General features: G+C 71.3%; 53 protein-coding genes and 1 pseudogene (2 of these 54 only partly in view). 32 read left to right on the top strand and 22 right to left on the bottom strand.

Annotated elements, in window-relative coordinates; translation table 11 throughout:
- Both BKE41_RS17710 and BKE41_RS17705 read right to left on the bottom strand, forming a co-directional pair.
- Positions 1-870, bottom strand: the beginning of a protein-coding gene (locus BKE41_RS17710) for a pyridoxamine 5'-phosphate oxidase family protein (protein ID WP_024829374.1). The gene continues 1,194 nt to the left of window position 1, outside the view; only the first 870 of its 2,064 coding nucleotides appear in the window; the start codon lies at positions 868-870; the stop codon falls past the left edge of the window.
- Between the two features lie 56 nt (positions 871-926).
- On the bottom strand, positions 927-1,544 hold the full coding sequence (locus BKE41_RS17705; RefSeq protein ID WP_024829375.1) for a glutathione S-transferase: 618 nt from the start codon (positions 1,542-1,544) through the stop codon (positions 927-929).
- A 435-nt stretch (positions 1,545-1,979) separates the two neighbouring features.
- Here BKE41_RS17705 and BKE41_RS17700 point away from each other — a divergent pair, with 435 nt between their 5' ends.
- The 12 genes from BKE41_RS17700 (at position 1,980) to eutC (ending at position 13,588) form a co-directional block, all read left to right on the top strand.
- Entirely contained in the window at positions 1,980-3,134 is a 1,155-nt protein-coding gene (locus tag BKE41_RS17700) for a transporter substrate-binding domain-containing protein (protein ID WP_070999926.1), read from the top strand.
- The gene (locus BKE41_RS17695; RefSeq protein WP_012320265.1) at positions 3,131-3,772 is read left to right on the top strand and encodes an ANTAR domain-containing protein; all 642 of its coding nucleotides are present in this window, start codon (positions 3,131-3,133) and stop codon (positions 3,770-3,772) included. The genes BKE41_RS17700 and BKE41_RS17695 overlap by 4 nt, the downstream gene beginning before the upstream one ends.
- Positions 3,773-3,807: 35 nt before the next feature.
- The gene (locus BKE41_RS17690; protein WP_012320264.1) at positions 3,808-5,055 is read left to right on the top strand and encodes an urea ABC transporter substrate-binding protein; all 1,248 of its coding nucleotides are present in this window, start codon (positions 3,808-3,810) and stop codon (positions 5,053-5,055) included.
- A gap of 103 nt (positions 5,056-5,158) precedes the next feature.
- The gene (locus BKE41_RS17685; protein WP_012320263.1) at positions 5,159-6,031 is read left to right on the top strand and encodes a branched-chain amino acid ABC transporter permease; all 873 of its coding nucleotides are present in this window, start codon (positions 5,159-5,161) and stop codon (positions 6,029-6,031) included.
- 10 nt (positions 6,032-6,041) lie between these two features.
- The gene (locus tag BKE41_RS17680; protein WP_012320262.1) at positions 6,042-7,088 is read left to right on the top strand and encodes a branched-chain amino acid ABC transporter permease; all 1,047 of its coding nucleotides are present in this window, start codon (positions 6,042-6,044) and stop codon (positions 7,086-7,088) included.
- Positions 7,085-7,831: an ABC transporter ATP-binding protein gene (locus BKE41_RS17675; protein WP_043074114.1), complete on the top strand. Its 747-nt coding sequence runs from the start codon at positions 7,085-7,087 to the stop codon at positions 7,829-7,831. Before BKE41_RS17680 ends, BKE41_RS17675 begins: the two co-directional genes overlap by 4 nt.
- The gene (locus BKE41_RS17670) at positions 7,824-8,534 is read left to right on the top strand and encodes an ABC transporter ATP-binding protein (protein ID WP_012320260.1); all 711 of its coding nucleotides are present in this window, start codon (positions 7,824-7,826) and stop codon (positions 8,532-8,534) included. The genes BKE41_RS17675 and BKE41_RS17670 overlap by 8 nt, the downstream gene beginning before the upstream one ends.
- A 33-nt stretch (positions 8,535-8,567) precedes the next feature.
- On the top strand, positions 8,568-9,560 hold the full coding sequence (locus BKE41_RS17665) for an acetamidase/formamidase family protein (protein WP_070999925.1): 993 nt from the start codon (positions 8,568-8,570) through the stop codon (positions 9,558-9,560).
- Positions 9,561-9,581: 21 nt separating this feature from the next.
- Entirely contained in the window at positions 9,582-10,343 is a 762-nt protein-coding gene (locus BKE41_RS17660) for an SDR family NAD(P)-dependent oxidoreductase (protein WP_043074112.1), read from the top strand.
- Positions 10,344-10,600: 257 nt separating this feature from the next.
- Positions 10,601-11,305 (top strand): L,D-transpeptidase, encoded by a 705-nt coding sequence (locus tag BKE41_RS17655; RefSeq protein WP_012320257.1) that lies wholly within the window; start codon positions 10,601-10,603, stop codon positions 11,303-11,305.
- A 97-nt stretch (positions 11,306-11,402) separates the two neighbouring features.
- On the top strand, positions 11,403-12,806 hold the full coding sequence (locus tag BKE41_RS17650; RefSeq protein ID WP_070999924.1) for an ethanolamine ammonia-lyase subunit EutB: 1,404 nt from the start codon (positions 11,403-11,405) through the stop codon (positions 12,804-12,806).
- A complete protein-coding gene (eutC, locus tag BKE41_RS17645; RefSeq protein WP_012320255.1) occupies positions 12,803-13,588 on the top strand; it encodes an ethanolamine ammonia-lyase subunit EutC in 786 nt (261 codons plus the stop codon). Before BKE41_RS17650 ends, eutC begins: the two co-directional genes overlap by 4 nt.
- 25 nt (positions 13,589-13,613) lie before the next feature.
- On the opposite strand, the gene BKE41_RS17640 is transcribed toward eutC, so the two are convergent.
- Entirely contained in the window at positions 13,614-14,570 is a 957-nt protein-coding gene (locus tag BKE41_RS17640) for a GlxA family transcriptional regulator (RefSeq protein ID WP_012320254.1), read from the bottom strand.
- A gap of 203 nt (positions 14,571-14,773) precedes the next feature.
- Here BKE41_RS17640 and solA point away from each other — a divergent pair, with 203 nt between their 5' ends.
- The 5 genes from solA (at position 14,774) to BKE41_RS17615 (ending at position 19,270) form a co-directional block, all read left to right on the top strand.
- On the top strand, positions 14,774-15,937 hold the full coding sequence (gene solA / locus BKE41_RS17635) for an N-methyl-L-tryptophan oxidase (RefSeq protein ID WP_043074128.1): 1,164 nt from the start codon (positions 14,774-14,776) through the stop codon (positions 15,935-15,937).
- Between the two features lie 71 nt (positions 15,938-16,008).
- Positions 16,009-16,851, top strand: a complete 843-nt coding sequence (locus BKE41_RS17630; protein ID WP_012320252.1) for a transporter substrate-binding domain-containing protein — start codon at positions 16,009-16,011, stop codon at positions 16,849-16,851.
- A gap of 37 nt (positions 16,852-16,888) precedes the next feature.
- Positions 16,889-17,638, top strand: coding sequence for an amino acid ABC transporter permease (locus BKE41_RS17625; RefSeq protein WP_012320251.1), 750 nt, complete (start codon positions 16,889-16,891; stop codon positions 17,636-17,638).
- Positions 17,635-18,486: an amino acid ABC transporter permease gene (locus tag BKE41_RS17620; RefSeq protein ID WP_070999923.1), complete on the top strand. Its 852-nt coding sequence runs from the start codon at positions 17,635-17,637 to the stop codon at positions 18,484-18,486. The genes BKE41_RS17625 and BKE41_RS17620 overlap by 4 nt, the downstream gene beginning before the upstream one ends.
- 4 nt (positions 18,487-18,490) lie before the next feature.
- Positions 18,491-19,270: an amino acid ABC transporter ATP-binding protein gene (locus BKE41_RS17615; protein ID WP_012320249.1), complete on the top strand. Its 780-nt coding sequence runs from the start codon at positions 18,491-18,493 to the stop codon at positions 19,268-19,270.
- Between the two features lie 33 nt (positions 19,271-19,303).
- On the opposite strand, the gene BKE41_RS17610 is transcribed toward BKE41_RS17615, so the two are convergent.
- The 4 genes from BKE41_RS17610 to BKE41_RS17595 are packed head-to-tail and all read right to left on the bottom strand — an operon-like array spanning position 19,304 to position 24,738.
- Positions 19,304-20,194 carry a polysaccharide deacetylase family protein gene (locus BKE41_RS17610; RefSeq protein WP_070999922.1) on the bottom strand — a complete coding sequence of 297 codons (891 nt, stop codon included), beginning with the start codon at positions 20,192-20,194 and terminating at the stop codon, positions 19,304-19,306.
- Between the two features lie 11 nt (positions 20,195-20,205).
- On the bottom strand, positions 20,206-22,674 hold the full coding sequence (locus tag BKE41_RS17605) for an ATP-binding cassette domain-containing protein (RefSeq protein WP_070999921.1): 2,469 nt from the start codon (positions 22,672-22,674) through the stop codon (positions 20,206-20,208).
- 4 nt (positions 22,675-22,678) lie between these two features.
- A complete protein-coding gene (locus tag BKE41_RS17600) occupies positions 22,679-23,548 on the bottom strand; it encodes a branched-chain amino acid ABC transporter permease (RefSeq protein WP_070999920.1) in 870 nt (289 codons plus the stop codon).
- A gap of 8 nt (positions 23,549-23,556) precedes the next feature.
- Positions 23,557-24,738: an ABC transporter substrate-binding protein gene (locus BKE41_RS17595; protein WP_043074107.1), complete on the bottom strand. Its 1,182-nt coding sequence runs from the start codon at positions 24,736-24,738 to the stop codon at positions 23,557-23,559.
- 197 nt (positions 24,739-24,935) lie between these two features.
- Between BKE41_RS17595 and BKE41_RS17590 the strand changes: the two genes are divergently transcribed.
- On the top strand, positions 24,936-25,352 hold the full coding sequence (locus BKE41_RS17590; protein WP_012320244.1) for a nuclear transport factor 2 family protein: 417 nt from the start codon (positions 24,936-24,938) through the stop codon (positions 25,350-25,352).
- Between the two features lie 9 nt (positions 25,353-25,361).
- Here the strand turns inward: BKE41_RS17590 and BKE41_RS17585 are convergent, their stop codons facing one another.
- Positions 25,362-26,069, bottom strand: a complete 708-nt coding sequence (locus BKE41_RS17585) for a GntR family transcriptional regulator (protein WP_070999919.1) — start codon at positions 26,067-26,069, stop codon at positions 25,362-25,364.
- 536 nt (positions 26,070-26,605) lie between these two features.
- On the opposite strand from BKE41_RS17585, the gene BKE41_RS17580 reads away from it, so the two are divergent.
- Both BKE41_RS17580 and BKE41_RS17575 read left to right on the top strand, forming a co-directional pair.
- Positions 26,606-26,986, top strand: a complete 381-nt coding sequence (locus BKE41_RS17580; protein WP_012320242.1) for a hypothetical protein — start codon at positions 26,606-26,608, stop codon at positions 26,984-26,986.
- Between the two features lie 213 nt (positions 26,987-27,199).
- Positions 27,200-28,063, top strand: coding sequence for a porin family protein (locus BKE41_RS17575; RefSeq protein WP_012320241.1), 864 nt, complete (start codon positions 27,200-27,202; stop codon positions 28,061-28,063).
- 462 nt (positions 28,064-28,525) lie between these two features.
- Here the strand turns inward: BKE41_RS17575 and BKE41_RS32180 are convergent.
- Positions 28,526-28,672 (bottom strand): annotated as a pseudogene (locus BKE41_RS32180) (flagellar protein); the annotation flags it as partial.
- An 877-nt stretch (positions 28,673-29,549) separates the two neighbouring features.
- Here BKE41_RS32180 and BKE41_RS17570 point away from each other — a divergent pair.
- A complete protein-coding gene (locus BKE41_RS17570; RefSeq protein ID WP_070999918.1) occupies positions 29,550-31,331 on the top strand; it encodes an EAL domain-containing protein in 1,782 nt (593 codons plus the stop codon).
- A gap of 407 nt (positions 31,332-31,738) precedes the next feature.
- Here the strand turns inward: BKE41_RS17570 and BKE41_RS31680 are convergent, their stop codons facing one another.
- The 3 genes from BKE41_RS31680 to BKE41_RS17555 form a co-directional block, all read right to left on the bottom strand.
- Positions 31,739-32,026, bottom strand: a complete 288-nt coding sequence (locus BKE41_RS31680; RefSeq protein WP_024829391.1) for a hypothetical protein — start codon at positions 32,024-32,026, stop codon at positions 31,739-31,741.
- 202 nt (positions 32,027-32,228) lie between these two features.
- On the bottom strand, positions 32,229-32,492 hold the full coding sequence (locus tag BKE41_RS17560; RefSeq protein WP_012320238.1) for a hypothetical protein: 264 nt from the start codon (positions 32,490-32,492) through the stop codon (positions 32,229-32,231).
- 1 nt (position 32,493) lies between these two features.
- Entirely contained in the window at positions 32,494-34,134 is a 1,641-nt protein-coding gene (locus BKE41_RS17555) for a methyl-accepting chemotaxis protein (RefSeq protein WP_070999917.1), read from the bottom strand.
- A gap of 605 nt (positions 34,135-34,739) precedes the next feature.
- Here BKE41_RS17555 and BKE41_RS17550 point away from each other — a divergent pair.
- Positions 34,740-35,165, top strand: coding sequence for a MucR family transcriptional regulator (locus BKE41_RS17550; RefSeq protein WP_012320236.1), 426 nt, complete (start codon positions 34,740-34,742; stop codon positions 35,163-35,165).
- 258 nt (positions 35,166-35,423) lie between these two features.
- Here BKE41_RS17550 and BKE41_RS17545 read toward each other — a convergent pair whose 3' ends face one another.
- Together BKE41_RS17545 and BKE41_RS17540 are read right to left on the bottom strand one after the other, a co-directional pair.
- Entirely contained in the window at positions 35,424-35,606 is a 183-nt protein-coding gene (locus tag BKE41_RS17545) for a hypothetical protein (RefSeq protein WP_024829393.1), read from the bottom strand.
- Positions 35,607-35,806: 200 nt separating this feature from the next.
- A complete protein-coding gene (locus tag BKE41_RS17540; protein ID WP_024829394.1) occupies positions 35,807-36,211 on the bottom strand; it encodes a DUF983 domain-containing protein in 405 nt (134 codons plus the stop codon).
- Between the two features lie 199 nt (positions 36,212-36,410).
- Here BKE41_RS17540 and BKE41_RS17535 point away from each other — a divergent pair, with 199 nt between their 5' ends.
- Complete coding sequence (locus BKE41_RS17535) at positions 36,411-37,802, top strand: PLP-dependent aminotransferase family protein (RefSeq protein ID WP_043074097.1); 1,392 nt, start codon at positions 36,411-36,413, stop codon at positions 37,800-37,802.
- Between the two features lie 160 nt (positions 37,803-37,962).
- Positions 37,963-38,472, top strand: coding sequence for a c-type cytochrome (locus tag BKE41_RS17530; RefSeq protein WP_083374379.1), 510 nt, complete (start codon positions 37,963-37,965; stop codon positions 38,470-38,472).
- Between the two features lie 61 nt (positions 38,473-38,533).
- Here the strand turns inward: BKE41_RS17530 and BKE41_RS32450 are convergent, their stop codons facing one another.
- Both BKE41_RS32450 and BKE41_RS17525 read right to left on the bottom strand, forming a co-directional pair.
- Entirely contained in the window at positions 38,534-38,665 is a 132-nt protein-coding gene (locus BKE41_RS32450; RefSeq protein ID WP_012320231.1) for a hypothetical protein, read from the bottom strand.
- Between the two features lie 224 nt (positions 38,666-38,889).
- The gene (locus tag BKE41_RS17525; RefSeq protein ID WP_070999916.1) at positions 38,890-40,644 is read right to left on the bottom strand and encodes a DUF3369 domain-containing protein; all 1,755 of its coding nucleotides are present in this window, start codon (positions 40,642-40,644) and stop codon (positions 38,890-38,892) included.
- Between the two features lie 134 nt (positions 40,645-40,778).
- Between BKE41_RS17525 and BKE41_RS17520 the strand changes: the two genes are divergently transcribed.
- From BKE41_RS17520 to BKE41_RS17500, 5 genes are all read left to right on the top strand, one after another.
- Positions 40,779-41,540: a response regulator gene (locus BKE41_RS17520; RefSeq protein ID WP_070999915.1), complete on the top strand. Its 762-nt coding sequence runs from the start codon at positions 40,779-40,781 to the stop codon at positions 41,538-41,540.
- 140 nt (positions 41,541-41,680) lie between these two features.
- Positions 41,681-41,938: a hypothetical protein gene (locus BKE41_RS17515; protein WP_043074095.1), complete on the top strand. Its 258-nt coding sequence runs from the start codon at positions 41,681-41,683 to the stop codon at positions 41,936-41,938.
- A gap of 15 nt (positions 41,939-41,953) precedes the next feature.
- Complete coding sequence (locus BKE41_RS17510) at positions 41,954-42,187, top strand: hypothetical protein (protein ID WP_070999914.1); 234 nt, start codon at positions 41,954-41,956, stop codon at positions 42,185-42,187.
- A 262-nt stretch (positions 42,188-42,449) separates the two neighbouring features.
- Positions 42,450-44,825: a HAMP domain-containing sensor histidine kinase gene (locus BKE41_RS17505; protein WP_071000711.1), complete on the top strand. Its 2,376-nt coding sequence runs from the start codon at positions 42,450-42,452 to the stop codon at positions 44,823-44,825.
- Positions 44,822-46,459 carry an ABC transporter substrate-binding protein gene (locus tag BKE41_RS17500; protein WP_070999913.1) on the top strand — a complete coding sequence of 546 codons (1,638 nt, stop codon included), beginning with the start codon at positions 44,822-44,824 and terminating at the stop codon, positions 46,457-46,459. The genes BKE41_RS17505 and BKE41_RS17500 overlap by 4 nt, the downstream gene beginning before the upstream one ends.
- A gap of 33 nt (positions 46,460-46,492) precedes the next feature.
- Here BKE41_RS17500 and ugpB read toward each other — a convergent pair whose 3' ends face one another.
- On the bottom strand, positions 46,493-47,800 hold the full coding sequence (ugpB, locus tag BKE41_RS17495) for a sn-glycerol-3-phosphate ABC transporter substrate-binding protein UgpB (RefSeq protein WP_107645346.1): 1,308 nt from the start codon (positions 47,798-47,800) through the stop codon (positions 46,493-46,495).
- A 50-nt stretch (positions 47,801-47,850) separates the two neighbouring features.
- Positions 47,851-50,196, bottom strand: a complete 2,346-nt coding sequence (locus BKE41_RS17490) for a HAMP domain-containing sensor histidine kinase (protein ID WP_012320224.1) — start codon at positions 50,194-50,196, stop codon at positions 47,851-47,853.
- Positions 50,197-50,405: 209 nt separating this feature from the next.
- Here BKE41_RS17490 and BKE41_RS17485 point away from each other — a divergent pair, with 209 nt between their 5' ends.
- The 3 genes from BKE41_RS17485 (at position 50,406) to efeB (ending at position 53,041) form a co-directional block, all read left to right on the top strand.
- Positions 50,406-50,591 (top strand): hypothetical protein, encoded by a 186-nt coding sequence (locus BKE41_RS17485; protein WP_012320223.1) that lies wholly within the window; start codon positions 50,406-50,408, stop codon positions 50,589-50,591.
- A gap of 241 nt (positions 50,592-50,832) precedes the next feature.
- Positions 50,833-51,720, top strand: a complete 888-nt coding sequence (gene efeO, locus BKE41_RS17480; RefSeq protein WP_024829404.1) for an iron uptake system protein EfeO — start codon at positions 50,833-50,835, stop codon at positions 51,718-51,720.
- A gap of 79 nt (positions 51,721-51,799) precedes the next feature.
- Complete coding sequence (gene efeB / locus BKE41_RS17475; protein WP_012320221.1) at positions 51,800-53,041, top strand: iron uptake transporter deferrochelatase/peroxidase subunit; 1,242 nt, start codon at positions 51,800-51,802, stop codon at positions 53,039-53,041.
- Positions 53,042-53,349: 308 nt separating this feature from the next.
- Here the strand turns inward: efeB and BKE41_RS17470 are convergent, their stop codons facing one another.
- From BKE41_RS17470 to BKE41_RS17455, 4 genes are all read right to left on the bottom strand, one after another.
- Positions 53,350-54,030: a helix-turn-helix domain-containing protein gene (locus BKE41_RS17470; protein WP_012320220.1), complete on the bottom strand. Its 681-nt coding sequence runs from the start codon at positions 54,028-54,030 to the stop codon at positions 53,350-53,352.
- A gap of 72 nt (positions 54,031-54,102) precedes the next feature.
- Positions 54,103-54,510, bottom strand: coding sequence for a response regulator (locus BKE41_RS17465; protein WP_024829406.1), 408 nt, complete (start codon positions 54,508-54,510; stop codon positions 54,103-54,105).
- Between the two features lie 191 nt (positions 54,511-54,701).
- The gene (gene fixJ, locus BKE41_RS17460; protein ID WP_012320218.1) at positions 54,702-55,319 is read right to left on the bottom strand and encodes a response regulator FixJ; all 618 of its coding nucleotides are present in this window, start codon (positions 55,317-55,319) and stop codon (positions 54,702-54,704) included.
- Positions 55,309-55,701 carry the final stretch of a PAS domain S-box protein gene (locus tag BKE41_RS17455; RefSeq protein ID WP_024829407.1) on the bottom strand. Its footprint extends 1,161 nt past the window's final position, so only the last 393 of its 1,554 coding nucleotides appear in the window; the start codon falls outside the window, past its right edge; it ends in the stop codon at positions 55,309-55,311. Before BKE41_RS17455 ends, fixJ begins: the two co-directional genes overlap by 11 nt.

Here is a 55,701-nt window from a genome sequence, read left to right as displayed (position 1 = left end):
GCGCGGCCGGAAGGTCCAGAGCCGCTCGGCGCCCTGGAACGCGGCGATCTCGGGCGAGTCCAGGATCACCGCGGCGTCGCCGGTCAGCTGCAGGAGATCGCCCGTCTCGAAATCGGTGAAGACCAGGCCGGCCCTGCCGTTCAGGAGGATGTTCCCGAGGGTGGCGAAGAACAGGTTGCCGGCGAAGTCAGGGATGGTCAGCGTGCCGTCCGCGGCGACGCGGACGAACCCCGCCCTGCCGCCGCGATGCGAGACGTCGACCTGGCGCCGGCCCTCGCGGTCGGCGTAGGAGGCCACGAAGAACGTGTCGGCCGCCGCGATCAGGGCGCGCGCCGACGCGTCGAGCTCCGCGCTCTCCTCGGCGGTGACCGGGACGGGGACGCCCGGCTCGCCCACGAAGGTCATGTCGCGCAGCTGGATGTATTGCGGGCAGTTCCCGAAGCTCTGATCGACGTCGAAGTGCAGGACCCCGCCGTCCGTGGAGCGGACGAGGCCGTTGACGCGGTTGCGGCGGCGGCTGCTCAGCTCGATCCCCAGGAGACCGATGGCGTCGCCGGCGCGCGTGCCCTCGGACGCGGGGTCGGCCGGGTCCGGTCGCGCGGCGATGTCGAGGGTCGTGGCCGAGGGCGAGGTGATGAAGCCGGGCCTGCCGGCCAGGAGCGTGGCCCAGGCGTCGCCCTGCCGGTCGACGCTGCCCAGCACGATGAACGGGATCTGCGCGTAGAAGGCGCGGTGCTGATCGGGCATGAAATCCCGCACCACCCTCTGGCCGATCACCGCCATCCGGTCGGCGGCGCCGACCGACTCCTGGATGGACGTCTCGCCGGCATGCCAGGTCGGCAGCGTCGCAAAGGTTTGACCGTCAGCCATCTCCGCCTCCTCCACGCGTTCCCCCCCGGGCGCGGGTGCGCCCGGGGCTCTTCTGGTCACGCCGCCGCCGTGAGGCCCGCGGGAGTCTCGGCGAAGGGGACGAAGCCCGGCAGGCCCTCGACCCGGCGCAGGAAGGCCTCGACCCGCGGGTAGCCCGACAGGTCCACGTTCCCCTCCGGGGCGCGGGCGAGGTAGCTGTAGACCGCCACGTCCGCGATGGTCGGCCGCTCGGCCGCGAGCCAGTCCCGCCCGTCGAGATGTGCCTCGATCCGTCCCAGGAGCGTGTGCGCCCGGCCGATCACCTCCTCCGGTGAGAACTTGGCGCCGAAGACCGTGATCAGCCGCGCGGCCGCCGGGCCGTAGGCGAGCTCGCCCGCCGCGACCGAGAGCCAGCGCTGGACCGCCGCCGCGGCGCGCGGATCCTCGGGCAGCCAGTCGGACCGGCCGAGCCGCTTCGCCACGTAGACGAGGATGGCGTTGGAATCGGAGACGATCACGCCGTCGTCGTCGAGCACCGGCACCTGACCGAACGGGTTCATGGCGAGGAAGGCCGGCGTCTTGTGCGCGCCCGCCTTCAAGTCGACCTCGATCAGCTCGTGCGGGGCGTCGACCAGGGACAGGAACAGGCGCGCCCGGTGCGCGTGGCCCGAGAGGGGATGGTGGTAGAGCTTCATGGTGGATCTCCGTCGGGAGCCGGGATCGTCCCGGGCCGTATGAGGAGAATGCCGTCGCTTCCGGGCGAGCAGAATGCGCGTTCTGCGCAGTTCATCATTCCTGAGATTGGAATAATCGCGCCCGCCGATGGTGCCGACCTCGATCCTGCTCCCGCGTCGGCCGGCCTCCGCCTCACCTCCGCAGCAGCACCGCGGATCTCGGCGCCGGTGAGGGGCGGTCGCGCGGACGCCGGCCAGCGAGCCGGGAAGCAACCACCCAGACTCCGGTTCTGAAAAGACTGCGCGGCACTTGACACAAGGGCCATAACCGAGGAGCCTAGTTTTCAGGCGCGGGGCAAAGCTGCCCAGTTTCGCGCCAATACGTCACCATCTTTCTCGGCGATGCCGCCCGCAGTGCTCACGCACTGGCGGGCTTTTTGCGTTCTGAAGGACTGCATGGGCCTCAGCCATCACCGCGTCGGCATCCTCTTCTCCGCGGACGGACCTTACGGTCTCGTCGGGCGGGCGATGCTGAACGGCGCATTGCTGGCCGTCGCGGAGGTGAACGCGCGCGGCGAATGCGTCCTCGAGCCGGTGATCTGCGATCCGCACGGCGCCCTCGCGGGCTACGTCGCCGGGGCCGAGCGGCTCCTCGGCGGGGGGATCCGCCACGTCGTCGGCTGCTACACCTCGTCGAGCCGCAAGGAGATCATCCCGATCTTCGAGAAGCGGGACGCCCTGCTCTGGTATCCGTCGCATTACGAGGGCTTCGAGACCTCGGCGAACGTGGTCTACACCGGCGCTGCGCCGAATCAGCACATCGTCCCGCTGGTCCGGCACCTGCTGGCCCGGGGCGGCCGCACGGCCTTCTGCGTCGGCTCCAACTACATCTGGGCGTGGGAGAACAACCGGATCCTGCGCGAGACGCTGGCGATCGCCGGCGGCGCGGTCGCGGGCGAGCGCTACCTGGCGGTGGGCGAGACCGCCTTCGATCAGGTGATCGCGGCGATCCTGGCCGCGAGGCCGGACTTCGTGTTCAACACGCTGATCGGCATCTCGGCGTACCGGTTCTTCCGCGACTTCCGGAGCGCCTGCGCGGCGCACGGCATCGACCAGGCGCGGACCATACCGGTGGCGAGCTGCAGCCTCGCCGAGCCGGAACTGGAGGCGATCGGGCCGGAGGCGGTCGACGGCCACCTGTCCTCCAGCGTCTACTTCACGTCGATCGACACGTCCCGCAACCGCGCCTTCCTGGCGGCCTACGCGACGCGCTTCCCCGACGGGCCGACCCCCTCGGCGGATGCCGAGGCCTCGTACATCGCGGTGCATCTCCTGGCGCGGGCGCTGGTGCGGGCCGGGACCGAGGACGCCGCGTCGGTGCGCCGGGCGGCCTGCGCGGAGGGGTTCGACGCGCCCCAGGGGCCGGTGTGCCTCGACGAGACGACGCTCCACGCCTGCCTGACGCCCCGGATCGGGCTCTCGACGGCGGCGGCCCGCTTCACCATCGTGGCGGAGGCCGCGGAGCCGGTCGCGCCGGACCCCTACCTCGTGCGCAGCGATCCGCGCGTCGTGCCGGTGAGCCGGCGCCCGCGCCTGCGGGCGGTGCCATGACGACGCCCCGGCTGATTCAGAACTTCAGCGGCGCGCAGGCCCTGCTGATCGCGCCGCCGAGCACCGCCACGGACGTCCTGGCGAGCACCCTGATGAAGCTCGGGCTCACCGTGGCCTCGGTCGTGCCGGCCGGCGAGGCGCCGTGGCTCGATCTCGAGAGCCTCGATCCCGAGCACCACATCGTCGTCGTCGACGGCGACCTGCCGCTGCCGGGCCTCGCGGCGAGCGCCGTCCCGGACCTGCCGCCGGTCCCGGTGGTCGGGCTCGTGGGCGTCGAGGCGCCGAGCCGCCTCAAGGGGCTGCTCCAGCTCGGCGCCACCGGCCTGCTGCGCAAGCCGATCCACGGCGCCTCTGTCTACGCGGCCCTGTTCCTCGCGGTGAACGAACACAACCGGCGCCGCCTGCTCGAGGAGCGCATAGCGCGCCACGAGGAGCGGCGGCGCGGCCGGCGCCACGTCGTCAAGGCGATCCTGCGGCTGATGCAGGAGCACGGCCTCGACGACGACGCGGCCTACGAGGCCCTGCGCCGCGACGCCATGCGCGCCCGTCAGCCCCTCGAAGCCTACTGCGAGGCGCTGGTGCGCGCCCGTCCGTCGGTCACGGCGCCTGCCGCCGCGCCGCGGCTCGCCCGATCCTGAGTTTCCGTCGCCACCCCGAAGACGAGGACGCCCTGATGCCGAGAACGCCCCGCGGATCCCGACTGCCCGCCCTCGCGGCCGCCCTGCTCGCGGGCGCTTCCCTGGCCGCCCCCGCGGCCCGCGCCGCGGACCCGATCAAGCTCGGCGTCCTCGAGGACCAGTCCGGCGATTTCGCGGTCGCCACCATCGGCAAGGTCCACGGCATCCAGCTCGCCGCGGACGAGATCAACGCCGCGGGCGGCATCGCCGGGCGCAAGCTGGAGCTCGTCATCTACGACACGCAGTCCGACAACACGCGCTACCAGGAATTCATGCGCCGCGTGCTCCAGCGCGACAAGGTCAACGCCGTCTTCGCGGGCTTCTCCAGCGCGTCCCGCGAGGCCTACCGGCCGATCGTCGACCAGCTGGACGGCTTCGCCTTCTACAACAATCAGTACGAGGGCGGCGTCTGCGACGGCCACATGGTCGTCACGGGCGCGGTGCCGGAGCAGCAATTCTCGACGCTGATCCCGTGGATGATGGAGAAGTTCGGCAAGCGGGTCTACACGATCGCGGCCGACTACAACTTCGGTCAGATCTCGGCCGAGTGGGTGCGCAACATCGTCAAGGAGAACGGCGGCGAGATGGTCGGGGAGGAGTTCATCCCCCTCGGCGTGTCGCAGTTCTCGCAGACGATCCAGAACATCCAGAAGGCCAAGCCCGACATCCTGATGACGCTGCTCGTCGGCACCGCGCAGGCCTCCTACTACGAGCAGGCGGCGGCCGCGAACCTGAAGGTGCCGATGGGCTCCTCGGTCAATATCGGCCAGGGCTACGAGCACAAGCGCTTCCAGCCTCCGAGCCTCGCCAACATGTACGTGACCACCAACTACATCGAGGAGGTCGACAGCCCGTCGAGCAAGGCCTTCCTCGCCAAGTGGAAGGCGAAGTTCCCGAACGAGCCGTACGTGAACCAGGAGGCCGAGAACTCCTACCTCGCGGTCTACCTCTACAAGCAGATGGTCGAGCGGGCGAACGGATCGACCAAGCGGGCTGACCTGCGCAAGGTCATCGCGGCGGGCGACGTCTGCGTGGACGCGCCGGAGGGCAAGGTCTGCATCGACCCGAAGAGCCAGCACGCGTCGCACACGATCTACCTCGCGAAGGTCGACGAGAAGCACGCGATCTCCTTCCCGAAGACCTGGGACAACATCCAGCCCTACTGGCTCGGGAAGGCCGGCTGCGACCTGACGCAGAAGGATCCGATGGCGCAGTACACGCCGAGCAACCCGCCGAAGCCCTGACCTGCCGGGACGGAAATCCGCGCGCCACGGCCCCGGGCCGGAGACGACGCGACGTTGCCGGGGCCGAGGCCCCGGCCCACAGCCATCACGATCGGGCCTCCGGATGGATCTGCTGACCCACGCCTTCACGTTCCTCTACCAGATCGGCGACGCGTTCTCGTTCCTGGTCCTCTCCGCCTGCGGCCTCGCGGTGGTGTTCGGCATGATGGGCGTGATCAACCTCGCGCACGGCGAGCTGATCATGTGCGGCGCCTACGTCACGGCGGCGACCACGCGGGCCGGGCTGCCGCTGCCGCTGGGCATCCTGGCGGGCGCGCTCGCGGCCGGGGCCGTCGGCATGGTGATGGAGCGCCTCGTCATCCGCCACCTCTACGGGCGGCCCCTCGACACGATCGTGGCGACCTGGGGCATCAGCCTCGCGGCGACGCAGGGCACGCTGATCCTGCTCGGCTCGAGCATGCCGGGGATCGGCACGCCGCTCGGCAGCTTCACGGTCGGCGGCTACTCCTACTCGACCTACCGCGTGGTGCTGATGGTCGCCGCCGTCGCGGTGCTGGCCGGGCTCTACATCGCCTTCAACGCCACCCGCTTCGGGACGCTCGCCCGCGCCACCATCCAGGTGCCGCACATGGCCGAGGCCCTCGGGGTCGACACCCGGACGGTCTACGCCCTGACCTTCGGCCTCGGCGCGGCGCTGGCGGGCCTCGCGGGCGGGCTCTACGCGCCGACCATGACGATCGTGCCGACCATGGGGACGACCTTCATCATGGAGGCGTTCGTCACCGTGGTGGTCGGGGGCGCCGACATCTTCCTCGGGACGGCACCGGCGGCCCTGGTGCTCGGCACGGTGCGGGCGCTGCTCACCACCTGGCAGGGCCAGCTGTTCGGGCAGATCGGGCTCCTCGTCGCGGTCATCCTGGTGATCCGGGTGCTGCCGCGGGGCATCTCGGGCCTGATCCTGCGCGAGCGGGCGTGAGGCCATGGCGATGACGCTGCTCCGCCGCCTCGAAGGCCCGCAGACCCTGGGACGCGGGCCCGCCTTCTGGACCGTCTTCGCGGTCGCGGTCGCGGCGGCCGTCGCCTACCCGTGGTTCGCCGACGGCTACACGGTCGGCAACACCGCCTACTTCTTCTGCTGGGTATTCATGGCCCTCGGCCTGTGCCTGATCTGGGGCTACGGCGGCGCGCTCAGCTTCGGCCAGACCGCCTTCTTCGGCCTCTCCGGCTACGCCTACGGCGTGCTCACGCTGAACGTCGGCGCCGCCTACGGCTTCACCCTGGCGGCGCTGGTTCTGGCGGTGGCGCTCTCGGCCGTGATGGCGGCGCTCCTCGGCTACTTCCTGTTCTTCGGCCGGATCGGCGGGGTCTTCCTCGGCATCATCACCCTGTCGGTGACGCTCGCCCTGGAGCGCTTCATGGCGCAGACCGCCGGCCCGGAATGGAAGATCGGGGCGGCACGCCTCAACGGCTACAACGGCATGAGCGGCATGCCGCCCCTCACCGTGCCGTGGTTCGACGGCGACCTCGTGCTGTTCCCCGACGTGGCGCTCTACTACGGGCTGCTGGCTCTCCTGATCGTCGTCTACCTCGCGCTGCGCATCCTGGTGAACGCGCGGTTCGGCAACGTGCTGGTGGCGATCCGCGAGAACCCGGAACGGGCCGAGATGCTGGGCTACGACGTGCGGCGCTACCAGCTCGCCGCCTTCGTGATCGGCTCGGGCCTCGCGGGGCTGAGCGGCACGCTCTACACTGCCTGGGGCCAGTACATCACGCCCTCCAGCATGGGTCTCACCGCCGCCGCGCTGCCGGTGATCTGGGTCGCGGTCGGCGGCCGCGGCGACCTGACGGCGACGCTCATCGGCACGCTCCTGGTGCTCGGCGGCTTCCAGGCGCTCACGATCTACGGCAGCCAGTATGCCCTCGTGGTGATGGGCCTGCTCCTCGTCGCGGTGGTGCTGGCGGCGCCCGACGGCCTCGTCGTGGCGGCCCTGCGCGGCCTCGGCCGCCTGCGTCGCCGGGAGGCGGGCCGATGACGCCGCTCCTCGAGACCCGCAACCTCAGCAAGCATTTCGGCGGGCTGCACGTCACCAACGACGTGAATTTCGCCCTCGGGGCGGGGGAGATCCACTGCCTGATCGGACCGAACGGCGCCGGCAAGAGCACCTTCTTCCGCCTGCTGCTGGGCGAGTACACGCCGGAGCGGGGACAGATCCTCTACGCCGGCGAGGACATCACCGCGCTCAAGCCCTTCGCGCGGATCCGGCGGGGCATGAGCGTCAAGTTTCAGGTGCCGGGCATCTTCCCGAGCCTGTCGGTCGCACACAACCTGGAGATCGCCCTGCAGCACCACCTGGAGGGCGCCTCGCTCGGGGCGGAGATCCGGCGGCTGCTCGCCTTCCTCAACCTCACCGCGGCGGCCTCCGACCGGGCCGGCGCCCTCAGCCACGGGCAGAAGCAGTGGCTGGAGATCGGCATGGCGATCAGCCTCAAGCCGCGCCTGCTCCTCCTCGACGAGCCCACAGCCGGGATGTCGCCGGACGAGACCTTCGCCACCGGCGAGATGGTGCAGGCGCTCAACCGCGACGGCGTCGCTGTGCTGGCCATCGAGCACGACATGGCCTTCGTCCGGCAGATCGCCCAGCGGGTGACCGTGCTCCATGTCGGGCGAATCTTCGCCCAGGGCACCACCGAGGCGATCATCGCGGACGAGCGGGTCGCCGCGATCTACCTCGGGGAGGCGGACGCGCCGCCGCTGCGGAGCGTCGCCGATGCCTGAGCCGCTCCTCACGACGACCGGCCTCCGCGCCGGCTACGGCGGCAAGCCCGTGCTGCAGGGCGTCGACCTCGCGGTCCAGCCCGGCGAGATCGTGGCGGTGATCGGCCGCAACGGCGTCGGCAAGTCGACGCTGATGCGCAGCCTCGTCGGGCTGCTGCCCGCCTCCGCGGGCGGCATCGCGTTCCGGGGCGCGGCCGTGGAGGGGCTCGCCGCCCACCGCCGCGCCCGCCTCGGCATCGGTTACGTGCCCCAGGGCCGCGACGTGTTCCCGCGCATGAGCGTCGCCGACAACCTGACGGTCGGCGCCTCCCTGCTGCCGAAGGGCGAGCGGCCGGATTACGAGCGCGCCTTCGGGCCGTTCCCGATCCTGCGGGAGCGGCGCGGGCAGCGCGCCGGGACGCTCTCGGGCGGCCAGCAGCAGCAGCTCGCCATCGGCCGCGTCCTCGTCGGCGGGCCCGCGCTGATCCTGCTCGACGAGCCCTCCGAGGGCATCCAGCCCTCGGTGGTGCAGCAGATCGGCCGCACCCTGGTCGATCTCAACCGCCGCACCGGGGTGACGATCGTGTTCGTGGAGCAGAACCTCGACCTGATCCGCGCCATGGCCCAGCGCAGCTACGTCCTGGACAAGGGCCGGATTGTCGCGGAGCTGACGGCCCGGGATCTCGACGACCGCGACCTCGTGCGGCGCCACCTCGCCGTCTGACACCAAAGTCCGACAACCAAGGGAGAGACGACCATGCAGTGGCTCGACCAGTCCATCATGGCCCACAAGGGCGTCGCGGGCGGCAAGCCCGGCCAGGAGCACACGATCACCGAGGCCGAGCAGGGCCGCTACCACTACGTCTACGGGCCCTTCGCCGAGCCGGTGCTGACCGTCGATCCCGGCGCCGTCGTCACGGTCGAGACCCACGACGCGTTCGAGGGCAAGATCCGCCACGAGACCGACAGCCCGACGCAGATTCTGAACTTTCCCTACCTCAACCCGCAGAACGGGCCGATCTACGTGAACGGCGCGGAGAAGGGCGACTGCCTCGCGGTGGCGATCCGCTCGATCCGGCCGCGCGGCCCGCAGCCCTGCGGCACGACGCTGATCATGCCGGAATTCGGCGGCCTCGTCGCCACCGGCGACACAGCGCTCCTCAACCCGTCCCTCCCCGAGCGGGTGCGCAAGCTCGAGGTCACGGCCGAGACCGGCGTGCGCTGGAGCGACCGGATCACGCTGCCCTACCAGCCGTTCATCGGCACGATCGGCACCTCGCCGGAGATCGAGGCGATCTCGTCGCTGCAGCCGGACTATTACGGCGGCAACATGGACCTGCCGGACGTGGGCGTCGGCGCGGTGATCTACCTGCCGGTGAATACCGCGGGCGCGCTCCTCTATCTCGGCGACTGCCACGCCGCGCAGGGCGACGGCGAGCTCTGCGGCGTCGCGGTGGAGCACCCCACCCACACGACGGTGCAGATCGACCTGATCAAGGGCTGGACCTTCCGCTGGCCGCGGCTCGAGACCGCCGACTTCTACATGACGATCGGCTCGGCCCGGCCGATGGAGGACGCCGCGCGCATCGCCTACCGGGAGCTGGTTCGCTGGCTCGCGGCCGATTTCGGGTTCGACGAGATCGACGCCTACATGCTGCTCACCCAGTGCGGGCGCGTCCGGCTCGGCAACATGGTCGATCCGAAATACACGCTCGGCGCCTCGATCACGAAGGCGATCGCCCACGCCTGATCGGCGCCGGAGGAGGACGGCATGGATCTCGGGCTGAGAGGCCGCCGCGCGCTGGTGACCGGCGGCACCAAGGGGATCGGCGCGGCGATCGTCGACCTGCTGGCCGACGAGGGGGCCGCGGTCGCCCTCTGCGCCCGCAACGCCGCGGAGGTCGCCGCCAAGGTGGCGGCCCTGCGTGCCAGGGGCGTGGCGGCAACCGGGCGCGCCGTCGACGTCGCCGATTCCGCGGCCCTGCGCGGCTGGGTCGCGGAGGCCGCGGAGGAGCTCGGCGGCCTCGACATCGTGGTGCCGAACGTCAGCGCCCTCGCGGTCGGCGGCGACGAGGCGGCGTGGCGGAGCGGCTTCGCCGTGGACATGATGGGCACCGTCTCGGCGGTCGAGGCGGCGATGCCGTACCTCGAGCGCTCCGAGGCGGGCGCGATCGTCGTCATCTCCAGCGTCTCCGGGCGCGAGATCGACTTCGCGGCCGGTCCCTACGGCGCCTTCAAGGCCGCGCTGATCCACTACGCGCAGGGCCTCGCCTTCCAGCTCGCGCCCCGGAACATCCGCGCCAACTCGGTCGCGCCCGGCAACACCTACTTCGCGGGCGGCGTCTGGCACCAGATCGAGACCGGCAACCCGGCGCTGTTCGCCGAGGCGCTCCGGCTGAACCCGACCGGCCGGATGGCGCGGCCCGAGGAGGTGGCGCGCGCGGCCGTCTTCCTGGCGAGCCCGGCCGCCAGCTTCATCACCGGAACCAACCTCGTGGTCGACGGCAGCCTGACCCGCGGCGTGCAGTTCTGACGCCGATCGGCCTCGCCCCGCGCCGGGACACCTGGGGCTTCCGAAGCACACCCGGCGCGTTCAGCACGGTCGTTCAGCGAGGAAGTCCGGAGATCGCGAGGACTCACCACACTTGCGACGCATTTCGGCCGCTCTCAACCCGGTAAAGACAAGCTTGCCACGCGCGCTGGCACGCGGCACTCTCGAGCTTGGCCGTTCGCGCGGCGGTGGCACGCCGCGCGGTCGCGCCGGGCTGCAGGACAGGGAAGTCCAGGGCGATGATGACGGACGATCGCGAGGCCGGAGGCCTCGACGGGCGCGGGCGCCTCGGATGCGGGGCGGGCGTTCTCAGCCGCCGGTCGTTCCTGGCCGGCTCGGCCCTCGGGATCGGCGCGCTCTCGCTCGGTGGGTGCGGGACGACCGACACCCTGCTCATGGCCGAGGCGGCGAAGACCTACGGTCCGATGCCGAACGAGAAGTTCCCGATCCCGGCGGTCGACATCAGCAAGGTCAACCCGAAATACTATCGGCGGACCGTCCAGTACGCCTCGTCGGAGGCGCCCGGCACGATCGTGGTCGATCCCGCCAACTATTACGTCTACCGCATCGAGGGCGACGGCACCGCCACGCGCTACGGGGCCAATGTCGGCCGCCAGGGATTCCTGTGGAACGGGAACGCCTATGTCGGCCGCAAGTCCGAGTGGGCGACCTGGACCCCGCCCAAGGAGATGATCCGGCGCCAGCCCGAGGCCGCGAAATACGCCCGCGGCATGCCGGGCGGCCTCGACAACCCGCTCGGCGCCCGCACGCTGCACCTGTACCAGAACGGCGCCTACACGCTCTACACGATCTACGCCAGCAGCGACGCCGAATCGATCGGCACGGGCATCACCAGCGGCTGCGTCGGCCTGCTCAGCCAGGACATGATCCACCTCTACGCGCGCACGCCGGTGAAGACCAAGGTGGTCGTGCTGCCGGCCTGAGGGCGGGCAGCGCCCGCGCCGTCCCCGCTTCCCGGAGGCCCCGACATCCTGCAGGATCGGGATCCCTGAGATCCGACAGCGCGCCGGGAGCGCCCGCATGGCCTACGCGACGACGATCGAAGGCACACGCTTCACCTTCCCCGACCTGCGCAGCCTGCTCGCCAAGGCGACGCCGGAGCGCTCGGGCGACCAGCTCGCCGGGCTCTGCGCGGAAGGTCCGGTCGAGCGCCTGGCCGCGCAGATCGCCCTCGCCGACCTGCCGCTCAGGACCTTCCTGGCCGAGGAGCTGATCCCCTCGGACGAGGACGAGGTCTCGGACCTGATCGCCCGCCGGCACGACGCCGCGGCCTTCGCGCCGGTCTCGTCGCTGACGGTCGGCGCCTTCCGCGAGTGGCTGCTCGCGCCCGCCGCCGACGCGCGGGCGCTCGCCGCCCTGTCGCCCGGCCTCACGCCCGAGATGGTCGCGGCAGTGTCGAAGATCTGCCGCCTGCAGGACCTCGTCGCGGTGGCCGCCAAGCGGCCGGTGGTGACGCGCTTCCGCTCGACCATCGGCCTGCCCGGGCGCCTCGCCACACGCAACCAGCCCAACCACCCGACCGACTCGTCCGAGGGCATCCTGATCTCGGCCCTCGACGGCCTGCTGATGGGCTCGGGCGACGCGGTGATCGGCGTGAACCCGGCGACCGATTCCCTGCCGGACTACATCCGCATCGTCGAGCTGCTGGAGACCCTGCGGCTGCGCCTCGACGTGCCGACCCAGCACTGCTGCCTCGGCCACGTCACGGTGGCGATCGAGGCCATGGCCCGGGGTGCGCCGGTCGACCTCGTGTTCCAGTCGGTGGCCGGCTCGCAGAAAGCCAATGCCGGCTTCGGGGTCGACCTCGCCGTCCTGCGCGAGGCCTCCCAGGCGGCGCGCGCGCTCGGCCGCTGCCCGGAGGGCGGGCAGTTCATGTACTTCGAGACCGGCCAGGGCTCGGCCCTCTCGGCGGACGCTCACTGGGGCGTCGACCAGCAGACGATGGAGGCGCGGGCCTACGCGGTGGCGCGGGAGTTCGACCCGCTGCTCGTCAACACGGTCGTGGGCTTCATCGGTCCCGAGTACCTGTACAGCGGCAAGCAGATCATCCGCGCCGGACTGGAGGACCACTTCTGCGGCAAGCTTCTCGGCCTGCCGATGGGCGTGGACGTCTGCTACACCAACCACGCCGACGCCGACGGCGAGGACATGGACGCGCTCCTGACCCTGCTGTGCGCGGCCGGGGTCAACTTCGTCATCACCGTGCCGGGGGCGGACGACGTGATGCTGAACTACCAGTCGCTCTCCCACCACGACGCGGTCTTCGCCCGCGAGACCCTGGGACGCCCTCCGGCGCCGGAATTCGAGGCGTGGCTGCGAGCCGTGCGCATCACGGACGCGCAGGGTCGGCTGGCCAGCGCGGCGGGCGTGCTGCCCCAGGCCCTCGCCGAGGCGTCCCGGCTCCTGCCCGGGAGGGCGGCGTGAGCGACCCGGCCGAGCCGGCGCGCCCGGGCCCCCCGACGCTGCGCGACCTGCGCGGGCTGACCCAGGCGCGCATCGCGCTGGGCGCGCACGGGGCCGGCCTCCCGACCGGCGCGGCGCTCGCCTTCGGCCTCGACCATGCCCGCGCCCGCGAGGCGGTGTGGACGCCCCTCGACGCGGCGGCGATCCGCGAGGCGCTGCGGGTCGAGGGCCTGGACTCGGTGGAGGTCCGCTCCGCCGTGGCCGACCGGACGGAGTACCTGCGCCGGCCGGACAAGGGCCGCAGCCTCGATCCAGGGGCCGCGTCCGCGCTCGACGGGCACGGGCCGGGCTTCGATGTCGCCGTCGTGATCGCGGACGGCCTGTCGGCCACGGCGGTCGCGCTGAACGCGGTCCCGGCCGCCGCGGCGCTGGCGGCGCGGGTGCGGCGGGCCGGCTGGAGCCTGGCGCCCGTGGTCGTCGCGCTCCAGGGCCGCGTGGCGATCGGCGACCCGATCGGGGCGCGGCTCGGGGCGCGCTGCGTCGTGGTGCTGATCGGCGAGCGTCCGGGCCTGTCGGCCTCGGACAGCCTGGGCTGCTACGTCACGTTCGGCCCGGAGCCGGGCCTGCCCGACGCGCGGCGCAACTGCATCTCGAACATCCGGGAGGGCGGCCTGGCGGTCGAGGCGGCCGCCGGGCAGATGGAGGCTCTGCTGCGGGCGATGCTGGCCCAGGGCACCAGCGGCGTCGCGCTGCGCCGGGGCGATCCCGCCGACCCGCCGGCTCTCCCGGACGCGCGCGACTAGACCGCTCGGACTGCCCGGGTGGACGTCACGCTCGCTCCGCGGACGGGCTGCAGCCGAACCGGGACCGGTAGCAGCGGGCGAAATGGGCCGCGCTCGAGAAGCCGCAGGCTGTGGCGATCTCTCCGATCCGGAGCGGGCTCTGGCGCAGCAGGCGCCGTCCGTGGGCGAGGCGGATCGCCCGGTACTGGGCCGAGAAGCTCAGCCCGAGCTTCTCGAGGAACAGCCGGTCGAGGTGGCGCGGGCTGATCGCCGCGAGGCGCGCCATCGCGAGGCGGCCGAGCGGCGCCTCCACGGTCTTCTCCATGGTCTCCAGTACCGCCAGCAGGGCCGGATGGTGGACCCCGTAGCGCTCGACCGCGGAGGCCCGCTGCGGGTCGTCGGCGGCGCCGATGGCGGTGTGGAGGAACCAGTCGGAGACGCGGCGGGCGAAAGCCTCGCCCATGCGCTCGGCGATCAGGGCGTGGGCCATCTCCAGGGGCGCGACCCCGCCGCCGCAGGTCAGGCGATCGCCGTCGGCGACGTAGCGCGCCCGGCTCAGGCGTGCCTCCGGGAAGGTCTCGACCGTGGCGCCTGCATATTCCCAGTGGAGCGTGAACGCGCGATCGGCCAGTAGGCCCGCCGCGGCCATCAGGTAGGGACCGCCCGAGATGCCGCCGATGCGGACGCCGAGCCGGGCCATCCGCCGCAGGGTCGCGTGGATCTCGGGCCTGTCCCACCCGTTCGGCTCGCCGCCGGCGCAGACGAAAAGGGTGTGGAGCTGGCCGCGCAGGCGCGGCAGCGCCTCGGTGGGGACCTCTGCGCCCGACGAGGCGGCGACCCGGCCCTCTGCCTCGCCGAAATAGCGCAGCCGGTAGAGCGGCCGCCCGGCGAGCTCGTTGGCCGCGCGGAACGGCTCGCAGCCCGAGGCGAAGGACAGCAGCGCGAAGCCGGGCACGAGGATGAAGCCGATCTCCTGCGGTCGATCCCCGGTCTCCGCGTCCATGTCGCCCGCGCCCTCCGCTCCCTGACGGCTCAAACGTGCAAGAAGTCGTCCGTTTCGGTCAAACGTCTCGTCCGGCATCCATCATTCTGCGTGTCGTCTTCCTGTGCCGCGCGAGACCGCCCCCGGATGCCTCGACCTGCCGATCTTCCTCCGTTCCGCGCTGCGGCGGTGTCCCGTCCCGGCAGCGAGCGGGCGTGCCGGCCGTGAGCCGCCGCTACGATGTCGCCGTCCTGGGCCTCGGCGCGATGGGCAGCGCCGCGCTCTACCAGCTGGCGAAACGGGGCGCCTCGGTGATCGGGCTCGACCGCTTCGCGCCGCCCCACGTCCTCGGGTCCAGCCACGGCGAGACGCGGATCACCCGCCAGGCGGTCGGCGAGGGCGCTGACTACGTCCCCTTCGTGACCGCCTCGCACCGCATCTGGCGCGAGCTGGAGGCCGAGACCGGCGAGACTTTGCTGAACGCCTGCGGGGCGCTCGTCATGGCCCCGGGCCACGGCGTCTCCTCGCATCACGGCAAGCCGGACTTCGTCGGACGCTCCATCAGCGCCGCTGAGGGCGCCGGCATCGTCCACGAGGTGCTCGACGGCGCGGAGGTGGCCCGCCGGTTCCCGCAATTCCTCAACCTCGCGGGCGACGAGAAGGCCTATTACGAGCCGGGCGGCGGCTACGTGTTCCCGGAGCGCTGCCTCGCGGCGCAGCTCGGCCGCGCGGGTGCCGCGGGTGCCGAGATCCGCACGAACTGCGCGGTGGTCGGGCTTCAGCAGGACGGGAGCGGCGTCCGCGTCGACACGGCGGAGGGGACCATCCTGGCCGACCGCGCCGTCGTGGCCGCGGGCGCCTGGACGGCCCCGCTGCTGGGGAGCCCGTTCGACCGACTGCTGACCGTCCGCCGGCAGCTCCTGCACTGGTACGCGCTCGCGGACGAGACCGCCTACGGGCCGCACTCGCCGGTCTTCATCTGGATGTACGGGACGAGCGACACCGAATACCTCTACGGCTTCCCGCCGCTCGACGGCTCCATCAAGGTCGCGACGGAGCAGTACGACACCACCACCACCGCCGACGGGGTGGCGCGTCGCGTCGATCCGTCCGAATCCGACGAGATGTACCGGCTGCGCGTCGCGAACCGGCTGGCCGGCGCGACTCCGGAGCTCGTCCAGGCCGCGGCCTGCGTCTACACGGTCACCCCCGACCGCGGCTTCATCATCGACCGGCATCCCGAGATGGAGCGCGTGCGGGTGGTGTCCGCCTGCTCGGGGCACGGGTTCAAGCACTCGGCCGGCATCGGCGAGGCCGTCGCGGCTGAGCTGGTCGGGACCGGCAGCACCGTCGATCTCGCGCCCTTCGCCCTGGCACGTTTCAGTTGATGCGCCGGCTAATGGCTCGTGGATTGCTTGAAACCGTGCCAAGATCAGTCGACCCGAGCAGGAAAGACCCGATGCGTCTCACGATCCGCACCCTTCTGACCACCGGTGCGCTGTCCGCCCTCGCGGCATTGTCGACCGTCGCGCTGCCCGGGCGGGCCGCGGCCGCCGACGGCGTCGACGCGATCAAGAAGCGCGGGACGCTGATCGTCGGCGTGAAGGCGGATTACAAGCCGTTCGGCTTCCGCGACCCGAGCGGGACGATCATCGGCCTGGAGCCCGACCTCGCCGCCGACCTCGCCAAGCGGCTGGGCGTGAAGCTCGAGCTCGTGCCCGTCGTCTCGGCCAACCGGATCGAGTTCCTGCAGCAGGGCAAGGTCGATCTGCTGATCGCCACCCTGTCGGACAAGCCGGAGCGCCGCCGCGTCGTGCAGGCGATCGACCCGAACTACTATTCCGACTTCGTGAACGTCCTGCTGCCCAAGTCGTCCGGCATCACCGACTGGGCGCAGCTCAAGGGCAAGCCGCTCTGCGCCACCTCGGGAGCGTGGTACAACAAGGACGTCGCGCGGACCTACGGAGCGGAGATCGTCGCCTTCGACGGATCGGAGAAGCCGCTCTTCGCGCTCAAGCAGGGCAACTGCATCGGCTACGTCTACGACCAGAGCATGCTGCAGGGTAAGCTGCTCGACGACGACTGGAAGGCCAACTACGCGCTGCCGCTCAAGGGCATCCTCGACGCCCCGTGGATGATGGCGGTGGCGCAGGGCAACACCACGCTCCAGGCCGCCGTCGAGGACGCCACCAAGGACTGGATGAAGACCGGCTTCATCGTCAACGAGGAGAAGAAGTGGGGCATCGAGCCGACCGCTTACTCGAAGGCGATGCACGAGAAGTACAAGAACGCGACCAACTGATGCGCGCCTGCACGACGGCCTTGAGCGTTCGCCCGCGATGATCGCCACGATCCAGGCGTGGTTCCAGCAGCTCTACGAGACCACGGGCTTCAACTTCACGGTCTTCTACGATCCCTACGACTGGGACCGGTACGTGGCCGGCCTGCGGATGACGCTGCTCCTCGGGATCAGCACCATCCTGGCCAGCCTCGTCATCGGCGCCGTGGGCGCGCTCCTGCAGAGCGGGCCGTCGCGCGTCCTGCGGGCGCTGGTCAACGGCTTCGTGGTGGTGTTCCGCAACACGCCGCCGCTCGTGCAGATCTTCTTCTTCTACTTCGGCCTCGGGACGCTGCTCCCGGACATCCGCTCGGCCGACGGCCTGCGGGCGCCGATCCTCAACAATGTCCAGTGGGCGATCATCTCGCTGTCGCTGTTCGCGGGCGCGTTCAACGTCGAGATCTTCCGCTCGGGCATCGAGGCCGTGCCGCGGACCACGGTCGAGGCCGCCGAGGCCCTGGGCTACACCCGCTTCAAGGCCTACCGGTACGTCGTCCTGCCGCTGGCCCTGCGCGTCTGCCTGCCGGCCCTGAACAACAACCTGATCAACCTCCTGAAGACCACGACACTGGCCTACGCCATCGCGGTCCCGGAGACCCTGTACGCGGTCAAGCAGATCTGGTCCGAGTCGCAGAACGTGCTGGAGATGATGCTGGTGCTGCTGGCGACTTACGCGGTCCTCGTCGGCGTGCTCGTCTGGATCATGCACCGCTGGGAGCGCGCCCTGCGCATCCCGGGATACGGCCGATGAAAGCGGCCGATCCGCGGGGCGGGCGGCCGAATGCCCTGCCGGTCCTCCTGCCCTTCGCGCTCCCGGAGGACCGCGCGGCGGCGCGCCTGCGCCCGGCCCATCTCTGGCTGCTCGCCGCGCTCGCCCTCGTCGCCGTCCCGGCCTGGGCGCAGGGCGGGGCCGCCGCGCTGTCGCCGCTGGAGGTCGTGATCAAGTGGGCGCCCCTCCTGCTCACGGGCTTCGCCTTCAACGTCGCGATCTCGCTGATGGCGATGGCGATCGGGACCGTGGCGGGCATCGGGCTCGGGCTGGCCATGCTGGCCGAGGGGCGGATCCTGCCCCGCCTCGCGTGGTGCGCCACGCAGGTCTTCCGCAACGTGCCCTGGCTGGTGCTGCTGTTCTTCGTGATGTTCCTGGTGCCGTTCCAGATCACCGTGTTCGGCGTCCGCGTGCCGCTGCCCGACTGGGTGAAGGCGACCTTCGGCTTCAGCCTGCCGGTCATGGCCAACGTCGCCGAGATCGTCCGCGGCGCGGTGCGCTCGGTGCCGAACACCCAGTGGGAGGCCGCCGAGTCGCTGGCCTTCACCCGGCGGCAGACGCTATGGCGCATCATCCTGCCCCAATGCGCGAAGCGCATGCTGCCGCCCTGGATGAACGTCTACTCGCTCATCGCGATGGCGACCGTGCAGGCCTCCATCGTCGGCGTCACCGAGATGCTGACGCTGACCGCGCAGGTGCACGCCGCCGAGGGCGGCCGCCCCGAGCTGTTCGCGCCGCTCTACGGCTTCGCGCTCCTGTGCTTCTTCCTCTACTGCTACCCGATCGACCGGTTCACCGCCGCCCTGGAACGCCGCTTCGAGACCCGCTGAGACCATGACGCGCGCGACCCTGGCCGCCACCCCGTCCCCGACCTGGACCCCCGATCAGCCGATCGTCCGCATCGCCGGCGTGCACAAGTCCTTCGGGACCTTCGAGGTGCTGAAGGGGATCAGCTTCGACGTGCGCAAGGGCGAGGTGGTCTGTATCATCGGCCCATCGGGCTCGGGCAAGTCGACGCTGATCCGCTGCGTCAACGCGCTGGTGCCGGTCAGCGCGGGCTCGATCGAGGTCGAGGGGATCGACGTCACCGATCCCCGGCTCGACAAGCTGGCGCTGCGCCGCAAGGTCGGCATGGTGTTCCAGCAGTACAACCTGTTCCCGCACAAGACCGCGCTTCAGAACGTGATGATGGCCCCCATCCACGTCCTCGGGCAGGACAGGCGCGAGGTCGAGGCTCGGGCGCGGGCGCTCCTCGCCAAGGTGCGGCTCGCCGGCAAGGAGAACGCCTATCCGGGCGAGCTGTCCGGCGGCCAGCAGCAGCGCGTGGCCATCGCCCGCTCGCTGGCGATGCGGCCGGACGTGATGCTGTTCGACGAGGTCACCGCCGCTCTCGATCCGGAGACGGTCAAGGAGGTGCTGGTGACGATCCGGGAGCTCGCCGAGGAGGGCATGACCTGCATGCTCGTCACGCACGAGATGAACTTCGCCCGCGACGTCGCCGACCATATCTACTTCACCGACCGCGGCGTGATCGTCGAGCACGGGCCGCCCGCGACCTTCTTCGCTTCCGCACGGGACGAGCGCACGCGCCGGTTCCTGTCGCAGGTGCTCTGAGCTCGCCGGGTCGGCCCCGGGGTCCGGACCGCGTCAGCGCGGCCCGGCCTCCCGCGCCACGATGTGGTCGGCGATCGCCCCCGCGGTGGTGAGCCAGATGTCGGCGCGCCGGTCGACGATGTGCCGGAGCGCCCGCCGCAGGGGCCGTATCCGGTGCGGCCGCCCGACGATGTAGGGATGGAGCGCGATGCCCATGACCAGGGGTGCGGCTCGCGCCTGCTCCAGCATCTCGTCGAAGGCGTCGACGATGGCGTCGGCGAACTGGCGGCCCGTCTCCTTGCGGGCGACGATGGCGGGGATGTCGTTGAGTTCCTGCGGGTAGGGCACCGTCAGGATCCGGCCGCCGCCGCGGGTCGCGAACCAAGTGGGCTGGTCGTCGTGGTCCCAGTCGAGCAGGTAGCGGTAGCCGGCCTCGGCGAGCAGGTCGGGCGTCACCCGCGACTGCGAGATCCAGGGCCCGAGCCAGCCGGCGGGCGGGCGGCCCTCCTGCGCGGCGATCACCCGGGTCGTCTCGGCGATCAGCGCCCGCTCCGAGTCCTCGTCGAGGGTGCCCTGCCGCTCGGCGTTGGTGCGTCCGTGGCCGACGATCTCGTCGCCCCGCGCCCGGAACGCCTCGATCAGCCCGGGGCAGTCCCGGTACAGGTTGCTGTTGACGAGCACGCTCGCGGGCATCGCCAGTTCGTCCAGCATCGCGGCGATCCGCCAGGCGCCGACCCGGTTGCCCCAGTCGCGCCACGCGTAGTTGAGCACGTCCGGCTGCGGGCCGCCCGGGGCCAGCTCGGCGCCGAGGCCCTCGCCGAACGCGAAGGTCTCGAGGTTCAGCCCGAGATAAACGGCCAGCCGCTTGCCCTCCGGCCAGTCGTAGACCGGCCGGTCGGGGAGGGCGCTGTAGCCGTAGCGGCCGTGTCCGGCATTCGTGTCCATCGTGGCCCCCGTTACGCCGCACCGAGATAGGCCGCTTCCAGCCCCTTGTCCGCCGACAGCTCCGCGGCGGTTCCCCGCGCGACGACCCGGCCCTGCTCCAGCACGTAGCCGCGATCGGCGACCGTGAGGGCCAGCGCCGCCATCTGGTCGACGATCAGGATGGTGACGCCCTCGTCGCGCAGCTCCGCCACGGTGGCGTAGAGGGCGTTGATCATCGCCGGGGCGAGGCCCAGCGACGGCTCGTCGAGGAGCAGGATGCGCGGATGCGCCATCAACCCGCGGGCGATGGCCAGCATCTGCTGCTCGCCGCCGGAGAGCAGGCCCGCCCGGCTCCCCGCCCGGTCGCGCAGCCGGGGGAACCGGTCGAGCAGGCGCTCCACCTCGGCCGGGTCGATCGGCGTCCCGCGCCCGAAGGCGCCGAGGCGGATGTTCTCGACGACGCTGAGCTCCGGGAAGACCTGCCGGCCCTCCGGCACCAGGACGAGCCCAGCGCGGGCGATCCTGTGGGCGGGTAGAGCCTCGACGCGCCGGTCGTCAAATACGATCGCGCCCGCGACCGGGCGCAGCAGCCCCGCCAGCGCCCGCATGGCCGTGGACTTGCCGGCGCCGTTCGCGCCCAAAAGGGCGACGGTCTCGCCCGGCCGCACGTCGAGATGGACGCCGTCGAGGACCGGCGCAGCGCCGTAGCCGGCGGTCAGGTCGAGGACCGAGAGGACGGTGTCCGCCGGCCCCTGCCACGGCGCGCCCCGCGGCCGGGCCGGCGTGTCGGCGCCGCCGAGATAGGCGCGCAGCACCGCCGGGTCGCGCCGGATCTCGGCGGGCGTGCCCCGCGCGATCGGGCGTCCGGCATCCATGACCAGGATGTGGTCGGAGATGCCCATCACCAGCGGCATGTCGTGCTCGACCAGCACCACCGCGACGCCGCTGTCGGCGATCCGGCGGATCAGACGGGCCAGCCGGTCGGTGTCGGCCCGCGACAGGCCGGCGGCGGGCTCGTCGAGGAGCAGCGCCGCGGGGCCGCCGGCGAGCGCCCGGGCGATCTCCACGAGACGCCGGTCGACATGGGGCAGCTCGGCGGCCGGGCGGTCGAGGGCGCCGCGGTAGCCGACGAAGGCGAGGAGCGACGCGGCCGTCCGGCGGTCCCCCGCGCTGGCGCGGCGCCAGAGCCGGCCCGGCGCGGATCCGAGGGCGACGTTGTCGACCACGGTCAGCGAGCCGAACAGCCGCGTGGTCTGGTAGGTGCGCGCGATGCCGGCGCGGGCGACGACATGCGCCGGCCGCCCGGCGAGATCGCGTTCGCCGAGCCGGATCGCCCCGGCGCTCGGGCGGTAGAAGCCCGAGACCATGTTGAGCACGGTCGTCTTGCCGGCCCCGTTCGGGCCGATCACGCTGGTGACCGCGCCGGGCCGGGCGGTGAGGTCGACGCCTTCCGCCGCCGTGATGCCGCCGAAGCGGATGCCGATCCCATCGAGGACGAGGGCCTCGCGCGCCGCCGTGCCGGGCAGCGGCGCCTCTCCGCTCTCCTCGGCGACCCCATTGTCGCGGCCCCGGGGCAGCAGGCGGGCGAGGCTGCCGACCAGCCCCGAGGGCACCAGCCAGAGCACTGCCAGGGTCGCGATCCCGAAGAACAGCAGGCGGTACTCCGCGAGGCCGGACAGCGCCTCCGGCAGCAGCACGGTGACGAGGGCCCCGAGGAGCGGGCCGAGCACCGTGCCGGCTCCGCCGACGATCACCGAGAGGACGAACAGGATCGACTGCGAGAACGGGAACGAGCTCGGCGCAATGAACAGCATCAGCGGCGGCAGGACGGCCCCCGCGAGGCCGGTGAGGGCGGCGGAGATCGCGAAGGCCAGGGTCTTCACCCGGACCGGGTCGAAGCCCAAAGCCGCCGCGGCGACGTCGGCGTCGCGCACGGCGCGCATCGCCCGGCCGAGGCGGCTGCGGGCGAGGAGGTCGAACCCGGCGAGGCTCGCGCCGGCCGCGAGCACCGCCAGCACGGCGAGCCCGGCCGCACTCACCGGCTCGCCGAGGAGCGTCGGCGGGTCGGTGACGACGAGGCCGTTCTGGCCGCCGGTCAGCTCCCCGCCCTCGATCAGCCCGTGCTCGACGATGAAGCCGAAGGCGATCGTCAGCATGGCGAGGTAGGGGCCCTTCACCCGCATCGCCGGCACCGCCACAAGGCCGCCGACGAGCGCCGCGATCAGGGCCGCCGCCGGGAGCGCCAGCCAGAAGCTGACGCCGTGGAGCGTCAGGATCGCGCTGGCGTAGGCGCCGATCGCGTAGAAGCCGGCCTGGCCGAAGGAGATCAGCCCGGTCAGGCCGAGGAGCACGTTGAGGCCGACCCCCGCCACCGTGGTCAGCGCCACCAGGGCGATCACGAAGTGGCTGTAGCCGGCAGTCAGCGCGACGAGGCCGAGCGCGGCGGCGGTGAGGCCGGCAATGCCGAGCCGCATCGCCGGGGCCGAGCGCAGACGGTGCATCGCGTCAGACCTTGTTGACCGCGGCGCGGCCGAGCAGGCCGTCGGGGCGCAGGGTGAGGGCCAGGATGATCACCGAGAACACCACGAGCTGCGTGTAGGTCGAGCCGAGGGTCGCGGTGACGCCGGCCTCGACGAGGCCGTAGAGCAGCCCCGCCAGGATCACCCCGGTGGCGGAGCCGATGCCGCCGAGGATCGCCACCGCGAAGGCCTTGAGGCCGAACAGCGTGCCGAGCTCGGCCGAGACCGAGAACAGCGGCGCGATCAGGAGGCCCGCGATGCCGGCCAGCACCGCCGAGAGCGCGAAGGCGCAGGCCACGGTGCGGCGCACGTCGATCCCCATCAGCCGGGCGGCGTCGGCGTTCTGCGCCACGGCGAGCAGGACGCGGCCGAGATCGGTCCGGCGGAACACCGTGCGGATCGCGAAGGCGAGCGCGACCCCGACGACCGGGATCACGAGCTGCAGCGGGTAGATGCCGGTCCCGAGGATCTCCACCGGCTTCGTGGCCAGCGGCGAGGGCAGGCTCCGCGGCTCCTTGCCGAAGGTGAACAGCACGGTGTTGTCGAGGACGATGCCGCCCGCCACCGTCGCCAGGAGCCACGCATCCGAGCCGCGCGCCACGAACGGGCGGACCAGCGCCCGCTCGACCACGAGGCCGAACAGGGCGCAGCCGGCGAGCGCCAGGACGATCGCGGCGGGCATCGGCCAGCCGAGGGTGACGCCCAGCGCGTAGGCCAGGACCGCGCCCAGGGTGACGACGCTCCCCTGCGCGAAGTTCACGGTCCCCGACACCGCGTAGGTCACGTGGAAGCCCAGGGCCACGAGCCCGTACATGCTGCCGAGGCCGAGACCGCTGACGAGGATGGAGGTCAGCATCGCCGGGCTCAGTTGGTCACCGCGACGATCTCACCGTCCTTGAAGCGGGTGAACACGTAATCGTTCGGTCCCAACGCGTCGTGCTGGCCGGGGGCGAAGGGCTTGTCGTAGGTTTTGATCAGGCCCGGATAGGTGCCGATCTTGTAGAAGCCGTCGCGGACCTTCGGGCCCTCGGTCGAGCCGGCGGCCTGGATGGCGAGCGCCAGCAGATGCGTGGCGTCGTAGGCGTTGGCGATGCCGACGGCGGGGGTGACGTCGGCCATCGACTTGATCGCCGGGTACTTGGCCTTGAGCGCATCGAGCACCGCGCTCGCCTTCGGCGACGCGTTGCCCGCGAAGGTGAAGGTCTGGATGAAGTGGACCTTGCCGGCGCTCGGGCCGGCGAGCTCGTCGAAGCGCCCGCCGGCCGGGCCCCAGTGCGAGACGACCGGCACCGACCAGCCCATCCGGTCGAGGGATTTCACCACCTGGGCCGAGGGGCCGACATTGCCGACGAGGAACAGCGCGTCGGCGCCGGCCTCCTTCAGCCGGGACAGCTGGGGCACCATGTCGACGTCGTTGGCCTCGTACTTCTCGATGCCGGCCGCCGGCAGGTTGGCTGCCTGGAGGGCGTCCTTGAGGCCCTTCTGGTTCGACTCGCCCCAGGCGTTGTTGACGAGGATCATGCCGGGCTTCTTCGCCCCGTAGGTCTTCACCGCGTAGGATACCAGCGCCTCGTCGACGAGGGCGTCGACCGCGGAGACCCGGAAGGCGTAATTGTCGGCGGCGCCGTTGCGGGTGATGCCGGTCCCGGCCGCCCACGGGCCGATGAACGGCACCTTCATCTGGTTGGCGATCGGCACGATCGCCATCGAGACCGGCGTGTCGAGGCCGCCGACCACCGCGACGACGCCGACCCGCTGGATCAGCTCGCGGGTCGCCAGCACGCCCTTGGACGGGTTGGCCTCGTCGTCGCGGGCCACGAGCTCGAGGGGGCGCCCGAGGACGCCGCCCTTGGCGTTGATCTCGTCGATCGCGAGCCCGATCCCGCGGGAGATCGCCTCGCCGGATTTCGCGGACTGGCCGCTCAGGGCGGTCACGAGGCCGATCTTGACGGTGTCGGCCGCCTGCGCGGCCGAGACGGCGAGGCCGAGCAGGGCGCTCGTCGTCACGGCGATGCGGCGCAGGGTCGGGGGCAGGAAGGAGGCCATGGCTGTCTCCGAGGGGCGGGGCAGCCCAGCCGACCGCAACCTCCATGCCACTGAAAAATCGAAGCTTCGCCGCCCGCACGTGACCGTGCGTGCTGCACCGAAGGCAATCTGTGCTCAATCGTCGATCAAAGTGCATACACTTCCTGCATGCACAGAAGAGGCTTTTGCGGCACGTTAGGGCCGACAGGAGGCCTGCCATGACCGACGTGACCCACGATGCCGCGACCGCGCGCGACGCCGCCAACGTCACCGCCTATCTCGAAGCTTCGATGGTGCCGGATCCCGAGACGGCCGCGCGCTACATGGCGCCGGGCACCCGGATCGTGTTCACCGGCGCCCGGGTCTTCAACCATCCGTCCGAGGTCACGGCCTTCAATGCCGGCCGCTACGCCTGGGTGAAGAAGCGGATGGAGCGGCTGGACGTGGTCCCGGGCGACGGCGTCACCACGGTCTACAGCCTCGGCACCCTGTACGGTGCGTGGCCGGACGGCACGCCCTTCGAGGGCAACCGCTACGTCGACCGTTTCACCGTGCGCGACGGCCTGATCGTCGGCATGGAGGTCTGGAACGACAGCGCCGAGCGCCTGCTGACGAAGCACGGCCTCACGGCCTGAGGCGGGAGGTCAGGCTCCGCGGCCGGCACCCGCGACGTAGGGCGCCAGCAGGCGGGCGAGATCGCGCTCGCGCGGGGTCGGCGGCACGATGCGCGCCCGCTCGGCGACGGCGTCGAGGTGGTGGTCCATGAGCGTGGCGGCGCGCTCGGCATCGCCCGCGACCAGGGCGGCGACGATGTCGCGGTGCTCGCTCACGGCGCAGTCCGAGGAGTGCGGCCGGCTGTAGAGGGACAGGATCAGGGCGCAGCGATAGCCGAGTTCGGCGACGTAGCGGGTCAGCACGGCGCTGCCGGTCATCTCGGCGAGCATCAGGTGGAACTCGGTGGCGAGGCGGATCGACAGCGCCTCGGGCCCGCCCCGGGCGGCCTCCTCGCGGGCGATCTGGTCCAGCAGAACCTGGCGCTGGTCCGGACTGAGCTGTCCGGCGAGGCGGCGCACCACGAGCCGCTCCAGGCCGAGGCGCACGTCGAAGGTGTCGCGCGCCTCCTCCCAGCTCGGCGTCGCCACGACGGCGATGCGGTTGCGGCGCAGGTCGACCAAGCCCTCGCCGGCGAGCCGCAGCAGGGCTTGCCGCGCGATGGTGCGGCTGACCCCGAAGCGCTCGCCCAGGGCATCCTCCGGCAGGCGGTCTCCGGGGGCGAGCGCCCGTTCCACGATGGCCCGTCGCAGGGCCTGGCAGATCGCGCCCACGCGATCGCCCTCGTCCGCCGCCTTCATGGACGGCGCCTGGACTCTGTCGCCCGTATCCGCGCGGACTGAACCGTCATGATCCTCCCTCGGGTGCGATCCATCGCGACGCGTCGGGCCTGTGCCCGATCGGCTCTTCGCAGACCTGATGCCGGGTGTGCAACGGTCGCGCCAGCGCCGGCGGCGACCGCCCGGAGCCCGGAAAGACCGTCGATCGGGCGGCGCGGGCGGCCACATAGCCATCGCGGATGCGCGTCTGCCGACTCGCCGACGGCCCGCGTCGTGCGGGCCGTACGGGGATCGTGAACAAAGTGTCGCCGATCCTCCGACCTGATCCCTCGCCATGGGCGGCCGCGCGATCGCGATGTCGCCAAATGTCCGCTCGGTGTTCGGCAGGACGCTCTGTCTCAAAATCGGTCTTCTGCGTCCCAAAACACGGGTATGATCCGCGGTGTGTAGGGCCAGCTACAGCGGCTTCACGGATCGGACCTTACGGACCTCCGCGGACGCAGACGACGTCGAGGTCGCGCGAAAGATCGCGACGACGATCGTGCGGGGGCGGGGTCATGAAGCAAATCGTTCTTCCATCCGTGGTCGTGGGCATCCTGTGCGGTGCCTGCGCGACCTCTTCCGACAAGGTCGCCGCGACGTACGTGTCGCCGATCCAGTACAGCAACCTGTCCTGCACCCAGATCCGCGAGGAGGCCGGCCGCGTCTCGGTGCGCGCCGCGCAGGCTGCCGGGGCGCAGGACGAGAAGCGCCGCGGCGATCAGGTCGCCACGACGGTCGGCGCCGTGGTGTTCCTGCCGGCGCTCCTGTTCATCGACGGCGACAATCACCAGACGGCCGAACTCGCGCGGCTCAAGGGCGAGGTGAAGGCGCTGGAGCAGGCTTCCGCCGAGAAGCGCTGCGGTCTCGACTTCGAGCCGCAGCCCGCGCGCCGCTGAGCCGTCCGGCCCGGACCCGCGCGAAGCACAACTCAAAGACGATGTGGTTTGTGACTTCTATTCTTTGAGTAGATTATGGACGTTGAGGAGTTGGTAACTCTATGTAATTCAATCCCTGAAGACATGCAAAGTGTTGCCGGTGCGTTACATCGTCAATGAAGCGCGCCTGATAAGTCATCGCCACTCAATGGCACCAACGGAAACTGCGCAGACATGACCAAGATTCTGGCCTCTCTGGCCGCCTTCACTGCCCTCACCGCCGCGGCTTCCGCTGCCGACCTGCCGCGTCGTGTTCCGCCGCCGGTGTTCACGCCGGTGCCGGTGTTCACCTGGACCGGCTTCTACGTCGGCGTGAACGCCGGCTACGGCTTCGACGCCAACAGCCGCAACACCACCAACTACGCCCTGCGCGGCGGCACGCTGGCGAACTCGCCCGACACCAACGCGGTGGTCAGCGTCAACAACCGCAGTAACAACAATGGCTTCTCGGGCGGCGCCCAGATCGGCTACAACTGGCAGCTGACCCCGGGCTCGGGCATCGTGGTCGGTTTCGAGGCCGACGCCCAGTACGTCGACTTCGCCCGCCGCGCCAACGGCACGCTCAACTATGGGCTGACCGGCACCCCGGGCTTCGCTTTCTCGGCGCCGCGCGCCTACGTGGCGACCAGCGGCAACGGGCTGGATTACTTCGGCACCGCCCGCGGTCGCCTCGGCTACGCCTTCGACCGCACCCTCGTGTACGGCACCGGCGGCTACGCCTACGGCTCGGGCCAGGACGACCAGACCTTCGCCGGCCGCAACTTCCGCAGCAGCTTCCGCAACGGCTACGCGGTCGGCGGCGGCGTCGAGTACGCCCTGCCCACCGACTCGTTCCTGAACTTCTTCCGCTCCTCGGCCGTCACCCTGAAGGTCGAAGGCCTGTACGTGAACCTCGACCGCCAGAAGAACACTGCCAGCGGCGTCTTCATCCCGAACCTGCTGCCGCCGCGCGGCGTCGCCTACCTCAACGGCGCCGCCGCCGGGACCGAGTTCGCCGTCGTCCGCGCCGGCCTGAACTACAAGTTCGGCTCGTACTGAGCCGAACCCGCGCCTCGAGGGTTGGCATCGGCCCGCGCGGCGGCTCGGCATGGGACTGGTCCTCTGCATGCCGGTCGCCGCGCGGCGGCGATGACCTTCGTTCGATCCTTGCATCCCCAGCCCGATCAAACTGGCGCGAGGTCGACAGAGCCCCGGGAGCCGACCGCTCCCGGGGCTTTCGTTCGAAGGGCCCTCCGCGGTCCGGGACGCGCATCGGGACCGGGTCGCGCGGGGTTGCCGTCCTCGCGCACCTGCGCACCGTCGCGCCGCGCGGGCCGTGTCGATCCTGGGACGGCCATCCGCGCCACGGGCATGGGCCGCGCTCGACCCCGGTGTCCGACCGCGTGTCGCTGTTCGACGCGGAGAATGCGGACCGACGTCGGCGAGATTTCGGACGACATGGAGAAGCGGCTGGGCGTCGCCCTGGCCGCCGGGTCGATCGTCGGAATCGGCGTGACGCTGTTACCGCAGGAGCAGGAAGATGCCCTGCTGGGCGGATCTGGCCAGCGACAGGGCCAACATGCTCACCGACTGGCGGGTCGACAGCGCCTGCGAGTTCGCCGAATCCCGGCTCAACTCGGCGTCTGTCGGGTGATTTGATGAACCCGTTCCTCGTGCCTGCGCGATCTCAGGCCTAAAATTCGATGTCACTGATGTGTCCGAATGGCCGTGAAAGGTTGTGGCAAAGTAAATAGGCCGTGAGAACGGTTTTACCCAGAACTCGCCGAAGATGTCTACTGCTGGTTGATTTGATGCTGGCCCTGGGATGCCGGGCCCCGAGGGAGGTCGGAGGATACCGGACCAATCCGGGGTCAGGGCCCGTCTGTCCAGGGTCCGGGCCGCACGATCTGGCGCCCGACACCGCGAGACGGGCGACTGACCCTCATCAAAGTCGAGCCCCGCGAGAGAAAGCCGATCCTTAGGGGTCGTCCTGTCCCCAGCTTCTGCGCGGAAGCAATGCTGCCATGCAGGGACGGGGCCGCAGGCAACCTCACGGCCCTCCGCCGATCCATGAGCGGCCAAAGCCGGATGATCGGCGACGAGAAGTGCGTCGAGGTCCCCTATCGGCAGATCGAGAATTTCGCATGACGGTAGTGGTCTCGGGCCAAAATTCTACTCCTAATGTAAATTTCCGTCGATATTTGTTAAAATGCTTCGCTTTCAAAATAGTGGCGCGCTTGCAATTCGGAACGTGATGTACTTACGTAGAGGATGTATCGACAGCGGTCTCTTGTTCCTGCATCCGACATGTTCCTTCTGCACGGCTCTAATTCGGGATCACGCGCGTGACGGGTTTGTCCCAGCCCACCGGGTCCGGTCCGCGATCACGGGCCGCCCGCCATCCGCCGATCGCACCGACGATCCCGGCGCTCGAGGCGGTCACACGCCAGACCTGCGCGGCGGCCTCCCGGACGATCGCTTAGCGCCCGACCGATCGCGCCGCCCCGCGCGGCTCGGCGCCCCTTTCCCACTCGAGGACATCATCGTGCCGCATACCAGTCTCCGGCGCAGCGAGACTTCGGACAGTTCGCAGTGCGTTCCGGTTCTGCGGCCGAGAGCCGAGGGCATCGACCGGCTCGCGGCGCTGAACGCGGCCCTCTCGGAGCAGATCCGCCTGTTCGAGGGCGCGCTGCAGAACATGAACCAGGGCCTGTGCATGTTCGACGCGCAGTCCCGCCTCGTCGTGTCGAACAAGCGCTACCGCGATATCTTCAACATCCCGCAGGACATGGTCCTCACGGGCATGGCCCAGCACGCGATCTGCTCAGCTCTGGTCGCGCGCGGCCTCTACTCGCCGGAGGTCACCGTCGCGGAGATCGAGCGCAGCACCCGCGCCGCCCTTCAGGCCGCCGAGCCCGCGCCGATCACGCGCGAACTCTGCGACGGGCGCACGCTGGCGATCAATCACCGGGTCATGGACGGCGGCGGCTGGGTCTCGACATTCGAGGACATCACCGAGCAGCGGCGGAGTGCGGAGCGCATCGCCCACCTGGCCCATCACGACGCCCTGACCGACCTCGCCAACACGCGGGCGATGCGCCAGGGCTACCGAGATCTGATCGCGGCGCAGAACGACGAGCGACCGCTGCTCGCCATGTATTACATCGACCTCGACCGGTTCAAATTCGTCAACGACACCTACGGACATGCCGCCGGCGACGAGCTCCTGCAGGAGGTCGCCGCGCGGCTGCGGAGGAACACGCGGCGGGGTGACGTCGTGGCCCGCCTCGGCGGCGACGAGTTCGCGCTGGTCCACAGGGTCGTCGACGCGGCCGCCGCGACGTCGACCGCCCAGCGCCTCGTCAACGTCCTGTCGGAGCCGTTCGATCTCGCGAGCGGGCGCGTCCATACCGGCGCCAGCATCGGCCTCGCGATCCGCGCGGTGCAGGACCTGGACATGGACCCGTTGCTGCACGACGCCGATCTCGCCCTGCGGCACTCGAAGACCGAGGGGCGCGGCGTCTTCAGCGTCTTCGAGGCCAGCATGTCCGAGGCCTTCGAGGCGCGCCGCCAGATCGAGGCCGACCTCCAGGCCGCCCTGGCGGCGGATCAGTTCGAGCTGCACTATCAGACCCTCGTCGATGCCCGCGACGGGCATGTCGCCTGCGTCGAGGCGCTGGTGCGCTGGCGCCATCCCACGCGCGGCCTGGTCCCGCCGCTGTCCTTCATCCCCCTGGCCGAGGAGACCGGTCTCATCCTGCCGCTCGGCCGCTGGGTCCTGGAGCGCGCCTGCCGGGATGCCCTGGCGTGGCCCGAGAGCGTCGACGTCGCCGTCAACGTCTCCAGCGTCCAGATGCGTCAGAAGGGGTTCGGCGCGGAAGTGCTCGCCGTGCTGGCGGAGACCGGTCTGGCCGCGGCGCGGCTGGAGGTCGAGATCACCGAGACGTCGCTGCTGGAGGAGAGCGAGGCGACGCGGGAGAATCTCGCCACGCTCCACGGCGCCGGCATCCGGATCGCCATGGACGATTTCGGCACCGGGTACTCGTCCCTGAGCTATCTGCGCCGGTGCCCGATCGACAAGATCAAGATCGATCGCTCGTTCATGAGCGAGGCCGAGACGAGCGCCGACGCGCGCGCCATCATCCGGGCGGTGGCGGGGCTGGGGGTCAGCCTCGGCATCACGACGGTGGTCGAGGGCGTCGAGACGGCGCAGCAGCTGGAACTCGCGCGGGCCGAGGGTGTCGGGCAGGTTCAGGGCTATCTCCTGGGACGTCCGCAGCCGCAGGCGTCGCTGTCGCGCGCGGGCCTGCCGACGCATCGATGGTGATCCGATCGGCCATCCGCGGGGCCTCGGACCCGCGTCTCCGTAACGCCACCGGGCCGGAGACGGGTCATCGAGCGGGCGCGCCGGAGCCGCGCCGCTCAGGTCGAAGGCGGTCATCACGGGACGGAAGGTCTCCACGAAGGCGGGATCCAGGTTGCCGGACATCGATCGCAGGAGGCCGCAGGCCACTTCATCCGACATCGACGGTCGGTAGGGCCGCCGCGCGGTCAGCAGCCCCGGCTTGTTGAGGATCGACAGCGGGATCTTCGTCTTCCCGACATCGTGCGGCCGCGCGGCCTCGGTCAGGCGGTAGGCGTCGAGATCGCCGAAGCCCAGCTCGATCGCGAAGGCGGCCGCGAGGCCCGTCACCCGCAGGCAGTGCCGATGGGTGGCCTCATCGAGGCCGGGCGTCACCGTCCGGCCGGAGAAGAAGGTCTCGACGGGAACGGCCGGGCCACCTCCGTCAGCCCGGCCGCGGCGGCGGAGCCGCCCTGATCCCGGAGCCGATCGATCCTGTCCTGCACGATTCTCACCGCCGACGCGGCCGGGAGGGTCTCGCTCGTACCCAGCAGCCGCGCCAGGGCCTCGGTCGGCGCGGCGTTGCCGTGGATCAGGAGCGGCGACGGCGCGCCCGTGTCGCGGGCCGGCGCCAGTATCCGTCGCAGGCGCACGATCGCGTGCGACGTGAGTTGCGCCACGTCGCCGACGACGAGGTCGGCTCCGGCCGCCGGCGCGGCCTCGTCATAGAGGTCGTGGGTGCTTCACGGCCGGGCCGGATCGACGTCGCGCGCCAGACGCTCGGTGCGGGACAGGTCGTCGGAGACGAACAGCAGCCCGCCCAAGCCGGCTTCCCTGAGTCGGGGTGCGCGACGCCGTGACCGATTGGGGTCGCGGTCGCGATCAGGAGCCGAGCAGGTGCCGGAGGGCTGCGCCCGTTCCCGGATCCCGCAGCGTGAGGTCGTCCAGCGACTGATCCATCCCGCCGATGGCCTGCTCGAACACGTGGCTGAGTTCGGGCAGCCGCTCTCCGCAGCCCTGGATGTGCGGAGCGCGAGCCGAGATCCTCGCCGCGCGCGTGCGCGGCGACGAGATCCGCGCGCAGCCGGCGGACTGGTCCGAGCCGCGGGGCCGGACCGGGAGGACGCGGATCTCCGCCGCGATCACCTCAAGCGGCGCGGACGGTGGCGAGGAAGCGTGCGACTTCGGCGCGGAGATGCTCGGATTGCCGCGACAGCTCCGAGGCCGCCGACAGGACCTGACCGGCCGCGGCCCCCGTCTCCTCCGAGGCCTGCGCCACGCCCGCGATGTTGCCCGTCACCTCGCCGGCGCCGGTCGAGGCCTGCGCCACGTTGCGCACGATCTCCTGGGTCGCCGCACCCTGCTGCTCCACCGCCGCCGCGATCGACGTCGCCACGCCGTCGATCTCCCGGATCCGCCCCGTGATCCCGCCGATCGCCGTCACCGCCTGCGCGGTCACCCCCTGAACCTCGCCGATCTGGCGCGCGATCTCCTCGGTCGCCTTGGCGGTCTGCTCGGCCAGCGCCTTCACCTCGGAGGCCACCACCGCGAAGCCCCGCCCCGCCGCGCCGGCGCGCGCCGCCTCGATCGTGGCGTTGAGCGCCAAGAGGTTGGTCTGGCCGGCGATGCCCGAGATCATCCCGACCATGTCGCCGATCCGCGCCGCGTTCTGGCTGAGCGCCTGGACGAGGTGCGCAGTCTGGTCGGCCTCGCCCACCGCGGCCTGGGCGAGATGGGCCGAGCCCTGCACCTGCCGGCCGATCTCCTGCACCGACGAGCCGAGCTCCTCGGCCGCGGCCGCGACCGTGTTGACGTTGGTGGCGGCCTCTTCCGCTGCGGCGGCCACGGTGGTCGATTGCGCGGCGGTCTCCTGGGCGGTGGCGGTCATCTGCTGGGCGGTGGCCTGGAGCTCGGTGGCCGAGGACGAGACCAGGCCGACGATGCCGCCGACGGCGCGCTCGAAGCCGTCGGCGAGCTCGATCATGGTGCGCTTCCGCTCGGCGGCGGCGGCCGCGTCGGCCAGGCGCTTGACCTCGGCCTCCTCGGCGGCCTTGCGGGCGACCATGGCCTTGATGCCCTCGACCGCCTTGCCGACGGCGCCGATCTCGTCGCCGCGGCCGGCCTCGCGGATCTCCGCGTCGACCTCGCCGCGGGCCATCCGCTGCAGCACGCCGACGAGGTTGCCGAGCGGGCGGGTGATCCCGAAGATCACGATCAGCGCCGAGAGCGCCATCGCGCCGATCAGCCCCGCGACGGTGGCCGAGGCCAGGACCATCTTGGCGGTGCTCGCGGCTTGTTCGGCGCCGTCGCGCGCCTGCCGCAGCTCCGATGTCAGCCGGTCCACCCGGCCCTGGACGAAGTCTCGCACCTTGGCGCGGGCGACGGAACCTTCGGTCAGCAGGATCTTTGCAGCGGCTTCATTGTCGTTCTTGAGGCCGAGGCTGTTGGACCTGTCCATGGCGGCGAAGAACTCCTCCAGGATACCCTGGAGAGCCTGATTGGTGTTCTTCCGCTCAGGGGTGTCGGCGAGCGCGATCAGCGCCTTCGTCGCGTCGAACGCCCCCTTCGCCGCGGCATCGTAGCGGGCCCGGTAGCTGCCCATCTCCTGCTCGCGGGTCTCGAGAATGAGATTGCGCGCGTTGACGGCGGCCTCGTTGACGTTGATCCGGACGGCGAGGATCTTCTCCAAGCGAACGACCTGCAGATCGACGATGTCCCGGGTCTGACGCGACAGATCGTTCAGGTTAGCGTTCGCGTAGAAGATCAAACCAGCGGAGAGCGCCGCCATCAGCAGAAGTGGCAGGAACGATTACACCAGGACTTTAGTATTGCGCAACATCACGGCCCCCGTCAGTGTCTGATGTGCTAGGTGTCAGTTATCATACTTAAAAAATAGTGAAGACAGGTTTTGACCGACTTATCGTCGTCGCGTAGATTGTCAATATCCGCGTGATGCAACTTGAGAGATCAGTTCTGGTCCGTGGCCGACACAGGGACGTGGACGTTGTCCGCCGCCGGGATTGGAGAGGATCTGCGGCGCGGGTCCCGTCATCAGGGCCGTCCGAGGAGCCCCTTCCGACCTCGGACCGTGACGCGCCCGGCACGCTCGGAGCCGAAGGTCTGCATCCCCGCGGCGCGTCCGCATTTGTCCGCGGCGCGAGGATCGCGCTCAGTGTCCGGTGGGACGATTGGCGGACGATATACGGACGAGGTGTGAAGGGTGCGCGATATGCATAACGCCCCTTTCTGGTTGAGCTATTTCTCTATCGATGTTTCCATAAGTAGAATATCGATCACAGGGTTCTTTTTTCAAGCTCAATCAAGGCAACGGATTGACATGCGAAAATTGATATACAACTCTTGCGCTGCGTGTCTTGAGGGGGATTGGCAGGTATGCTACCTGAGGTTGGTACTGGCGGGAGAAATGTTTTTGACGCGGCTTTGAAAAATTCAATAAAGATCGTTTGTGCCTACGTCTCCCGAAATTCGGTCTCGCACACCCAGCTCTGTGAGATTTTGGTTAGTACGTACGAGATGCTTTGCCAGATCAGCGTGGGGCCGGCGCCCGCGGTCGCGACGCCTGAAGCCGCGACCGCGCGGGAGATCCGCACGTCCATCCAGGCCGAGGGCCTGATCAGCTTCATCGATGGCAGGTCCTACAAGACGCTCAAGCGTCATCTGACGGCGCACGGCCTGACACCGCAGGATTACCGCGCCAAGTACGGGTTGCCGCGCGACTATCCGATGGTCGCTCCGGGTTACGCCGCCAAGCGCTCGGAGATCGCGCGATTGCTGCAGCTGCGCCATAAGTCCGGATAGGCCTGCGCGACCGCGCGAGGATCGGTCCGCCGGGATGGGTCCGACATCGCGGCGGGCGTCGCCGAACCGGCCGCGACTGCCACCGGCGCCACCGGAGGCCGGCCCCGCCGCGCTGCGCGCGCACGCCCGAGCGTCGCGATCGCGGTCTCCTTCGCGGAGGCGGTCGCGGCCGGCGGCCGCGACGACAAACGGGAAGATATCCTCGAGCCCTGAGCGGCGCTCTCGGGCGAGACGCGCTGACCCCCTCCCTTCGGGCTGTCAGGCGCGTCCGAGCGGGTATCGCGCCTTCTGCTCGGCCGCGAACCGGCTCGCCTCCGCCCGCATCCGGGTCCGGAACCGGTCGGCCTCCTGCCGATCGTCAACGCCCTCGGCGCTGATGAGCCAGCGGGACGTCGCCGCCGCGACGGCTGGGCCGACGCCGACGAGGGTGCCGTCGCGCATGTCCCGCTCCATGGGCGCGCCCCGGCCGAGGGCAACGCCCAGGCCCGCGGCCGCGCTGCCAGTCTTCGAAGAGGCGGATGTTGCGCTGGGCGGAGGCGGGAGCCGCCCGAGACGGAGGGCGCGATCGAGAACTCGGATCCCGGCGAGCTGCGGGGGCCACGCCTCGGCCAGGACCAAGGCCGGAGCGGGCTGCGACGCAGTCAGTCCCGCGGTGCCGGGCCGGCGACGGGCGCCTTCGGCACCGCGAGACGTCCCTCCGCGGCCTTGTTGATGTACTGGCTGGCGATGAAGAGTCCCTTCAGCGGCCGGATGATCGGCACGCAGGCCAGGATGAGCAGCGGGAGCGTCACCGCCGCGTGGACCCAGAGCGGCGGATCGTAGGCCAGTTCCAGCCAGATCCCGAAGGCGGTGACGGGGAACGCCATCGTCATCATGATGAAGAAGGCGGGCCCGTCCGCCGGGTCGGCAAAGCTGTAGTCGAGGCCGCACGCCTCGCAGCGCGGCCGCAGGGTGATGAAGCCGTCGAACAGACGGCCTTCCCCGCAGCGCGGGCAGCGGCAGCGCAGCCCGACCGACATGAGCGATTGATCGGTAGTCCTCTGCATCATCCACGTTCCTGAACAGCGGGCCGGTCCTTGTACGGACGGGCTTGTGCCTGTCGATTGTATGGCATATTAAACCATACAATGGCGGTGGAAACCGAGCGATCCGGCGAATCGTCCGCCGAGCGCGGAACGGACGCACGGCCGTGCACGCCGGTCGTACTCTGAATGTATGCATACGCCAGCGCGAGAACAGGGGTCAATGTTGGAATCCTGGAGCCCGACAATCGCCGGCGAGACCGGGCCCAAGTACCTCGCCATTGTCCGGGCGCTGACCGCGGACATCCGTGCCGGCCGGCTCGCGCCGGGAGCGCGCCTGCCGCCGCAGCGCGCGCTGGCGAAGCAGCTGAACGTCGATCTCACGACGGTGACGCGCGCCTTCAACGAGGCGCGCCGAGTGGGATTGATCGACGCGACGGCTGGCCGGGGCAGTTTCGTCCGGGGGTCCCGGTCGCCGGCCGCGGAGGTGCCACGGCCTGATCCGTCCGGCAGCATCGACTTCAGCATGAACATGCCGCCCCAGCCCGCGGCGGCGCGACTGGCGGAGCGCCTGGAGGCAGGTCTGTCGCGGCTCGCCGGATCGTCCGGCTTCCTCGCCCGAATGCAGTACCAGGACAGTGCCGGGAACCTGGCCGACCGGGCGGCGGCGGCCCACTGGCTCGGTCAACGGCTCGGGACACTCCCGGTGCAGCGCGTCCTCGTGGCGGGCGGTGCCCAGGTCGTGCTCGCCGCCGTGCTCGCCGCCATCCTGAAGCCGGGCGACGCCCTCTGCGTCCCGGCGCTCACCTATCCCGGGCTGCGCACGGCCGCGGAGCGCCGCGGAGTCCGCCTCGTGCCGGTGGCCGGCGACGCGGAAGGGCTCGAGCCGGACGCCTTCCGCGAACGCTGCGAAACCGAGCGTCCGCGGGCTCTGTACCTCGTTCCGACGCTCGACAACCCGACCACCGCGACCCTGCCGGCGGTCCGGCGGCGGCAGATTGCCGAGATTGCCAGAACGCACGGCGTCGCCATCATCGAGGACGACGCGTACGGCGCACTGCCCCTGGACGCTCCGGCTCCCATCGCGTCCCAGGCGAGCGACATCACGTGGCACATCGCGACGCTGTCCAAATGCGCGAGTCCCGGCCTGCGCGTCGCCTACGTCGCGGTCCCGGGAACGAACGAGGCGGTGCGGCTGGCGGCCGAACTGCGCGCCATCAACTTGATGGCCTCGCCTCTCACGGCCGCGCTCGCCTCACACTGGATCGCCGAGGGCGAGCTCGACGCCGTCGTCGCGGCGATCCGGCAGGAGAACGCGCTCAGGCAGGCCGTCGCGCGCGAGACGCTCCAGGGTCTCGACGTCCGGGGGCATCCAAGCGGGCACCATCTGTGGCTCCGGCTTCCCGCTTTCTGGCGTCGCGGCGAGTTCGGCGCCCACGCGCGGCAGCTCGGCGTGTCGGTCATCCCGAGCGACGCCTTCGCGGTCGGGCCTGCTCCGGAAGCCATCCGCGTCTCCCTGGGCGCGGCGCCGGACGCCGAGACGCTCCGATACGGCCTCAGCCTGCTCGCGACGTTGCTGGCGCATCCGCCCGGCGCGATCTCGACCGTTGTCTGAGCCGGCCGAGGCGGCCCGAGCCTCGCGCGTTCGGGCAGTCCGCGCCGCCCGGACGAGCGCCGTCCCCCGATCGTCGGCCGACTCCTGCTGGGAGAGTCGCGCTCCCCGTGGGACGCCCGGCGCGTGCCGATCCGAATCCGCTCACCGCGAAGGGAACGCGATGCTGTGCTGTCTTGGGCAGACGCGATCGCGGATCCTGCGCCGTCCCGCGCGCGCCGTGGCGCTCGCGCTGGCCCTGCTCGCGTCCGCCTGCTCGGACGATGGGCGGGAACGCCGCCGTGCCCTGGGCGAGACGCCGACGTTTGACGACGTCATGCGGGTGGCCGACTCGGAGCGCGGCGGGCGGCTGTTCGGTCAGTGCGCCGCCTGTCACACGATCAGCCCCGGCGCGGGCGATCGGAACGGTCCCGGACTCTACGATGTGCTCGGCAAGCCCGTTGCCAGCAACAGCAGGCGCTACGGCTATACCGGGGCGCTGCGGTCGCTGGGCGGCGTCTGGACCCCGGAGCTTATGGACCTCTGGCTCTCCGCCCCGGCGAAGCTCGCGCCCGGCACCAGCATGAGCTTCCGCGGCCTCCCCGATGCCCTCGATCGGGCGGATATCATCGCCTACCTTCGGTCGCATTCGCCCGGGGACGGTGACGCAGAGCCGCGGCCGGCGCGGCCCTGAGCCGGTCCTGTCGGCGTCGCTCGTCCGCCCGCACAGGTCGGAAGCGGGGCAGTGCTGCCGGTCAGACGAAATGCGCCGGCAGGGCCACGTCCTGCGCGTACTGGATCACAGCCAGTGCGAGACCCGCGATCATCGACCAAGCGACGATGCGGTCGGATCCGGACGCGGTGTTCGTCATCATGCGCGTGACCATCTACCGTCTCCTCCTCGTCGCGGCCCGAGATCGGCCGCCGTGAGGCGGCGTTATGGTCAAGCTCCTTTGCCGCAGGATTGCGCGAAGTATTTCGTCCCGTGCGGCGGCATGGGCTGACCCGACGATCCCGGCTCGCGCGGGATCGTCGGAACCGGCAGTCTGCGGCCGTCCTTCGCGACGGCGGCAAGCCGACGTCGGTCCGGCAGAGCTCCGGGAGCCTCCCCTCAGAACAGGCCGACGGATTCTTCCGGGAAGCGGATCGCGAAGACCGCGCCTAAGCCCGGCCCGGCGCTCTCGGCCGTGGCGCGGCCGCCGTGCAGCTCGGCGATCCGACGGACGATCGAGAGCCCGAGACCGGTCGAGTTCTCGCCGCCGGTGGGCTTGGCCGACAGGCGCTGGAACCGGCCGAACACGCGGGACGAATCCTCCGGCGACAGGCCGGGCCCGTGGTCGGCGACGGCGCAGACCAGCTCCGCGCCCCGCGGGCCCGGCTCGCGGCTGACCCGCACCGTGATCGCGCCGCCGGTCGAGCTGTACTTGATGGCGTTGGAGACGAGGTTGTCGAGCGCCTCGCGGAGGCGCTCGGCGTCGCCGCAGAGGAACAGCTCGTCCGGGCCCTCGCAGACCAGGGTCTGGCCCTTGGCGTCGGCCAGCGGCCGGTCGGCCTCGCAGACCTCCCGGGCGAGGCCCGCGAGGTCCACCGGTTCCCGGCGCAGGCTGATGTCGAGGGCGTCGTTCATCGCGTCCGCCATGAGGCTGTCGATCATGGTCGTCAGCCCCTTCGCGCTGGTGCGCACGTGCTGCACCTGCGCCCGCATCTGCTCCCGGTCCCCTTGCATGTCGATCAGGTCGGACAGCATCTCGGCGCGGCCGAGGATCACCGCCAGCGGATTCTTCAGATCGTGCGCGATCGTGCCGAGGATCTCGGTCTTGAGGCTGTTGGCGCGCCGCAGGTCCGAGCGCTGCAGGTCCAGCCGGCGGTTCGCCCGGATCAGCTCCGCGGTCCGCTCGACGACCCGCCGCTCCAGGTCGGCGTTGGTTTGCTGCAGCCGCTCGTAGAGGATGACGTTGTCGAACGCGATCGACAGCCGGCTCGTGAACAGGGCGATGAGCGACCGGTCCGTCTCGGAGAGCTGGCGGTCGGCCTCGATCAGCGCGACGATCTCGCTGCCGCTCGCCGTGTGCAGGTACAGGGTCGACCAGTGCTCGCCGAAGCTGTGGCGGCGCTCGGCGAAGGCCCGCTCAACGAGGGGTTGCACCCGCTCCTCCAGCGGCCAGGCCGGCTCGCGCCCGGCATAGTGGCCATAGCAGCCGGACCCGGCCAGGACGCAGAAGCGCTCCTGCGGGGCGGCGGTCTCGCGCAGGACCAGGATCCCCGCGCAGGCGACGTTCAGGAGCGAGGCGACCTGGGTGAGGACACCCTCGGCCAGGCGCTGCATCGATTTGTGGTCGAGGAGCATCGGCGCCGCGTCGATGATGATCTCGAGCCCGCGCCGGGTCTCGTCGAGGCGCTTCAGCTGCTGGTGGGCGCGCAGGGCCGCGGTGAGGCTGGTGAACAGCTTGTCGGCGGTCAGTTCGGTCTTCGCCTTGTAGTCGTTGATGTCGTAATCGACGATGATCCGCCGCTCCGGTGCCTGGCCGGGCTGGCCGGTCCGCAGGATGATGCGCACGGTCTCCTGCCGGAGTTCGCGCCGGATGTAGTCCACCAGCTCCAGCCCGGCATTGTCGGTCTCCATCACCACGTCGAGCAGCACCACCGCCACGTCGCGGCGCTCGGCGAGCAGCACCCGCGCCTCCGCGGCCGACCGGGCGGTGAGGATCTCCAGGCCCCGCCCGTCGAGGGTGTAGCTCGCCAGCGCGTAACGCGTGCCGTCATGGACCGCCGGATCGTCGTCGATCACGGCGATCACCCAGGCTCCCGCGGTCGGTTGCGCCTCATCGGGATCGTCGGGGATCAACGTGAGGGTATCATCGTCCATGGCTATGACCCGAAATGCTGCTCGCAACCGGACGACTACGCTAGAAATCGTGTTGAAAACTTGTCACGGTAACGTGAGCCGATACGATTCCTGCATTCGTTCCAGAGCGAACCCGGAAAGTGCGCACCGCTGCGATGACCATTCCAGACAGCCCCGCCCCCGGCACCGCCCGCGGCGTCGCGGCGATCCCGTCGATCGCCGTGGTCGACGACGAGGCGGCGACCCGCGAGATGGTCGGGGATTACCTCAAGCTCCACGGGTTCGCGGTGGTCCTGTGCGACGGCGGGCGCGCCCTGCGCGAGCACCTCGCCCACCACAGTCCCGACCTGATCGTGCTCGACCTGAACATGCCCAAGGAGGACGGGCTCTCCATCGTGCGCGACCTCAAGGCCCGCACGGCGATCCCGATCATCATGCTCACCGCCACGGCGAGCGCGATCGACCGCGTGGTCGGGCTGGAGCTCGGGGCCGACGATTACCTGCCCAAACCGTGCGAGTTGCGGGAGCTGGTCGCCCGCGTGCGATCGGTGCTGCGCCGCGTGCAGATGCCGGGCGCCGCGCCGGCCCCGGCTCCCGTGGGCGGACGCCGGATCCGGTTCGGCACCAAGTGGCTGGAACTCGACGCGCTGCGCCTGAGCGACGATGCCGGTCTGGAGCAGGCGCTCACCCGCTCGGAATTCGATCTGCTGAAGGCTTTCGCCGACAACCCGCGGCGCGCGCTCTCGCGCGAGCGCCTGCTCGACCTCGCCGACGCCCGCGACCCGGACGCGTTCGACCGCGCCATCGACGTGCGGATCAACCGCATCCGCAAGAAGGTCGAGCCGGATCCCGGCAATCCGCGCTACATCCGGACCGTGCGGGGTCTCGGATACATATTCCGCCCCGAGGGCGACTGATGTTCCCGGCTCAATGTTGCGTCGTGACGTGACAACGCAACAATTCGTGCTCCGGCTTGGGCTGGAAGCAATATCAGCGGTACGGAGCTTCCCTATCAGCGTGGCAGGACCGAGGGCCGCGGGTGCCCGGAGGACGGGCCATGCGACACGTGATCGGAACCTCGTCGGCCGCGGCGGTCGGCACGCTCTGCATCCTGGCCTTCGTCGGCTGGACCCCGGTGCCCGGCACCGTGACCGTGGAGGCCCGCGGCGGCGGCCGGGCCGCCGCGGCGGCCCGTGACGGCGTTCCCTGTGCTGGAGCGACCTGGCCCTACCCACCGGGCGCCTGCGCGGGTGCCGGCCCGGCCGCCCGGCGCGTCCGCCTCATCGCGGTCGATGCCGCGCCCGGCCCGCGGTGAGGGGCGGACCCGGCCATGCCGCACTTCAGCGATGATCCCGGCTTCGACGAAGATCCCGACCTGCTTCTCCGGCTGCGCCGCATGCTGCGCGGCGGCGATCCCCGGCCACGGCGTCTGCCGACCTGCGCGGAGCGGTTCGGCGTGCCCACGCCGCACGGCGCACCCACGCCGCGCGATGGCGCGCGTGACTCGCAGGATCCGGTGCTGGCCGGCCCCGCCCCGCGACGGGTCGGATCCCGACCGCGCTGAGACCGCGCGTGGTGGGTGGCTGCGAGGCGGCCTTTGCGAGCACAGCGAAGCGATCCGGCGGCGCCAGACCGACCGGGCGCGCGCAGCCCTGGGTCACTCCGCTGCGCTCGTGACGGCGGAGCGGGCGGCATCGACCGAAGGCTGCGAGCGGCGACCGGAAGACTTGGTCGCCCGGGCGCCAGGACCCGTCGGAGCGCCGCCCGATTGCACCGCACTCCGGCCCGGCCTTAAGTTGCTGCCGGACCCCTATGTCGGGACGCGGATGCGGGTTGGACCCAAGATCGCCCTGGTCGGAGGCGTGCCGATCCTCGCCGCCGGCGCGATCGCCATGGCCGGCTGGCTGCTCCTGGCGCAGGAGGAGCGCGCCCGGCGCGGTGCGGTCCTGGTGGCCGACGTCTACCACGACATCGCCACCGCCCGCTTGGTCCGTGATCAGTTCGCCGCCGCGGACGCGCGGGACCGGTCCGCCTATGCCGAGCGCTTCGCCGGCCTGACGGCGCGGGCCGAGGCCGGTCTCGGCCGGCTCGCCGGCTTCGCCCGCATCGACGAACAGCGCGCGCGGATCGCCTCTGTGGAGCGGGCCCTGGCCCGCTATCGGGGCGAGATGGACGCCTTCGTCCGGCGGACGCGGGAGAATGACGGCCTGATCCGCGAGATGACGCAGCGGGCCGACACCCTGATCGACCTCACCGACCGGGCACGCCTGCGGCAGCAGGCCTCGAACGCGGACCTCGCGCGCTCGATGGCCGAGAAGGTCGAGGCGCTGCGGGTCGCCCGGGGACTCGTCGCCCGCCTCAGCGCCCTGAGAGCCCGGAGCGCGGAGGGCGCCGTGGTCGCCGCCCAGACCGCCGCCCAGACCGCCGCTCAGAATGCCGCCCAGACCGCGGCCCAGGCGGGAGCGCAGGCTGTGGCCCGGAGCGACGCCCCCGCGGGAGCGGCGGGCGCGGAGAGCGAGGGCCCGCGCGCGCAGAGCCTTTTCCGCGCCGCCAGCCGCGATCTCGCGAACGCTCTGCGGGCCGACGGCCGGGATGCCGACGCCGAGTCCCTCGACGCGCTCGCCGCCGAGGCGGCGGCGCAGAAACCGGATCTCCGCGCGAAGCTCGACGGCTGGATCGAGCGCGTTCTGAAGATCGAGACCTCCGGCCAGGAGAGCCTGCACGACGAGGTGGCGCAGCTGCTCGCCTATTCCGTGGAGGCCAACGAGATCGAGCAGGCCACCCAGAACGTCGCGATCGGCACCCTCAAGCTGGGGCCGCGCACCGCCGGCGCCCTCCTGCACCGGGATGCCGCCCTCGCCGAGCGGATGCGCGACGAGGGCGAGCGCCTCGCCCGGAGCGCCGCCTCGCTGCCGATCTCGCCGCTGATCCAGGCCGAGATGATTCAGGCCCTCGACGGCTGGCGCGCGCGCCTGACCACCACCATCGGGGGCCTGCGGCAGCAGAACGCCATGATCGTCGCGATGGACGGGCTCGCCGCGACGATGATCGACAGCGCCAAGGCGCTCAACGACGCCTTCGTGGAGGATGCCGACCGGTTCGGCATCTTCATCCAGCGGATCCTGCTCGCCGGCGCGGCCGGCCTCCTGCTGTTCGGCGCCCTGGTGGTGATCTTCGTCGCCCGCTCGATCCTGGTGCCGCTGCGCGCGCTCCAGGGCGATATGGTCATGCTGACCGGGAACCCGGCGGGGGCGGCCGTGCGGGGCACGGCACGCCGGGACGAGCTCGGCGACATCGCCCGCGCCACCGCGGTCTTCGTGTCCGAGATCACCCGCCGGGAAGGCGCGCTGCGCCGGGCGAAGGATCAGGCGGACGTCGCCCTGGTCGAGCTGCGCCGGACTCAGGACGACCTCGTCCGGGCCGAGAAGCTCGCCTCCCTCGGGCAGCTCGTGGCCGGAGTCGCCCACGAGATCAACACGCCGCTCGGCATCGCGCTGACCACCGGGACGCTCATGAGCGACGAGGCGCGGACCTTCCGGACGGGACTGTCCGCCGGCACGCTATCGCGCTCCCGGCTGACTCACTTCGTCGACCGGGTCGAGGAGGGCGCCACCCTGCTCTGCGCCAACCTCACCCGGGCCGCCGACCTCGTCCAGGGCTTCAAGCAGGTCGCGGTCGACCGGGTCAGCGACGAGAGCCGCAGCGTCGCGCTGGCGACCTGGCTCGACGACCTGCTGACGAGCCTGCGGCCGATGCTGCGCAAGGGCGGCCACGTCGTGGAGCGCGCCTGCCCGGCGGACCTCGTCATCGTCACCAATCCCGGGGTGCTGGCGCAGATCGTAACCAACCTCGTCGCCAACGCGGTCGTGCACGGGTTCCGGGCGGGCGAGCCGGGACGGATCACCGTGGACGTGTCGGAACGGGAGGGGGGCCTCGTGCGGATGGAGGTTCGCGATACCGGTCAGGGCATCCCGCCGGAGCACCTCGAGCGCATCTTCGACCCGTTCTTCACGACGGCCCGGAGCGCCGGCAGCACGGGACTCGGCATGCACATCGTCCACAATCTCGTGACCGCCAAGCTCGGCGGCCGCATCGCGGTCAGCAGCGAGCGCGGTCAGGGGACCGTCGTGCAGGTCGATTTTCCCGCAGAGGGCGCGGGAGCGGCCGCGCGGCCGCGGACCAGCGCGATCGGCACGCCGTGAGGCCGGCCGCGGCATGCCGGGCCGGGCTCCTCGCCCTGGCGGCCGGCCTGGCTTCCGGCCCGCTTTTCGACCCCGGCCCGGCGGCGGCGCGCACCTTCGTGTTCTGCTCGGAGGGCAGCCCCGAATCCTTCGATCCCGCCCGCGCCACGACCACCACCACGATGAACGCCGCGTGGCAGGTCTACAACACGCTGGTGGAGTTCGCGCCCGGCACGACGACGATCCGCCCGGCCCTCGCCGAATCCTGGACGATCTCGGAGGACGGGCGGACCTACGTCTTCGCCCTGCGGGACGGCGTCCGCTTCCACGCCAACGCGCGCTTCACCCCCACGCGGCCCCTGAACGCCGACGACGTGGTGTTCTCCTTCGCCCGGCAGCGGCGCTCCGGACCCGACGGCGCCGCGCCGGGCTTCCCCTACTTCCACGACCTCGGCCTCGCCGACCTGATCGAGGCCGTCGACGCCCCGGATCCGCACCACGTCCGGTTCCGGCTGCGCGAGGCCGACACCACCTTCCTCGCCAACATCGCCCAGGCCTTCGGCGCGATCCTGTCGGCCGAGTACGCGGCGACCCTCGCGGCCGGCAACGCGTCGGACGAGATCGCGCGGGCGCCGATCGGGACCGGCCCGTTCGTGTTCGAGGGGTACCGGCCGGATCAGGTCCTGCGCTACCGCGCCTTCCCGGAATACTGGCGCCGCGCCGCGGACGACGGCGAACCGGGCGAGCGCCCCGACGGCCTCGTCTTCGCGATCACGCCGAACGCGGCGGTCCGGCTGACCAAGCTGCGGGCCGGCGAGTGCCACGCGATGGCGTTTCCGGCGACCGGCGATCTCGACGCGATCCGGGCGGAGCCGGGCCTGACGCTGCTCGCGCTCGCCGAGCTGAACGTCGCCTACCTCGCCCTCAACACGACCCGCTCACCCTTCGGAGACGTCCGGGTGCGGCGCGCGGTCAACCTCGCCATCGACCGGCGGGCGATCGTGGCGGGGGTCTACGGCGATGCCGGGATCCTGGCTCAGGGGCCGCTGCCGCCGGGGATCTGGGCCTACGACGCGGACCTGCCGGACACCCCCTTCGACCGCGGCGAGGCGCTGCGCCTGCTGGCCGAGGCCGGGCTCGCCGAGGGCTTCGACGTCGAGCTGTGGTATCCGCCGGTCAGCCGGCCCTACAATCCGAACGGCCGGCGCGTCGCCGACATGATCCAGGCCGACCTCGCGCAGGTCGGCATCCGCGCGCGCCCGGTCACGCGCCCCTGGAACGCGTACCGCGCCGCCCTGTACGGCGGAGAGCCCGCGCTGATGCTCTACGGCTGGACGAGCGACAACGGCGACCCGGACAACTTCCTGAGCGTCCTGCTCGGCTGCAAGGCCGCCCAGACCGGCGGCGCCAACCTCGCCCGCTGGTGCGACCCGGCCTACGACCGGCTGGTCGAGGCCGCCCGCCGCACCGGCGACCGGGCGGCGCGGCAGGCGCTGTACCGTCAGGCCCAGGCCATCGTCCGGCACGCGATGCCCTGGGTGCCCCTGGCCCACACCAAGGTGCATCTGGCGCTCCGCAACGACGTGCGCGGCCTGACGATGGATCCCCTCGGCCGCCACCTCTTCGAGACGGTGCGGTTCCGCGCCGCCCGGTGACGACGGCGGCGCGGGCCGACCTATCCGCCACGCTCACTTCTTGGTCCGCTGCTGGAAGACCCGCAGCACTTGGTTGCCCCGTGCCACGGCGTCGTCGAGGGCCTGCTGCGGCGACTTCGCACCGTTGAGCGCCGCCTCCAGTTCCTCGGCCCAGAGGTCGCGGATCTGCAGCATGTTGCCCAGGCGCAGGCCGGCGGTGTTGCGCGTCGGCGGGCGCCGGGTCAGCTCCTGCACGGCGACGTGGAGCTGCGGGTGCCGCTCGAAGAAGCCCTCCGCCACCGCGTCGGCGTAGGCGGCGCGCGTCGTGGGGATGTAGCCGGTGTTCCGGTACAGCGCGGCCTGCTGCCGTCCCTCCATCAGGAACGCCAGGAACCGGGCGACGCCGCGGTACTCGTCCGGCGTCTTGCCCTGCATCGCGTAGAGCGAGCCGCCGCCGAGGATCGCGTTCTGCGGCTCCGCGACGACGTCGGGATAGAAGGGCATCGGCACGACCGTCCAGTCGAACCGGGCCGCGGTGGAGACCTTGCCGTACAGGCTCGACGAGGTGAGGAAGATCGCGCAGTCGCCCGAGACGAACCGACTCTCGCCGCGATTGACGCGGTCGTTGTACTCGAACACGCCCGCACGCTTCAGGTCGACGAGGTTCTGCAGGTGACGGACCTGGAGCGGGCCGTTGAAGACGAGCTCGGCGTCGTAGCCGTCCAGGCCGTTGGAGCGGGTCGCGAGCGGCCGGTCGTGCCAGACGGACAGCTGCTCGATATGCACCCAGGTCGGCCAAGCCGACGACAGGGCGCACTGCTTGCTGTCCGCCGCCTTGAGCCGCCGCGCGGCCTCGAAGACCTCCGGCCAGGTGGCCGGGGGTTTCTTGGCGTCGAGGCCCGCCAGACGGAACCGGTCGCGGTTGATCCACATGACCGTCGACGAGACGTTGAAGGGCAGGGACAGCATCCCGCCCTCGGCATCCAGGTAGTTGGTGGCGACGACCGGCAGGAAATCCTCCGGCGCCACCGAGAGCCCCGCCTCCCGCATCACGGTGGCGACGGGCCTGACGGCGCCGATCGCGGCCGCCATGGTGCCGTTCCCGACCTCGAAAACCTGCAGCAGGTGCGGCGCCGCGCCGGTACGGTAGGCCGTGATGCCGCTGCTGATCGTCTCGGCGTAGGAGCCCTTGTAGACCGGCACGACCCGGTAGTCGGGCTGCGAGGCGTTGAACGTCTCGGCGATGCGGGTCACCAGCTCGCCGTTCGGCCCGTCGAGGGCGTGCCAGAACTGGAGTTCGGTGAGGGCTTCGGCGGGCAGCGGGCGCAGCGCGAGGAGCAGGCCGGCGAGCGCGCCGGACATCAGCGGCCTCAGGCGGCCGTCCCCGCGCCGCGCCGGTTGCCGCGCTCCGCTCATGCCAGCCGCTCCGGAAGCCACAGCCGCAGCACCGTGCCGGCGCCCGCGCTGCTCTGCAGTTCGACCCGCCCCTGGAGGCGGTTGACCACGAGGTTGTGGACGATGTGCAGGCCGAGGCCCGTCCCGCCGCGGGCACGCGCCGTGGTGAAGAACGGGTCGAACACGCGGCCGAGGTCGGCGCCGTCGATGCCGCGCCCGTCATCGGCGATCGAGAGACCGATGCCGTCCCCGGACCGGATCCCCGTGATGGTGATGCGGCCACCCTCCCGCTCCTGAAAGCCGTGCTCGATCGCGTTCTTGACAGCGTTCGACACGACCTGCGCCAGGATGCCCGGCAGCGTGTCGACGACGAGATCGGGCGGGCATTCGACCACGAAGACGTGCCGGCCCGGTCGCGCCAGGGCGCGCAGGCTCTTCAGCAACTCGTCGATCCAGTCCGCGAGGTTCAGCGCGCGGCGGTCCTCGATGGCCTGATCGGCCGCCACCTGCTTGAAACTGTAGAGGAGGTCGGCCGCGCGCATCAGGTTGCTGGTCAGGAGCTGAGCGCCCTCCCGCATCCGCCCGGCATACTGGGTCAGCCGCGAGCGGGAGAGCTGGTTCTCGCCCACCAGCCGCTCGAACGCGGCCGAGTCGGACTGGACCTGCGTCGCCGTGGTCAGGGCGATGCCGAGCGGGGTGCTGATCTCGTGCGAGACGCCCGCCACGAGCTGGCCGAGCGACGCGAGCCGCTCCGCGCGGATCAGGTCCTCCTGGGCCTGCCGCAGAGTGGTGAGCGCGTCGTCGGCCCGCTGCGAGGCGTTGCGCCGGTCCGCCTCGCGACGGCGGATCTGCTCCAGGAACGCGTTCGTCGCCCTGGCGATGTCGCCGAGTTCGTCGCGCCGCGTGAGCAGGTGGCCGTCGCGGCCGATATCCTCTGGCGCGGGCGCGGCGGCGGCCGTGACGATGCTGTGCTGCAGGGCGTGCAGCGGCCGGGTGATCGAGCGCGCCACCGCGGCGGCGGCGCCGATCCCGAGGCACAGGGCGCCCACTGCCCCGACGACCAGGAGCTGCCGGATCACGCTGCCGAACTGGTCGGCATCGTCGATGAAGGCCCGGCTCAGGGTCTGCGCGTTGGCGCTCATCGTGGCGGCGCGGCTGTCCATGTCGGCGATGGTGTCGTTCTGCTCGCCGATCTTCTCGATCGTCGCGGCGAGCTGCGCGCGCCAGCCGTCGATCGCCTCCGCCATCTCGTCCCGGATGCTCACCGGGATGAGCAGCGTCCGGGACGTGCCCGACAGCTCCGCGCCCGCCTCCAGCACCCGCGACGCCTCCGCGGTGTCCCGGCGCGCGAGCGCCGCATCGGTCCGCCGGGCGAGGCGCAGGGCCGTGAGGGCGATGTCCTGGGCGGAGAGTTCGGCCTCGTTCGAGAGGACCGAGTGACGGATCAGGAGCGCGACCTCCTCGTACAGCCGGTTCTGGCGGGCGACGCTCACTTGGACGAGCTGGTCGCACCACTCGACCAGGACGCGGCCGGCCTGGGTGGCGCGGGTCAATTCGAAGCCCTCGGACAGGACCCGGTTGAGGTCGTCCTCGGTCCGGCTCCGGTCGCGATACGCCTTCAGGAGCTCCGTCGCCCGGTCCGCCGCCCCCGCCTCGCCGTCGACCCGCAGGACGCGGCGCAGCCGGTCGCCCACGGCGTCGAGCTGGCGCAGGTCGGCGGCGAGTTCGTCGAACTCGATCGGGAAGACCGGGCGGCCGATGCGCGCCCGGTTCAGCTCCGCGGTGCTGATCGCCTCGCGCAGCTCCCGGAGGGCGGTGACGACGCCCTGATTCCGCTCCAGCTCGGCATCCTTGACGGCCAGGACGGCGATCAACTGGGCATTGTCCTGCTGCTGGCGCCGGCGCGCGACGTCGGTCAGCGCGACCAGGGCGTCCGCCCGCCGGGCCATGTCGGCGATCGTGGCGGTCGCCGTGCGCTCGGAGAGCAGGAGCGAGCGCATCCGCGTCACCTGCGAGTTCAGATCGCCCGTGACGGTCGCCACGAGCGCGGACTGGCCGCGCGTGCGCGCGAGACCCTCGAGACGTTCGAGCTGCCCGGCCGCGGTGGCGGCCCGCTCGTCGAAGCGGCGCTCGGCCTCGTCCCGCCGCGCGGTGCCGCCGCTGACGGCGTCCGCCCGCGCCCGGTTCATCGACGTGAGCGTCTGCGCCGTCTCCGTCGCCACCACGGCGCCGGTCCGGGCGCGCTCGGCCTCGTAGAGCAGGATCCAGGCGCCCAGCGCGATGGCGGCCGCGACGAGGATCGGGATCGCGCCGACCACGAGGACGCGGCGCGCGATCCCGGACCGCCCGAACCCGCGGGTCATCGCGCCTCGCACCGTGTCCCGCGCCCCGTCACCCGTGCGGCCTCCCGATCGGTCGCCGATTCCGCGACGACACATTCCGTTATTCTGCCATCGGCGCGATGACTTCCCGAGAGCGCTGAAGCAACACGGGACGCAATATTCCCGCAGCACGGCTTCCGTAGATACCGCCTCGCACAACGGTCCTCGAAGACCGAACGAGGGGAAACACCATGCTCGACGTCATCGCCCGCCTCCTGCTCTCGGCCGGAATCATGGTCGGTACGACCTACCTGCCCGCGCTCTCGCGGGCCGTCAGCGGGCAGCCGGCCGGCACCCGGGTCGCCACCGCCCCCGCGCCTGCCTGCCCGGCGAAGCCCGCGACGGCCGGGCTCCGCGCCCTGGCCTGCCTGGGCTGACCGGCATGGAGACGCTGCCTCTGGTCCTGCTCGTGGGCGGGAATGTTCTGCTCGCCATCCTGATCCCGCTCCTCGTCTGACAGCGCCGCGATCGTGATCTGCGAGCCGCCCGGGGAGCCGGTCGATCAGCACCGGCCCCGAACCGCCGCTGCGGTCGGAAGTTGCCCGACGGTGAGGCCTCGATTAGCCGGACCCCGCGGCCGGCTCGGGCCGCGCCCCGTGTCACGATCCGCCGCCGCCCATGCCCGAGTCTCCACGCCTCGCCCGGGACCGATCCCGCACCGCGGCCCTCGCTCTGGCGATGCTGATCGGCGCCGGCGATACCCGCCCGGGCTGGTCCCTCGACCTGCCGGACGGCCCGCGGCCCGCGCGGCCGTCCCGGCCGGTGGCGCCGGAGCTGGCCGCGGCCCTCGCGGCCTACAGGACCTACGTCGTGGCCCAGGCCGACGCCTTCGTGCGCGAGACCGCGCGCTTCGTCGCGGCGATCCAGGCCGGGCAACTCGCGGAGGCGCGCCGGCTCTACGCCCCGGCGCGCGCGCCCTACGAGCGCATCGAGCCGGTGGCGGCGCTGTTTCCCGAACTGATCAAGCGGCTCGACGTGCGCAGCGACGAGTTCGAGCTGCGCGAGCGCGATCCCGCCTTCGTCGGGTTCCATCGCCTGGAGATGGTCTTGTTCACCCTGAGCACGACGGAGGGGCTCGGCGAGATCGCGGAGCGGCTCGCCGCCGAGACCGTGACCCTGCGCGACCGCATCGCGGCGCTCGCCATCCCGCCCGCCCGGGCGGTCGGGGCGGCCTCGGCCCTGATCGAGGGTATCGCCGCCACCAAGATCAGCGGCGAGGAGGAGCGCTACAGCCGCACCGACCTGTGGGACTTCCAGGCCAACATCGAGGGCTCGAAGGTCGTGTTCACGCTCCTGCGCCCGCTCCTGGCGGACCGCGACTTCGTGGCCCGGGTCGAGCGCAGCTACAAGCGGGTCGAGGACCTGCTCGCCCGCTACCGCAGCCCGGACGGCGGTTTCCAGAGCTACGACAACCTGACGGCCCGGGATCGCAACGCCCTGAAGGGTCCCATCACCCTTCTGGCTGAAGATCTGTCGACGCTGCGTGGCCGGCTCGGTCTAGATTGATATCATTGCCGAGGTGTCGTCCTGTGGCCTTTCTTATAGGCTACAGTGCGGCAGAACGACCAGATTTTGCCGAGCGACAATGCGGTTCCCTTCACCGGTCACCACCCGCCGCCGGTTCCTCGGCGGCTTCGGCGCCGCCGCGCTCCTCGGGCCCGCCCGGGCCGAGGACGCGACGCCGACCACCGCCACCGAGGGCACGCTCGTCGCCCAGCCCTTCTACGGCCCTCATCAGGCCGGGATCGTCACCCCGCAGCCGGCCGCCGCCCTCTACGTCGCCTTCGACGTGCTGGCCGAGCGGCGCGGCGAGCTGCCCCACCTGTTCCGGACGCTCACCGAGCGCCTCGCCTTCCTGACGCGGGGCGGCGCCGTGCCCGATCTCCACCTCCAACTGCCGCCGCGCGATTCCGGCATCCTCGGGCCGACGGTCCTGCCGGACAATCTCACCGCCACGGTCTCGGTCGGCGCGAGCCTGTTCGACTACCGATTCGGCCTGGCCCGCGCCCGCCCGCGCCATCTCGGACCCATGGAACGCTTCCCCAACGACGCCCTCGACCCGGCCCAGTGCCACGGCGACCTGTTGATCCAGTTCTGCTCGAACACCGCCGAGACCAACATCCACGCCCTGCGCGACGTCATCAAGGCGACGCCCGGCCTCCTCACGCCGCGCTGGAAGATCGAGGGTTTCCTGCCGCCCCACGTGGTGAAGACCATGGGGGCCGACACCGTGCGGAACATGCTCGGCTTCAAGGACGGCACCGCCAACCTCGACGTGCGGGATCCCCGGCTGATGGACCGCTACGTCTGGGTCGGGGCGGGACAGGACGAGCCGGCCTGGACGGCGGGCGGAAGCTACCAGGTGGTGCGGATCATCCGCACCCTCGTCGAGCGCTGGGACCGCACGCCGCTCGGCGAGCAGGAGGCCATCATCGGCCGGCACAAGGGCAGCGGCGCGCCGCTCAGGCAGGGACACGAGCGCGAGGTTCCCGACTACGCCGCCGACCCGGACGGCGAGGCCATCTCGCTCGCCGCCCACATCCGTCTGGCCAATCCGCGCCTGCCGGGCACCGAGGGCAGCCTGATCCTGCGCCGCAGCTACAACTATTCCCGCGGGCTGACCGCCGCCGGCCAGCTCGACATGGGCCTGCTGTTCGTCTGCTACCAAGCTGATCTCTCGGCCGGCTTCATCACGGTGCAGAACCGTCTGTCCGGCGAGGGCCTCGAAGAGTACATCCGCCCGACCGGCGGCGGCTACTTCTTCGCTCTTCCCGGCGTTCCGGGGCCCGAAGCCTTTCTCGGGGAAGGCCTGCTGGCCGCGGTCTAGACATCGCCGTACCAGGTACCGGTTTCCGGATGCGACGGAGCGGCCGCCGGATGTCGGGTCCGATCCGTTGCGTCGAATCATTGCGCGACGGCCGGCTCCATCCATCCTGACCGGACGGACGGGACGGCGGGACGAGCCGGGCGATGCGCCCCGCCGTCGCGGGGAGCCGACATGCTGGTCGATACCGGGGCGTGCGAGGGGATCGCGCACCTCTGCCGCGACGGGCGCGCGGTCCCGTGAGGGCCTGTGGCATCGACCGGGATGGCCTGCCTCCCGAACCGTCCCAATCCGATCGGACCGCGCGCCCGTCAGTCGGCGAGGTGCCGCAGGGCGGCGGCGTTGCGCAGGATGACGGTCCGGCGGTTCGGAGGCAGCTCGATCAGCCCCGCCCGCTCGAGCTGGGTGACGGCGCGGGAGACGCTCTCGATCGTCAGGCCCAGATGGTCGGCCATGTCGTTGCGCGACATGGGCAGGCAGACCGCCCCGCCAGCGTCCGCCGTCCGCTCCGAAAGGGCGAGCAGGAAGCTCGCGATCCGTTCCCGAGCGGATTGGCGGCCGAGCAGCATCATGTGCTCCTGCGCCCGCTCCAGGTCGCGCATCATCGCGGCCACGACCTCGCGGGCGAGGTTGCCGTCGTCGCCCGTCAACGCCCGCGGCTCGCGGCGATGGACGACGAGCCGCGTCTCGGTGACGGCGTCGGCGCCGAACCGGTGTTCCTCACCGCATTCCAGACCGAAGATGTCGCCCGGCAGGTAGAAGGCGCCGATCTGCCGCCGACCGTCCGACAGCAGCTTGTAGGTGCGCACCACCCCGACGACGATCTTGTAGAAGGACATCGCCCGGTCGCCCTCGGCGTAGATCTCCTCGTTGGCCGCGAGGGTCCTGCGCGTCACGGTCCGCGCGTCGGACGCGAGCGACGCGGGGAGGGCTGCCGGCGCGCCGCGTCCGAAGACGGGGGCGAGGCCGGCGGCGGCGAGGGCGGTCTGCATGGGAGCCTCCGGGAGCGGAACGTGGCTCTTGGCTACGCCCTTCCCCGGCGCGGCGACATTCGGGGGCTTCTCTTAAGGGGTTTTACGGAGGCCGATCCGGTCGTCGGGGTGGAGGGCCAGGGCCTCGTGGATCCCCTCCAGGAGCGAGCCGTCCTCGAAAGGCTTCTCGACCACGCGTCTGAAGCCGGCATCCGCCGCGAGGCGGCCCAGGTCGCCCGACAGGCGGCCGGTGATCAGGATCGCCGGCAGAGCGACGTTGCGCGCGCGCAGCCGGGCCACGAGTTCGAGCCCGTCCATGTCGGGCATCCGGTAATCGACCAGGAGACAACCGTCCGTCGGCAAGGCGACGTCGCGCAGAAGCTGCGCGGCGCCCGCGTACAGGCGGACCTGCAATCCTTCGAGCTCCAGGACGAATTTCAGGGAGTCGCGGACGGCCTCGTCGTCGTCGACGACGAGGACCGGCCCCGTGAGCTTCGGCATTGCGGTGCCCGATCCTTCGTTGGGCCGGCGTAGGCCCGCCTCGGGCCGGGCGCCTTGATCTGCCTCAAGCAGGTCCCCCGCGTGTCGCGTGGCCCGCGAACGCGGTTCCCGCTTCGCGCCCGACGCCGCCCCGACACGGTGCCCCGGAGGTCCGGAAGACCGGCCGGACGCATGCCGGGTCGCCGCCGCGCTCAGTCGCCGTCCGCCTGTCCCGCGATCAGAGCCATGCGGACGAGCTCGGAGAGGCTGCCCGCCTGAAGTTTGGACATGACGTTCGCGCGGTAGATCTCCACTGTCCGCGGGCTGATGCCGAGGTCGAGGCCGATGACCTTGTTAGCCTTGCCGGCGACCAAGCCTTCCAGCACCTGCCGCTCGCGCTCGGTCAGCTCGGCCAGGCGCGCCCGCACCGCGTCGCGCTCGGACGCGCGCTTGCTGGTCCGGTCCGCCCTCGCCAGGGCCGAGCGGATGCTGGCGAGGAGCACCTCGTCGTCGAACGGCTTCTCGATGAAGTCGACCGCGCCGGCCTTCATGGCCTCGACCGCGAGGGCGACGTCCGCGTGGCCCGTCATGACGATGACCGGCGGCAGGCCGCCCCGTTGGCGCAGACGGTGCAGGAGCTCGACGCCGTCGATGCCGGGCATCCGCACGTCGGTGACGACGCACCCGACGCGCTCGGTCTCCGCGGCCAGGAAGGCGGTCGCGGAGTCGTGGACGCGGACGGCGAGCCCGTCGGTCGCCAGCAGGAAGGCCAGCGCCTGGCGCACCGCGAGATCGTCGTCCACGATGTGCACGGGCGCGTCACTCGACATGAGCCATCTCCTCGCGGTCGAGGGTGCGCAGGGTGAAGCGGAAGGTGGTCCCGCCGTCCGGGCCGGGGCCGGCCTGGATCTTGCCGCCGTGGGCCTCGACGATGGTCCGGCAGATGGACAGGCCGACGCCCATGCCGTTCGCCTTCGTGGTCACGAAGGGCTGGAAGAGCTGCTCGGCGATCTCTGGGGCGATGCCGGGTCCGGTATCCGACACGCGCACCTCGACCAGGCCCTCGGCGGGGAGCGCCCGCGTGGCGACGGTCAGGTCGCGCCGAGCGACATCCTGCATGGCCTCGATCGCGTTGCGGATCAGGTTGAGCAGGACCTGCTGCACCTGGATCCGGACCGCCATCACGAGGGGCGCGTCCGGGTCGAGGTCGAA

Origin of the sequence: Methylobacterium sp. C1, assembly GCF_001854385.1 — a bacterium.
GTDB lineage: Bacteria > Pseudomonadota > Alphaproteobacteria > Rhizobiales > Beijerinckiaceae > Methylobacterium > Methylobacterium radiotolerans.
The sequence above is the reverse complement of the archived record's forward strand: the minus strand, read 5'-3'. Positions and strand labels throughout refer to the sequence as shown.

Coding starts and splice junctions, on each gene's coding strand:
- BKE41_RS17705 (WP_024829375.1), bottom strand. CDS start 1,544: ATGAAGCTCTACCACCATCCCCTCTCGGGCCACGCGCACCGGGCGCGC.
- BKE41_RS17700 (WP_070999926.1), top strand. CDS start 1,980: ATGGGCCTCAGCCATCACCGCGTCGGCATCCTCTTCTCCGCGGACGGA.
- BKE41_RS17695 (WP_012320265.1), top strand. CDS start 3,131: ATGACGACGCCCCGGCTGATTCAGAACTTCAGCGGCGCGCAGGCCCTG.
- BKE41_RS17690 (WP_012320264.1), top strand. CDS start 3,808: ATGCCGAGAACGCCCCGCGGATCCCGACTGCCCGCCCTCGCGGCCGCC.
- BKE41_RS17685 (WP_012320263.1), top strand. CDS start 5,159: ATGGATCTGCTGACCCACGCCTTCACGTTCCTCTACCAGATCGGCGAC.
- BKE41_RS17680 (WP_012320262.1), top strand. CDS start 6,042: ATGACGCTGCTCCGCCGCCTCGAAGGCCCGCAGACCCTGGGACGCGGG.
- BKE41_RS17675 (WP_043074114.1), top strand. CDS start 7,085: ATGACGCCGCTCCTCGAGACCCGCAACCTCAGCAAGCATTTCGGCGGG.
- BKE41_RS17670 (WP_012320260.1), top strand. CDS start 7,824: ATGCCTGAGCCGCTCCTCACGACGACCGGCCTCCGCGCCGGCTACGGC.
- BKE41_RS17665 (WP_070999925.1), top strand. CDS start 8,568: ATGCAGTGGCTCGACCAGTCCATCATGGCCCACAAGGGCGTCGCGGGC.
- BKE41_RS17660 (WP_043074112.1), top strand. CDS start 9,582: ATGGATCTCGGGCTGAGAGGCCGCCGCGCGCTGGTGACCGGCGGCACC.
- BKE41_RS17655 (WP_012320257.1), top strand. CDS start 10,601: ATGATGACGGACGATCGCGAGGCCGGAGGCCTCGACGGGCGCGGGCGC.
- BKE41_RS17650 (WP_070999924.1), top strand. CDS start 11,403: ATGGCCTACGCGACGACGATCGAAGGCACACGCTTCACCTTCCCCGAC.
- BKE41_RS17640 (WP_012320254.1), bottom strand. CDS start 14,570: ATGGACGCGGAGACCGGGGATCGACCGCAGGAGATCGGCTTCATCCTC.
- BKE41_RS17630 (WP_012320252.1), top strand. CDS start 16,009: ATGCGTCTCACGATCCGCACCCTTCTGACCACCGGTGCGCTGTCCGCC.
- BKE41_RS17625 (WP_012320251.1), top strand. CDS start 16,889: ATGATCGCCACGATCCAGGCGTGGTTCCAGCAGCTCTACGAGACCACG.
- BKE41_RS17620 (WP_070999923.1), top strand. CDS start 17,635: ATGAAAGCGGCCGATCCGCGGGGCGGGCGGCCGAATGCCCTGCCGGTC.
- BKE41_RS17615 (WP_012320249.1), top strand. CDS start 18,491: ATGACGCGCGCGACCCTGGCCGCCACCCCGTCCCCGACCTGGACCCCC.
- BKE41_RS17610 (WP_070999922.1), bottom strand. CDS start 20,194: ATGGACACGAATGCCGGACACGGCCGCTACGGCTACAGCGCCCTCCCC.
- BKE41_RS17605 (WP_070999921.1), bottom strand. CDS start 22,674: ATGCACCGTCTGCGCTCGGCCCCGGCGATGCGGCTCGGCATTGCCGGC.
- BKE41_RS17600 (WP_070999920.1), bottom strand. CDS start 23,548: ATGCTGACCTCCATCCTCGTCAGCGGTCTCGGCCTCGGCAGCATGTAC.
- BKE41_RS17595 (WP_043074107.1), bottom strand. CDS start 24,738: ATGGCCTCCTTCCTGCCCCCGACCCTGCGCCGCATCGCCGTGACGACG.
- BKE41_RS17590 (WP_012320244.1), top strand. CDS start 24,936: ATGACCGACGTGACCCACGATGCCGCGACCGCGCGCGACGCCGCCAAC.
- BKE41_RS17585 (WP_070999919.1), bottom strand. CDS start 26,069: ATGAAGGCGGCGGACGAGGGCGATCGCGTGGGCGCGATCTGCCAGGCC.
- BKE41_RS17580 (WP_012320242.1), top strand. CDS start 26,606: ATGAAGCAAATCGTTCTTCCATCCGTGGTCGTGGGCATCCTGTGCGGT.
- BKE41_RS17575 (WP_012320241.1), top strand. CDS start 27,200: ATGACCAAGATTCTGGCCTCTCTGGCCGCCTTCACTGCCCTCACCGCC.
- BKE41_RS17555 (WP_070999917.1), bottom strand. CDS start 34,134: ATGGCGGCGCTCTCCGCTGGTTTGATCTTCTACGCGAACGCTAACCTG.
- BKE41_RS17550 (WP_012320236.1), top strand. CDS start 34,740: ATGCTACCTGAGGTTGGTACTGGCGGGAGAAATGTTTTTGACGCGGCT.
- BKE41_RS17545 (WP_024829393.1), bottom strand. CDS start 35,606: ATGCGCGACGGCACCCTCGTCGGCGTCGGCCCAGCCGTCGCGGCGGCG.
- BKE41_RS17540 (WP_024829394.1), bottom strand. CDS start 36,211: ATGCAGAGGACTACCGATCAATCGCTCATGTCGGTCGGGCTGCGCTGC.
- BKE41_RS17535 (WP_043074097.1), top strand. CDS start 36,411: ATGTTGGAATCCTGGAGCCCGACAATCGCCGGCGAGACCGGGCCCAAG.
- BKE41_RS17530 (WP_083374379.1), top strand. CDS start 37,963: ATGCTGTGCTGTCTTGGGCAGACGCGATCGCGGATCCTGCGCCGTCCC.
- BKE41_RS32450 (WP_012320231.1), bottom strand. CDS start 38,665: ATGGTCACGCGCATGATGACGAACACCGCGTCCGGATCCGACCGCATC.
- BKE41_RS17525 (WP_070999916.1), bottom strand. CDS start 40,644: ATGGACGATGATACCCTCACGTTGATCCCCGACGATCCCGATGAGGCG.
- BKE41_RS17520 (WP_070999915.1), top strand. CDS start 40,779: ATGACCATTCCAGACAGCCCCGCCCCCGGCACCGCCCGCGGCGTCGCG.
- BKE41_RS17515 (WP_043074095.1), top strand. CDS start 41,681: ATGCGACACGTGATCGGAACCTCGTCGGCCGCGGCGGTCGGCACGCTC.
- BKE41_RS17510 (WP_070999914.1), top strand. CDS start 41,954: ATGCCGCACTTCAGCGATGATCCCGGCTTCGACGAAGATCCCGACCTG.
- BKE41_RS17505 (WP_071000711.1), top strand. CDS start 42,450: ATGCGGGTTGGACCCAAGATCGCCCTGGTCGGAGGCGTGCCGATCCTC.
- ugpB (WP_107645346.1), bottom strand. CDS start 47,800: ATGTCCGGCGCGCTCGCCGGCCTGCTCCTCGCGCTGCGCCCGCTGCCC.
- BKE41_RS17490 (WP_012320224.1), bottom strand. CDS start 50,196: ATGACCCGCGGGTTCGGGCGGTCCGGGATCGCGCGCCGCGTCCTCGTG.
- BKE41_RS17485 (WP_012320223.1), top strand. CDS start 50,406: ATGCTCGACGTCATCGCCCGCCTCCTGCTCTCGGCCGGAATCATGGTC.
- efeO (WP_024829404.1), top strand. CDS start 50,833: ATGCCCGAGTCTCCACGCCTCGCCCGGGACCGATCCCGCACCGCGGCC.
- efeB (WP_012320221.1), top strand. CDS start 51,800: ATGCGGTTCCCTTCACCGGTCACCACCCGCCGCCGGTTCCTCGGCGGC.
- BKE41_RS17470 (WP_012320220.1), bottom strand. CDS start 54,030: ATGCAGACCGCCCTCGCCGCCGCCGGCCTCGCCCCCGTCTTCGGACGC.
- BKE41_RS17465 (WP_024829406.1), bottom strand. CDS start 54,510: ATGCCGAAGCTCACGGGGCCGGTCCTCGTCGTCGACGACGACGAGGCC.
- fixJ (WP_012320218.1), bottom strand. CDS start 55,319: ATGTCGAGTGACGCGCCCGTGCACATCGTGGACGACGATCTCGCGGTG.